The organism is Companilactobacillus kimchii DSM 13961 = JCM 10707, from assembly GCF_001435445.1.
Classification (GTDB): Bacteria; Bacillota; Bacilli; order Lactobacillales; family Lactobacillaceae; genus Companilactobacillus; species Companilactobacillus kimchii.
Genome location: NZ_AZDH01000027.1, coordinates 57672 through 115342, shown reverse-complemented (window position 1 = coordinate 115342; position 57671 = coordinate 57672). Strand labels below are relative to the sequence as shown.

The following is a 57671-nucleotide window of genomic DNA, read 5'->3' as shown; positions in this document are numbered from 1 at the left end:
GCTGCAGTAGTTTAAATATATAGGTGAATAATTCATGTCCATTTTTATACAATAAAACCCTGGCATGCCAGGGTTATTTTAATATATTCGGTTTTTAGTATATTATATAATTACTTGTTTTTTTTCTTAGGTGGGATATATTCAAAAGATGGATCAATTTCGTCATCAATTCTATCCCAAGCCTTTTCCATATCATCGTTAATCTGCTTAGTCTGTTTTTCATCAAGTTTAGCTTTGAAGTCAAAGTCAATTTCGGGTCCTACACCAATGGTGATCTGCTTATGTTTCATTAAATCACCAAAAGATAAGGGTCCTTGATAAACAAAGGGAACTAATGGAGCCTTGGAAAGTTTGGCAATCAGTGAAGCTCCACCTTTTAGTTGCTCGGAATAACGAGTTCCTGATGGAAACATAATCAAAACCTTGTCTTCCTTTTTCAAAGCCTTGACTGGTGTTTTTATTACTGAGGGACCTGGATGAGCACGGTCAACAGGAAAAGCGTGTGCGTGCACAAGAATGAATCTTAAAATAGGATTCTTAAAAAGTTCTTTTTTAGCCATAAAAGTAGCTTCACGTGGAGAAATCACTAATGCAAAGAAAATTGGTTCCCACCAAGTACGGTGTGGTGCTACTAAGATAAAGGGCTTGTCGGGTAGATTTTCTTTACCCACGACTTTATAACGGCCATTTAAAATGAAAACAATGCCTCTCGCTATTACACGGATAAATTTATAAAACATAGAATTATCATTCTCCCTAAAATAATCTTAACTTATTTAAAATACCATAAAGTAGGTGCAACATGTCGATTTATTCTCAAGATATTATTTCGAATAGCGGAATAATTATTAATCAAGATAAAAAACTTTATTCATTTAATCTCGATACCATTTTACTTTATAATTTTGCTAAACCAGTAAAAAAAGGAAAAATAGTCGATTTGTGTTCGGGAAATGGGGCCATTGGATTGTCATTGGCTTCAAAAACTAAGGCACAAATATATTTGATTGAAATCCAGAAAGAGTTAGCTGATTTATCTCAAAAAAGTATTGAAGATAATAGATTGGAGCAACAAGTACATCTTGTTAACGATGATTTGAAGAATGTTCAAAAACATATTGATCATGATACAGTCGATATGATTGTTTGCAATCCACCATATTTCAAGGTATCTAATCAGACGGCTTTAAAGGAAAATCCAGTATTAGCAATTGCTCGTCATGAACTGAAAGCTAATTTGGAAGATATTTTACATGCAATTAAGATTTTATTGAAGGAAAATTCTCATGCATTTCTAGTTTATCGACCAGAACGTTTGAGTGAATTGCTTTCTTTAATGTTAAAGCAGCGTTTGCAACCAAAGCGCATACGTTTTGTCAGGACTAATTCACAAAAAGATGCTAATTTGGTTTTATTAGATGTCATTAAGACAGTTAAAGAAGCATCACTAAAAGTTGAACCAGATTTAATAATTTATGATGAGAATCATCAGTTAACTAAAGAGGCTAGTCAGATTATCAATGGAAACAAGTAAATATTATGTTTATATGCTGTTGTGTAGTGATAAAACTTTTTACACTGGAACAAGTAACGATGTAGAGAAGAGAGTCGCAACTCACAACGCTGGTAAAGGTGCTAAATATACTAAAACTAGACGACCAGTTAAATTAATGTACACTGAAGAATTGGAAAATAAATCGCAGGCTTTGAAACGTGAGATTGCTATCAAGAAGCTATCGCGATCACAAAAGAGAAATTATTAAAAAGTAATGGAATAAATTGGCATGACTACTTGATTTCGTAATAATATTCCCTTATAATATTTAGCTGTATTGAATACACACACTTAACGATTTAGTTGTTGGTGCACAGACGTGTTTCAACTAGACATGACTTAGGTGGAGGTAAAAACCAGGAGGAACTTTTTATGTCAGTTATTTCTATGAAACAACTTCTTGAAGCCGGTGTACATTTCGGTCACCAAACAAGAAGATGGAACCCTAAGATGAAGCCATTTATCTTTACACAAAGAAATGGTATTTACATCATTGATTTACAAAAAACAGTACGCATGATCGACGATGCTTACAACTATATGAAGGCCGTTGCCGGTGATGATGGTATTTTCTTATTCGTTGGTACAAAGAAACAAGCACAAGATGCTATTGCTGAAGAAGCAACACGTGCTGGCCAATACTATGTTAACCATCGTTGGTTAGGTGGTACTTTGACTAACTGGAACACAATCCAAAAACGTATCAAGAGATTAAAGGACATCAAGGCAATGTCACAAGATGGTACTTTTGATCGTCTACCTAAGAAAGAAGTTGCTTTACTTACAAAGCAACAAGCTAAGTTAGAGAAATTCCTTGGTGGTATCGAAGATATGCCAAGAATCCCTGATGTTATGTTCATTGTTGACCCTCATAAGGAAAACATTGCTGTTAACGAAGCTAAGAAACTTAACATTCCTATCGTAGCTATGGTTGATACAAACACAGATCCAGATCCTATCGATGTTATCATTCCTTCAAATGATGATGCTATCCGTGCCGTTAGATTAATTACATCTAAGATGGCAGATGCTATTGTTGAAGGTAAGCAAGGTGAAGAAGCTGTTACAGATGCAGACTTCGCTAAAGACGACAACAAAGATGAAAATTCGAATGCTGCCGATGCAAAATCTATTGAAGATTTAGCAGAAGCTAAGAACAATAACGAAGATAAATAATAATAAGCGTAAAATAGAGTCATCTGAGTAAGATGGCTTTATTTATACGACTGGAGGATTACTAATGGCTAAAATTACTGCTGCTCAAGTTAAAGAATTACGTGATAAGACAAGCGTTGGTATGATGGATGCTAAGAAGGCATTGGTTGCTGCTGACGGTAATATGCAAGAGGCTATCGACAAACTTCGTGAAAAGGGTGTAGCTAAAGCTGCTAAGAAGAGTGGAAACATTGCTGCTGAAGGTTTAACACACATTGAAGTTTCAGGTAACAAAGCTGCTATCATCGAAGTTAATTCAGAAACTGACTTTGTTTCATCAAACGACAAATTTATCAATCTTGTAAACGAAATTGGTAAAGCTATTGTTGCTAACGAACCAAAGACAATGGACGATGCTTTGGCACTTAAGATTGGTGACCAAACAATTAACGACGCCATCACAGGCTTAACAGCTGTTATTGGTGAAAAGATTTCCTTGAGACGTTTCAAGGTTCTTGATAAGACAGACTCACAAGTATTCGGCTCATACCTACATAATGGTGGTTTGATCGGTGCTATCGTTACTCTTGAAGGTAGCGATGAAGATGCTGCTAAGGATGTTGCTATGCACGTTGCTGCTATCAACCCTGAATTCATGGATCGCGATCAAGTTCCTGCAGATCGTTTGGAACACGAAAAGGCTATCTTTACTGAAGAAACAAAAGCTGAAGGTAAACCTGAAAAGATTATCCCAAGAATCGTTGAAGGCCGTGTAAACAAGTTCTTGTCAGAAATTAGTTTGGCTGACCAAGAATTTGTTAAGGATTCAGACATGACTGTTCAACAATTCGTTGAATCAAAGAATTCTAAACTTGTTTCATTTGTTCGTTACGAAGTTGGTGAAGGAATCGAAAAGAAACAAGAAGACTTTGCTGAAGAAGTAAAGAACCAAATGAAGTAATTTAAAAACATTTTTTGGAAAGGTCGCTTAATTCATTTTGAATTAAACGGCTTTTTCTTTATATTTAGGGTTGTATCCACACAAAATTTATTTAAAAATAGTGTTTGGATAAATTTAGTGTAGCGAATATGTTAAAATATTTAGTAGCAAAATTAAAGGAGAGAACTTATGCCTGATATCAAGTATAAAAGAGTGATTTTAAAAGTTTCTGGAGAAGCCTTAGCCGGTGAGAAAGGCTTTGGTATTAATCCACCAGTTATCAAAACAATAGCTGAACAAATTAAGAGTGTTCATGATCTAGGAGTTCAAGTTGCCATCGTTTGTGGTGGTGGTAACATTTGGCGTGGTGAAACAGGTGCCGAAATGGGAATGGACCGTGCCCAAGCAGATTACATGGGTATGATGGCCACTGTTATGAATGGACTTGCTTTACAAGATGGTTTGGAACATATTGGTGTCCCAACACGTGTACAAACATCAATTGAAATGCGCCAAGTTGCTGAACCTTATATCAGAAGAAAGGCAATCAGACATTTGGAAAAAGGTCGTGTTGTTATCTTTGCTGGTGGTACTGGTAATCCTTATTTCTCAACAGATACTACTTCTGTACTTCGTGCTGCTGAAATTGAAGCTGATGTTATCTTAATGGCTAAGAATAACGTTGACGGCGTTTACTCAGCTGATCCTAAGAAGGACCCTAATGCTAAGAAGTATGCAGAATTAACACAACTTGATATTATTAATAAGAATCTTGGAGTTATGGATACAACTGCTTCATCATTGTCAATGGATAATGATATTCCATTGATTGTATTCAATTTGAACAAAGCCGAAAACATTAAGAAGGTTGTTCAAGGAGAAAATATCGGAACAATAATAAAGGGTGGTAATGATGACTAACAAAGCTGTTACAAAAGCACAAGAAAATATGTCAAAATCAATTGACGTTCTTAGAAAAGAATTAGCCAATATCCGTGCGGGTAAAGCTAATGCTTCTATCTTGAGCAACGTTAAGGTTTCATACTATGGTACTGATGTACCATTGAACCAAGTTGCTTCAATCAATATTCCTGAAGCACGTGTTTTGATGATCACACCTTATGACCAATCATCATTGGATGATATCGAACATGCTATCAATTCATCTGATTTAGGATTGAACCCTGCTAATGACGGTAAGGTTATCCGTTTGGTTATCCCACAGCTTACTGGTGAACGTAGACAAGAGATTGCTAAGCAAGTAGGTAAAGAGGCTGAAGAGAGTCGTATTGCCGTTAGAAACGTCCGTCGTGAAGCTATGGATGATCTTAAGAAGCAATTGAAGGCTAATGACGTAACTGAAGATGAATTCCATGATATTGAAGATCAAGTTCAAAAGGTTACTGACAAGGCTATCGCACAAGTTGACGAATTAGCAGCAGCCAAAGAAAAAGAAATTACTGAAGGATAATAGTCTTTATGACAGATAGTAAGAGACAATTAGATTCAGACATATCAGTTCCTAAGCATATTGCCATCATTATGGACGGTAACGGACGTTGGGCTAAGAGAAAAGGGCAACCTCGTATTGCTGGTCATAAAGAAGGCATGAACAATGTCAAGACGATAGCCACAGCAGCTAGTCATCTTGGAGTTAAAGTTTTAAGCTTGTATGCTTTTTCTACTGAAAATTGGAGTCGACCTAGTAAAGAAGTTAATTTTTTAATGAAATTACCAGTAGACTTCTTTGGGACCTTTATGCCAGACCTAATTAAAGAAAATATTCGAGTGTTCGTAACCGGATTTACTGATCACTTACCTGACAAAACCAGAAAAGTAGTTTTAAAAGCAGTTGAGGATACTAAGGGTAATACTGGAATGATCCTCAATTTTGCTTTCAACTATGGTGGTCGTGCTGAGATTGTTAATGCTGCTAAAAATTTGGCAATCGAAGCGGCTAGTGGTTCAATAGATCCAAGTGATATTGACGACACTATGTTTGCAGACCATTTGTTGACGAATCACTTAAAAGAATTAGCTGATCCGGATTTGCTAATCAGAACTAGTGGAGAAGAAAGAATTTCTAACTTCATGCTCTGGCAATTAGCTTATACAGAAATGATCTTTGATGACAGTTACTGGCCTGATTTCACGGTCGATGATTTAGTTGAGGATATTAAAGAATTTGACAGAAGAGATCGTCGTTACGGGTCTGTTTAGTTTGGGGGAAAATTATGAAACAACGTGTCATTACTGCCGTTATTGCACTAGCAATCTTTATTCCCATATTGCTTGCAGGTGGAGTCTGGTTAGAAGTTGCAGCAGCAGCTTTAGCCGCAGTCGGTGTTTTTGAAGTTTATATTATGCGTAAACGTATCATCGTTTCATTTGACTTTTTAGTAACCATCTTAGGAACATTAGCTTTAGTCGTTCCTAATGGCTTTTACCGTGGATGGTTTCCAAAGAGTTTTTCAAGATTAGATTTATTCTATGTTTTTGCAGTGATTTTGTTGATTATTACAGTACTAACAAAGAACAAATTTAATTTTGAAGATGCAGGTGTTTCAGTGGTTTCAATGTTATACATTGGTACAGGATTCCACTACTTAGCAGCTGTAAGAAATTCAGATCCCGGTTTGGGATTATTGATGTATGCCTTGATCGTCGTTTGGTCGACTGATATTTTTGCTTATACATTCGGTAGAAAAATTGGTAAGCATAAATTATGGCCTGCAATTAGTCCCAATAAGACGTGGGAAGGAACAATTGCTGGTATTATCATGGCTCTAATTCTTTCTGGCGTTTACATGTACTTTGTACCTCAAGAGTACTCAATGACGACAATGCTGATGATTGCCTTTGTCCTATCAATTATGGGACAAATGGGTGATTTGATTGAATCAGCTTATAAGAGATATTACAAAGTTAAAGATTCAGGAAATATTTTGCCAGGACATGGTGGAATTTTAGATAGATTCGATAGTATGTTAATTGTATTACCTTTGTTACACATATTCGGTTTAGTCTAAGCATCTCGTGGAGGTTAAAATGACCGCGATAATTACATTTATAATCGTTTTTGGAATATTAGTTATTGTCCATGAATTTGGACACTATTACGCTGCAAAGAAATCAGGGATTTTGGTTCGTGAATTTTCTGTAGGGATGGGTCCAAAAATTGTCGCTTATCGTAAGAATCATACGACATACACTTTGAGGTTGCTACCTTTGGGTGGATACGTACGTATGGCTGGCGCTCAGGAGGACGATTCTGATATTCAACCAGGAACGATGGCATCTTTAGTATTAAATGATCAAGATAAAGTAATAAAAATAATAACTTCCAGTAAGGTTTATGATGCAAATGCGGTCCCCGTTCAAATATCTAAATCAGATTTAGTTGATGATTTGGTGATTGAAGGATATGAAAACGGCGATGAAACTGTTGTTAAGAAGTATTCAGTTGATCATGATGCAACAATTGTTGAAGAAGACGGTACTGAGGTTCAAATCGCACCACGCGATGTTCAACTTCAGTCCGTTTCTGTTTGGAAGCGAATGATTACTAATTTTGCGGGACCTTTCAATAATTTTGTCTTGGCAGTCTTGGCGGCCATTTTAGCTGCTTTTATGATGAATGGTGTTGCTACTAACCAATTAGGTCATATCGAGAAAAATTCAATTGCTCAAGAGGCAGGCTTGAAGGTTAATGATACGATTGTGAGTGTCAATGGCAAGAAAACCGGTTCATGGACTGCTTTATCAACTAACATTCAAAATAACCCTGGTAAGAAAGTTACTTTAAAAGTTGAATCAAATAAAAAGCTTAAAACAGTTAAATTAACCCCTAAGTCTGTTAAGTCACAGGGTCAAAGCTATGGATTTATTGGTATTATGCCAAAAACCGATTCTAGTGTTTGGGCTAAGGTAAAATATGGCTTTTCATACAGTTGGGGAACGACCGTAATGGTCTTTCATGCATTAGGTAAGATGGTATCTGGTGGTTTTAATATTAATCAATTATCTGGTCCGGTGGGGATCTACTCGATGACTTCAAAAGTGGCATCACAGGGTATTATTAATATTATTCTCTTTACATCAATGCTATCGATGAACCTAGGTATTGTTAATTTAATTCCAATTCCAGCCTTAGATGGTGGGAAGATTTTGTTAAATATCGTTGAAGCAATCAGAAGAAAACCAATTCCTGAACAGTATGAAACTGTTATTACACTGATCGGTGTCGGAATTTTAGTCTTGTTGATGATTGCTGTTACATGGAATGATATTCAGCGCTTCTTTATAAAATAGGGGGATAAGAACTTGAAACAATCAAAATTATATATTCCAACACTGAAGCAAACTCCTTCAGATGCTGAGGCTGTAAGTCATCAGTTGATGTTGCGAGCTGGTTATATCAGACAAGTTTCTGCAGGGGTATATGCATACTTACCATTGGCTTGGTCAGTTATTCAAAGAATTGAAAATATTGTTCGTAAAGAAATGGAAAAAATTGATGTCGTAGAAATGCGTATGCCAGCAATTTTACCAGCTGATCTTTGGAAGGAAAGTGGTCGTTATGAAACTTATGGCGATAACTTATTCAAGTTTAAGGATCGTCATGAACGTGATTTCATCTTGGGACCAACTCATGAAGAAACATTTACTAGTGTTGTAAAGGAAAGTTTGAATAGTTACAAGAAGTTACCTCTTGTTTTATATCAAATGCAAATGAAATATCGTGATGAAGATCGTCCTCGTAATGGTTTACTTCGTGGTCGTGAATTTATTATGAAAGATGCTTATTCTTTCACAGCTAATAAGGAACAACTTGATGTTATCTTTAATCAAATGGAACAAGCTTATCGCAATATCTTTGATATTTGTGGTTTAAATTATCGCGCTATTATTGGTGATGCTGGTGCCATGGGTGGTACTGATTCAAAAGAATTCTCTGCTATTGCTTCAATCGGTGAGGATACAATTGCCTATTCAGATGATAGTGATTACTCAGCCAATCTTGAAATGGCTGCAAGTAAGATGGAAGAGAATTTAGTTGAAGATAAGAAAGAAGCAGAGGTTGTTGATACACCTGATGTACATACAATTGATGCTTTGGCAGAATTATTGAAAGTTGAATCTTCAAGAATTATGAAGGCCGTTGCTTATATGGCTGATGATGAACCAGTCATGGTTATGATTCGTGGAGATTACGATGTAAATGATGTTAAATTGAAGAACTATCTTGGTGCTGATTTTCTACGTGAGGCAACTCCTGATGAAGTTAAGGATGTCTTCGGCAGTGTTCCTGGATTCATTGGACCTAAGGGTATCAATGATAAAGTTAAGGTACTTTATGATAGTTCATTAGTTGGTTTGATGAACTTTGTTGTCGGTTTGAATAAAGCTGATGTACATTTGTTTAATGCTAATTTTGAAGATATTGTTGATGAAACACCAGAATTCAGAGATTTCCGTGTTATCAAAGAGGGAGAAGTTTCACCTGATGGTCGTGGTCATATCAAGTTTACACGTGGTATTGAAATTGGTCATATCTTTAAGTTAGGTACTAAATTCTCTAAGGCACTTGGCGCTAATTTCTTAGATGAAAATGGTAAATCTAATCCATTGATCATGGGAAGTTACGGTATTGGTATTTCTCGTCTATTGACAGCCATTATCGAACAACACAGTGATGAAAATGGTATTGTTTGGCCAGTTAGTTTGGCTCCATACCAAGTTCATGTTGTTCCTATTAAGTACAATAACGACGTTCAAGGCAAATTAAGTGACGAAATCGTTGAATTGTTACAAAATGAAGGATATGATGTCTTACTTGATGATCGTAAAGAACGTCCTGGTGTTAAATTTGCTGACTCAGATCTAATTGGTATTCCTATTAGAATTACCGTTGGTAAAAAGGCTAGTGACGGAATTGTTGAACTAAAGATTAGAAGTACTGGTGAGACAATCGAAGTAAGTAAAGATGAATTAGTAAATTCAGTAAAAATATTGCTTAAGAATCAGTAATGAGGCTTAGGCCTTTTTTTATTTTTTGAAGGAAAGAATATGTCAGATACAAAACAACTTTTTGAAATTTTAGTTAAACAAATTAAACTAGACAGTTTATTGACATCTAGTGATGCGTTTATCGATGGAAAATTAAATAAACTTGAAGTTCATAAGAATAGTAAACGCTGGACATTCTTTTTTGAATTTAAACGCGTTTTACCATTCAATGATTTCATGACATTTGTTAAAGCCTTAAAAGCCAGCTTCGATGGTATTGCACAGGTTAATTTTGAAATCAAAACAACTGATTCGGAATTGTCTGAAAGCGAGATCAAAGATTATTGGAATTATGTTTTGAATGACTGTAACGTTGAATCTCCAATGGTTTTGGACAAAATTAGTCAAACACCGCCACATGTTGAGAATGATCAAGTCTTTTTAGATGTTTCTAATAGCTTTATGGCTGATTTTGTTGATGGGAAAGTTATTGATGGTTTACAGTCTGAATACAGTAGTTTGGGTTTTCCTGACTTTAGAATTAGAACAAATGTCGATAAAGCTAAATATCAAGAGAAAACCGAAGCTATGAAGGCCGCTAATGCTGAGAAGACAAAGCAGTTTCAAGCCAAGGCAAAAGAAGTTAGTGCCAAGAAAGCTGCTAAACCAGCGGGCAATGTTTCTAAAGTTGGTCGTAAAATTCCTGATGATCAGGAAATTACCCAAATGGTTGATATTATTGAAGAGGATCGGAATAAAGTCGTTGAAGGTTACGTCTTTAACATCGATGTTCGTAAGTTGAAATCTGGTCGTTCACTTTTGATTATGAAAGTTACCGACTACACTTCATCTTTCAGTATCAAAAAATTCTCTAATGGTGAAGATGATGAGAACTTCTTTGCCAGTTTAGATGAAGGTTCTTGGATTAGAGTTCGTGGTAATGTTCAAGAGGATAACTTCTCGCGTGAATTGGTAATTATGGCTAACGATATCAATATAATTAAACATGAAATGCGTAAAGATACAGCTGAGGATGAAAACAAACGAATTGAATTACATGCTCACACTAATATGAGTCAAATGGATGCCATCCCTAGTGCAACCGATTTGATCAAACGTGCCAGTGACTGGGGACAAACAGGAATTGCCATTACTGATCATCGTGCTTTACAGGCCTTCCCAGAAGCTTATAATGCTGGAAAGAAATTTGGAGTTAAAATTGCTTACGGTGTGGAAGTTGATTTAGTTGATGAAGGTAATCCAATTGCCTACAACTTGCGAGACCAAGCATTAAATGGTTCGGAATATGTTATCTTCGATACTGAAACAACTGGTTTATCTGCCGTCTATGATTCAATTATTGAAATTGGTGCTACTAAGATGAAAGACGGAGAAGTAATTGCCCGTTTTGATAAATTTATTAATCCGGGTCATCCTTTATCAGAAGTAACAACTAACTTGACTAGTATCACAAATGATATGGTTAAGGATGCACCAGATGAGACGGTGATTGTTGGAGAATTCATGGATTTCATTGGTGACGATATTCTAGTAGGTCATAATGTTACCTTTGATATGGGTTTCATGAATGCGGCTTTGACAAGAATGGGACGTCCACGTCTAGCAATGCCTGTCATTGATACTTTGGAAATGTCGAGAACTTTGCATTCAGAGTATCGTAATCATAAATTGGATTCTTTAGCTAAACGTTATCATATTGTCTTGGAACATCACCATAGAGCTGATTCTGATGCTGAAACAACTGGTTACTTAATGTATAAGTTGTTCGATGAATTGGAAGATAAATTTGGAACTAGAAACGTTAATCAGTTGAATGACCACGTTGGTGGTGAAGAGGCTTATAAACAAGCTCGTCCAAGTCACGCAATTCTTTTGGCTAAAACACAGGCCGGTTTGAAAAATATGTTTAAGATTGTTTCTTATTCAATGACGCGTTACTTTTATCGAACTGCACGTGTACCTAGAAGACTGTTGAATAAGTACCGTGAAGGTATCATTGTTGGATCAGCCTGTGAAAACGGTGAAGTCTTTACTAGCATGATGCAAAAGGGTTATGACGATACTCGTGAATTAGCACAGTATTACGATTACTTAGAAGTTATGCCACAGACTTTGTATCAACATCTAATTGATATTAAAATCATTAAGGATGAAGATGCTTTGCAGGAAATTATCAAAAATATTGTTAAGTTGGGTAAAGAATTAGATAAACCAGTTGTTGCAACAGGGGATGTACATTATCTTGATCCACATGATAAAGTTTATCGAGATATTGTTATCAAGGCTGTGAAGAGTAACGCTTTGGCTCGTAGACCGGAATTACCTGATGTGCAATTTAGAACTACTAATGAAATGTTTGATGAATTCGATTATATGGATCAACAAACTGAACAAGAAATTATTGTTGACAATCCAAAGAAGATTATGGATTCAATTGATGAAATTTCCCCAGTTAAGGATAAGCTTTATACTCCTAAAATGGAGGGGGCCGAAGATGAAATTCGTAGTTTAACGATGAACAAGGCTCATGAACTCTATGGTGATCCTTTACCAGAGCTAGTTCAAAAGCGAATGGATCGTGAATTAAAGAGTATCATCGGAAATGGTTTCTCAGTTATTTACTTAATTGCTCAACGTTTAGTTTATAAGTCTAATAAGGATGGGTATTTGGTTGGTTCCCGTGGTTCCGTTGGATCTAGTTTCGTTGCCACTATGACTGGTATTACTGAAGTTAATCCTTTGCCACCACATTACCGTTGTCCTAACTGTAAGTACTCTGAATTCTTTACTAAAGGTGAAGTTGGTTCAGGATACGATTTACCAGATAAGGATTGTCCTAAATGTGGTACAGATATGAAAAAAGATGGTCAGGATATTCCGTTTGAAACATTCCTTGGTTTTAAGGGTGATAAGGTTCCTGATATTGATTTGAACTTCTCTGGTGACTACCAACCGGTAGCTCATAACTATACCAAAGTATTGTTTGGGGAAGATCACGTATTTAGAGCTGGTACTATTGGTACAATTGCCGATCGTACGGCTTTCGGATATGTTAAAAATTATGAAGAGCTAACCGGCCAGAATTTCCGTAATGCTGAAGAAGAACGATTAGCCATGGGTTCAACCGGTGTCAAACGTACTACTGGTCAACATCCGGCTGGTATCATTGTTGTTCCAGATTATATGGACATTTTTGACTTCACACCGATTCAATATCCAGCCGATGATCAAACAGCACTATGGAAAACAACCCATTTTGATTTCCATTCTATTCATGATAATATTTTGAAACTTGATATTTTGGGACATGATGATCCCACAATGATTCGTATGCTTCAAGATTTATCAGGCATTGATCCTAAGACTTTACCAGTTAAAGATCCTGGGGTTATGGAATTGTTCAGAGGAACTGATTCACTAGATGTTACGCCTGAACAAATTTTCTCAAAAACCGGAACTTTGGGTGTGCCTGAATTCGGTACGCGTTTTGTTCGTGGAATGTTGGAAAAAACTCATCCAACTACTTTTGCTGAATTATTACAAATTTCTGGACTATCGCATGGTACTGATGTGTGGTTAGGTAATGCGGAAGAGTTGATTGACAAGGGTGTTGTAACTTTGAAGGAAGTTATTGGTTGTCGTGATAATATCATGATGGATTTGATTCACTATGGTATGGATTCACAAATGGCTTTCCAAATTATGGAGCATGTTCGTAAGGGACGTGGTATTCCTGATGACTGGAAACAAGCTATGAAAGACGCTGATGTGCCTGACTGGTATATTGATTCTTGTTTGAAAATTAAGTATATGTTCCCTAGAGCCCATGCGACAGCTTATATCATCATGGCGTTAAGAATTGCATACTTTAAGGTTCATCATCCACTTTATTATTACTGTGCCTATTTCTCAGTCCGTGCCGACGATTTTGATTTGGTCGCAATGACAACAGGTAAAGATGCGGTTAAGGCTTCAATGAAAGCTATCAATGACAAAGGGATGGATGCTTCTACAAAAGAGAAGAATCTTTTGACGGTTTTGGAATTGGCTAATGAATGTTTGGAACGTGGTTTTACAATCAAGATGGTTGATTTAGATAAGTCAGATGCCTTTGATTTTAAAATTATTGATGATAAAACTTTGTTGGCCCCATTCAATGCTATTCCTGGATTGGGTGATAACGTTGCTAAACAAATCGTGGCTGCACGTGAAGAGCAACCATTCCTATCTAAACAAGATTTAGGAACTCGTGGTAAAGTTTCGAAGACAGTTATCGAATATATGACAGAAAATCATGTTTTAGATGGCATGCCAGACGAAAATCAGTTATCATTGTTCTAGGTATGGTTGTTATAATTTGCTTTAATATTAAATATATGTTAAATTAACTACTAGTTAATTACTGATTAATGAGTGAGCAGAGATGCTCACTCTTTTTATTGCCGATTACTTTGGAGGAATGTCCTTGGATACAAAAGTTGAAGAATTAAAAGCCATTTTAAAACCAATCTTAGATCAACATGATTTCTTTCTCGTTGATTTGGAATTCGTTCACGAACGTGGAGATTGGTATTTGAGAGTTTATGCAGATAAGAAGGGTGGAATCAGCATCGATGATTGCGCGCTTATTAGTGAAGAGTATGGTGAGAAGTTGGACGAATTGAATCCAATTGAACCTGCTTATTACTTAGAGGTTTCATCTCCAGGTGCAGAACGTCCCTTGAAAAACGATGAAAGTCTTACTGATTATGTTGACGATTATGTGCATGCTTCTCTTTATCAAAAACAAGATGGTCAAAAAGCTTTTGAGGGAACTTTACTAGAGGTAACGGATACCAAGATAACTTTGAACGTTAAAGTTAAGAATTTACGGAAGCAAGTAGAAATTAGTCGAGACAACATCGCTAAACTCAGACTTGCAATCGAATTCTAAGGAGAAAATCATGAGTAAAGAAATGGTTGAAGCACTTGATGCGCTTGAAAGCGAAAAAGGCATCAAAAAAGAATATGTTATTGAATCACTAGAAGCTGCTTTGGTAGCTGCTTATAAAAGAAATTATAATCAAGCCCAAAACGTTAATGTTGAATTTGATGCTAAAAAGGGTAATATACATGTTTATGCGGTTAAAGAAGTTGTTGAAGATGTTGTAGATGATCGTTTGGAAGTTAGTCTTGAAGATGCTCAAAAGAAAAGCAGAGGTTACGAAGTTGGTGATCACGTTCAAGAAGAAGTAACGCCAAAAGATTTTGGACGTATTGCGGCTCAAACTGCTAAACAAGTCATTATGCAACGTGTTCGTGAAGCAGAACGTGATATCATTTATAATGAATACAGTCAATATGAGCATGAAATCATCCAAGGAACGGTTGAACGTAGTGATAATAGATATGTTTATATCAACTTTGGTAAGATTGAAGCTGTTATGTCTAAGAATGATCAAATGCCTGGTGAAACTTACAATTCACGTGATAGAATTCGTGTTTATGTAACTAAGGTTGAAAATGCTACAAAGGGACCTCAAGTCTTTGTATCTAGAACTGATCCAGGTTTAGTTAAGCGATTATTTGAACAACAAGTTCCAGAAATATATGATGGAACTGTAGAAATTGTTTCAATTGCTCGTGAAGCTGGAGACAGAACTAAGATTGCTGTAAAGTCTGACAATCCTGATGTTGATCCTGTTGGTACATGTGTCGGTCCTAAGGGTACTCGTGTACAAGCAGTTGTTGATGAATTAAATGGTGAAAACATTGATGTTGTGCCATATGTCGATGATCCTGTTGATTTCATTGCTAATGCATTGAACCCAGCTGAAGTTATTGCTGTTCAATTTGATGAAAATGATAAGAAACAATGTATTGTAATTGTACCTGATTATCATTTATCATTAGCTATTGGGAAGAAAGGTCAAAATGCACGTTTAGCTGCTAAATTGACTGGTTACAAGATTGACATCAAACCTGAATCACAAGTTGAATTCGTTGATGATAACGATCAAGACGTCGATATCAATGATGTTGAAAGTGGCAAGATCGATATTGAAAAGACTCGTGAAAATGCTGCTAATGCTGATGATGCACAGAATCCTGCTGCAAATGATTCAGAAGATGTAGATGACGAAGACGATTCGACAGACTCAGAAGAATAAGAGAGGTGATAGATTTGCCAACTCGTAAGATACCTATGCGTAAGGATATTTTAACGAATAAGATGTATCCAAAAAGAGAAATGGTAAGGATTGTTAAGGATAAGGATGGTAACATCTCTATCGATCCAACTGGAAAGAAAGCCGGCCGTGGCGCTTATGTTGGATTGGATCCCGAAGCCATTAAAAATGCAAAATCTAAGAAATCACTAGAAAAAGTATTCTCACATGCAGTACCAGAGAATTTTTATGATGAATTATTTGATTTTGTCGATCATCAAAAGGCTAGAATGGACCTCTTTGGTGATTTAGGGAAGAAACATTAATGAACTCATTTTATAATTTTTTAGGGTTAGCTGTTAGAGCTGGTAAATTTATCAGTGGAACAGAACTGACTATAAACGGCATTCGTGATGGCAAGGTAAAGTTAGTTATTATGGCTAGCGACTGTAGTCCACGAACAATGAAAGATTTACATAATAAAGCGACTTACTATAAAGTACCAGTAATTGATACGGTGGATAGTGCTTCGTTAAAAACTGCTATTGGAAAAGACAGAAAAGTTATGGGAATAACAGATTTTGGATTTGCTAAAAGGTTAAAAGATATTATGGACAATTAACAATTAAGGAGAGTGATAGGATGGTCAAAAAGAGAATTTATACTATTGCAAAAGAAAATGGTGTTGAGAATCAAGTAATTCTTGATGCTGCCACAAAATTGGGTATGGATGTGAAGAACCATATGTCATCAGTAGATGAAAATGACGAAAAGAAAATTGTAAGTAACTTAAAGAGTGGTAAAAAGCCAAGCAACACAAGTAATAATGGTAGTAGACCTGCCCCTGTTCAACACAATAATCATGCACAAAATCATGTGCAAAAATCTACAGGTGAGAAACATGAAAGTGGTAACCAAAATTCAGGTGATCACAAGACTAAGATTAAGATTACTGCTGTAAGAAGAGATGCTAATAAGGGTAAGGGTCATTTTGACCATCGCAATAACAATCACAACTCCAATGGTAATCGTCCAAACAGCAATAACCATCGCCCAAATAGCAATAATGCTAACAACAATAGTAATAACAATAATAGTAATAACAGCAACAACCGCAATAATCACAACAATAATGAGAATAGAAGAAATGATAACCGTAATTCTCAATCACGTGATAATCGCAACCGTAACAACAATAACAGACGTGATCGTTCTACTACACAAGGACAAGCTCCACGTCCAAGACAAAGTGCTGGTAACAAGTATCTAGAACAATTTAAGACAAATATTCAAGATGCTAGTCGTATTCCTAGTCATCCAACTAGAAATAACAGTCACAATAACAATAATCACAGTAGTAGTGATAATAATCATAAGAACAATCACCGTCCTAATAACGACAACCGTTATAGAAATAACAATAACAACCATAATAACAGTACTAATAGCAATAACAATAATCGTAACAATAACAATTCCCAAAATAGAAGACCTAACAACAATAACAATGTAGCTGCTAAAGCCAAAGAAGCTCCAAAGGCAAATGTAGCAAATACTAATGTTCCAAAGCCAGAATACAAGAAGGCAAAGCCAACTAATAGTAATCGTGACTTTGGACATAAGCAAAATCTTGCTAATCCATTTGGTAGTCGTAGAAAGAAAAAGGAACGTAAACGTCAACAACGTCAACGTACCGAACCTAAGAAGCCAATGCCACAAAGAAAGGAACGTCCATTACCAGAAACACTTGTTTACTCTGTTGGTATGAACGCTCAAGATATTGGTAAATTGATCCATAGAGAACCAGCTGAAATTGTTAAGAAGTTATTCATGCTTGGTATTATGATTAACCAAAACAAGTCCTTAGATAAGGATACAATTGAATTGTTGGCCGCTGATTACGGTATTAAGGCTGAAGAAAAGGTACAAGAAGATGTTGCTGATATCGACAAGTACTTTGATGCAGAAGTTAATACAAGTGAAAATCTTGTAACACGTCCACCAGTTGTAACTATCATGGGTCACGTTGATCATGGTAAGACAACCTTGCTTGATCACTTGAGACATACACACGTTACAGCTTCTGAAGCTGGTGGTATTACACAACATATTGGTGCTTATCAAGTACGTCTTCAAGACAGATTGATCACATTCTTGGATACTCCAGGACATGCTGCCTTTACTAATATGCGTGCTCGTGGTGCTGATATTACTGATATCGTTATTTTAGTTGTTGCAGCTGATGACGGTGTTATGCCACAGACAATTGAAGCTATCAACCATGCTAAGGCCGCAAATGACCCTATCATCGTAGCTATCAATAAGATCGATAAGCCGGGTGCTAACCCACAACATGTTACTGAAGAATTGATGAAGTATGATCTTGTTCCTGAAGATTATGGTGGGAATACTATCTTTGTTGATATTTCAGCTAAAATGGGTACAAACATTGATGAATTGCTAGAAATGATTCTACTTGAAGCCGATGTTTTGGAACTTAAGGCAAATCCTGAACAAAAAGCTATTGGTACAGTTATTGAAGCTAAATTGGACAAGGGCCGTGGACCAGTTGCATCACTATTGGTACAACAAGGTACATTGCACGTTGGTGATCCAATTGTTGTTGGTAATACCTTTGGTCGTGTCAGAACAATGACAAACTACAATGGTAAAGAAATTGATGCTGCTAAGCCTTCAGAGCCAGTAGAGGTTACTGGTTTGAATGATGTCCCTGAATCAGCTGATAAGTTTGTTGTCTTCGATGATGAAAAGACAGCTCGTGCAGCTGGTGAGGAACGTGCTAGTCGTGCTCTTCAAAAGGAACGTCAAAATACTAACCCTGTTACACTTGATAACTTGTTCGAGACAATGAAAGAAGGAGAACTTAAACAAGTCGACGTTATTATTAAAGCCGATGTTCAAGGTTCTGCTGAAGCTATTGCCGGAAGTTTGAAGAAGATTGAAGTTAAGGGTGTTCGTGTCAACATTATCCATTCAGCCGTAGGTGCTATTACTGAAAGTGATGTTAACCTTGCTGCTGCAAGTAATGCCATCATTATTGGATTTAATGTTCGTCCAACAGCTCAAGCTAAAGTTCAAGCTAAGGATGAAAAGGTTGATATTCGTCTACATAGAGTTATCTATAAAGCTATCGATGAAATTGAAGCTGCCATGAAGGGTATGCTAGAACCAGTTTATGAAGAAAAAGTTATTGGTAACTTAACAGTCCGTGAAACATACAATGTTTCTAAGATTGGTACAATTGCTGGTTGTTACGTAAACAGTGGTAAGATTCAACGTGATAGTGGTGTAAGACTTATCAGAGATGGTATTGTTGTCATGGAAGGTAAACTTGCTTCACTTAAGAGATTCAAGGATGATGTTAAGGAAGTTGGTTCTGGATTCGAATGTGGTATCACAATCGAGAACTATAACGACATCAAGATTGGTGACGAAGTTGAAGCCTATGTAATGGAAGAAGTTCCAGTTAAATAGGAGATGAGAATATGGTAAAACATCGAATTGGTCGAGTTGAACAAGAGATTCAAAAAGAAGTTAACGATATTCTTTTAAAACGTGTTCGTGATCCTAGAGTTCAAGGAGTTACAGTAACTGGTGTTGAAATGACTGGTGATTTGCAACAAGCAACCGTTTATTTTAGCATCTTATCTGAAAAAGCTAGTGATGTTGAAAAAACTCAAGCTGGCTTAGATAAAGCTACTGGACTAATTAGAAGAGAATTGGGTCAGAACTTAACGTTGTATAAAGTACCTGAATTGGAATTTAAGCAAGATCAATCAGTTCGCTATGGTGAAAAGATTGATAAATTAATTGCTAAGTTACATCAGGACGAAGCAAATCGTTAATACAATTTGATATTAAAGAAGATAGGTAAATCCGAAAGTGGGTTTCCTATCTTTTTTATTTACGACTTCTTTTCATTCTATAAAAATACTAGTAAAATCATTGTTAATGACATTTAGATACGGAGATTATTATGGACGGAGTAATTCCATTAAATAAAAAAATTGGACAAACAAGTTCTGATTATGTTTATAAGTTAAGAAAAGTATTACATACTAGAAAAATCGGTCACACAGGAACCTTAGATCCTTTAGTAGACGGAGTTTTACCTATCTGTGTGGGACAAGCTACTAAACTAGTAAATACTCTGACAGGCTCTCCTAAAGAGTATGAGGGTGAAATAACTTTAGGTAAGTCAACTACAACTGAAGATCGCGAAGGTGATACGGTTGAAGAGAAGAAATTAGCTGAACCAATTGCCAGTGAAGATCTACAAAAAGTTTTCCAACAAATGACAGGGGAATTAACACAAATCCCACCAATGTTTTCGGCGGTCAAAGTTAATGGTAAAAAACTTTATGAATATGCTCGTGCTGGGCTTGAGGTTGAACGTCCTAAAAGACAGATTCATATTTATGATTTTTATATTATGGGGAATCCAGTTTATGATGAAATAACAGGGTATCAAACACTCAAATTTCATGTTAAGTGTTCTAAAGGAACTTATGTAAGAACATTAGCAGTTGAATTTGGTCGCATTTTGGGATATCCCGCCTTTATGTCCCAACTCACACGAGTAAAAAGTGCTGGCTTTTCAATTGATGAGACCTTTACTTTAGGACAAATAGAAGAGATGCTTGAGAAAAATGACATGAGCTTTTTGAAGTCGATTGATGAAGTCCTAAGCGATGTCCCTAAGCATGAATTAACAGATGAAGAATGGGAAGTCCGTGTGTCACATGGTGGCTTTTTGGAACCGGAAATCGATTCTGATATAGAGGATCGTTTGCGAGTTCAAAGAGCAGGAGTAACCAAAGCACTTTACAAGTATGATAAAGTAAGAAATATGTGGATTCCAGATTTAATGTTATTAAATAATAAATAGAAGAGATTGAAAATGCAGATTATTAAAGTTAAACATCCGCTTCTAGAGCAACAGCGCCCAACTGAAGATACAGTTTTAATCATGGGCTTTTTTGATGGGGTACATCTTGGTCATCAAAAAGTTATTAAAACGGGAGTAGATCTTGCCCGTAAACACGGACTAAAATCAGTATTATTGACCTTTGATCGTTCACCTAGAACGGTATATCAACATGAAACGGATTATAAATACTTATCAACAATGGACCGAAAAGCCGAGTTAGTAGAAAAACTTGGAGTTGATCGGCTCTATTTTGTTGAATTTGGACAGGCATTTGCGCAATTAAAGCCTCAAGAGTTTGTTGATCAATATATGATTGATTTAAAAGCCAAGTTTGTCGTAGCTGGTTTTGATTATACATATGGGAAAAAAGATATTGCCAATATGCAGACTTTACCACAGTATTCACACGATAAATTTGAAATTGTGACTGTGCCAGAACAGGTTTTGGATGATCGAAAAATTGGTTCAAGCGCAATCAAAAAGTTTATTTCTGAAAATAAGGTAGAAGAGGCTAATAAATTTTTAGGCTATACTTATCAGAATCAGGGGACAGTAGTTCATGGTCTGCAACGAGGTCGAACTTTAGGTTACCCAACAGCCAATTTAGCAACTGAGGGCAATCAGTTGATTCCTTCGATAGGTGTTTATGCCACAAGAATTAAAGTCGGCGATGTCTGGTACAATTCAATGACATCCGTAGGTTATAATGTGACCTTTAAAGAGAATACTGGAGTTACAATTGAAACTAATATTTTCGATTTTGACGCTGATATCTATGGTGAACGTGTAGCATTGGAATGGGTTAAATATTTACGTGGCGAAGTTAAGTTTGATGGAGCAGAAGGTTTAGTCAAACAATTGGAATTGGATAAGATTAATTCAATCAAAATTTTACCAAAAAAATAAGAGAACTTGAGTAAATGACAATAGAGATGTCATCAAGAGTTCTCTTTTTTAATTTCTGAAATTTTTTAGCAAATAATTTCAAAAATTGAGCGTCCATACTTGACACTATAGGGATAGATTGTTATATTTTACATTGTTAGCACTCAGGTATGAATAGTGCTAAAAAGGAGGACGGTATAATGCTATCACAACGTCAAGATGCAATCTTGAGAGAAGTCGTGCGCATATTCACAGATACCGGCCAGCCGGTTGGTTCGAAGACATTGATGAATGAATTACCTTTTCATGTAAGTTCTGCGACAATCAGAAATGAAATGGCAGTGCTTGAAGAAGTGGGTTACCTTGAGAAGACTCATCTTTCGTCAGGTAGAATTCCTTCAGCGATGGGATATCGTTATTATCTGGACCATCTGGTACAACCAACTAGTGTACCGCAAGATATAGCACAGAGAATTGACGATGACTTTGGTAAAACATATCATCAAATTGATGATATTATTGAACAATCTGCCAAGATTTTATCTCATCTAACTAGTTATACAGCAATCACATTAGGACCAGAGAGCAATTCAGTTCTTTTAACAGGTTTTAGAATCGTTCCCTTGAATCCACATCAACTCATGGCAATCATTGTCACAAGTGATAATAATGTTGAGAATAACATTTATACAATCGATGATGATTTTGATACTTCATTAATTGAAAAAATTGTAAACATTGTAAATGATAAGTTAGTTGGACAACCTTTACCTAAGGTTATTCAAATGCTTCATACTGATGTTCCAGCAATTCTTTCCGAATATATGTATTCAACTGATGGTTTGTTGGATATGATGGATCAGCTCTTTAAGAAGGCTGGTGCTGAGAAGTATTATGTTGATGGACAATTGAATTTGTTAAATTATGCTAATAATGATGATTTATCGCAGGTTCAATCATTGTTCTCAATCATTAATCAAAGTACTGATTTAAGAAAATTGATTGATCCAAGTATTTCTGATGACGCCATCAAGGTTCGTCTAGGAAGTGAACTTGGGAGTGATGCATTAAAGAACTACAGTATTATCACTGCTAATTATGATGTTGGTCATCATGGTAAAGGTGTTATTGCTTTATTAGGACCAACAACAATGCATTATTCACAGTTGATAGGTTTACTTGGTGAGTTCAGAGTTGAATTAGCCAAAAGATTAATTGATTATTATTCAAGGTATGATGATTCTTGAAATTTAGGAGGAAGTAATGGCAGATAAAGAAAAAGATCAAGATTTGAAGACTGTTAAAGAAGCAGCTCCCAAGACTGATAAGAAAGCTGATAAAAAATCAGCTAAAAAGGATGCTAAGGTTGATCCCAAAGATCAAGAAATCAAAGACCTTAAAGCTAAGAATGATGAGTTGTCAGACAATCTTTTAAGAACACAAGCTGAACTTCAAAATATGAACAAGCGTCATAGTAAAGAAGTTGCTGGAATTCTTAAATATGATGGTCAAAAGTTGGCAACTGAAATTCTTCCCGTTATCGATAATCTTGAACGTGCCTTAGCAGTTGATGCTGACGACGATGCCAGCAAGCAACTTAAAAAGGGTATTGAAATGGTGCAACAACATATGGCTAAGGCGTTGGAAGATAACCATGTGACTGTTATTGACAATGCTGGTGAGAAATTCGATCCAGCAAATAGTCAAGCTGTTCAAACTGTTCCTGCTGATGATAAACATAAGAAGGATACAGTCGTTCAAGTTTTACAAAAGGGTTATAAATTAGAAGATCGTGTACTTCGTCCAGCAATGGTCGTTGTTGCTCAATAGTAAATAATTAAATAAAGAAATTAAAAAGAGGTTAAGGTTTATGTCAAAAGTTATTGGTATTGATTTAGGTACTACAAACTCTGCTGTAGCCGTTCTTGAAGGCGGTTCTCCAAAGATTATTACAAACCCAGAAGGTGCAAGAACTACTCCTTCAGTTGTTGCTTTTAAAGATGGTGAAATCCAAGTTGGTGAAGTTGCAAAGCGTCAAGCAATTACTAACCCAGATACAGTTTCATCAATCAAGCGTCACATGGGTGAAGCAGGTTACAAAGTTACTGTAGCCGGCAAATCATACACACCACAAGAAATTTCAGCATTTATTCTACAACACATCAAGAAGTTTTCAGAAGACTACTTAGGTGAAAAAGTTACAGATGCTGTTATCACAGTTCCTGCATACTTCAATGATTCACAAAGACAAGCTACTAAAGATGCTGGTAAGATTGCTGGCTTGAACGTTCAACGTATCGTTAACGAACCAACAGCTTCAGCACTTGCTTATGGCCTAGATAATGACAAGGGTGACGAAAAAGTTCTTGTTTATGATCTTGGTGGTGGTACATTTGATGTTTCCGTTCTTCAATTAGGTGACGGTGTCTTCGAAGTACTTTCAACAAATGGTGATACACATCTTGGTGGTGATGACTTTGACCAAAAGATCATCGATTGGTTAGTTGAACAATTCAAGGCTAAGAATGGCGTTGATTTGGGACAAGACAAGATGGCTCTTCAAAGATTAAAGGATGCTGCTGAAAAAGCTAAGAAGGACTTGTCAGGTGTTGCTCAAACATCAATCAGTCTTCCATTTATTTCATCAGGTGCTAATGGCCCACTTCACTTGGAAGAAACATTGACACGTGCTAAGTTTGATGAATTGACATCAGATCTTGTTGAAAGAACAAAGATCCCTGTTGACAATGCTTTGAAAGATGCAAATCTTACAAATTCAGACATTGACAAGGTTATCTTAAATGGTGGTTCAACACGTATTCCTGCTGTTCAAGATGCTGTTGCTAAATGGACTGGTAAAGCTCCAGACCACTCAATCAACCCTGATGAAGCCGTTGCTCTTGGTGCTGCTATCCAAGGTGGTGTTATCTCTGGTGATGTTAAGGATGTTGTTTTACTTGATGTTACACCTCTATCACTTGGTATCGAAACAATGGGTGGTGTCTTCACTAAGTTGATCGATAGAAATACAACTATCCCAACAAGCAAGTCACAAGTATTCTCAACTGCTGCCGATAACCAAAGTGCTGTTGATATTCACGTCCTACAAGGTGAACGTCCAATGGCTGCTGACAATAAGACCTTAGGTCGTTTCCAACTAACAGATATTCCTGCTGCACCTCGTGGTGTACCTCAAATCCAAGTTACATTCGATATTGATAAGAATGGTATCGTAAATGTTTCTGCTAAGGATATGGGAACAAATAAGGAACAAAAGATCACTATCAAGAGTTCATCAGGTTTGAGCGATGAAGAAATTGATAAGATGATGAAAGAAGCTAAGGAACACGAAGAGGAAGATAACAAACGTAAGGAAGAAGTCGATGTTAAGAATGACGTTGAACAAACATTATTTGCAACAGACAAGACTCTAAAAGACGTTAAGGGTAAAGTTTCTGACGATGAAATCAAGAAAGCCCAAGATGCTCGTGATGCTTTGAAGAAAGCTCAAGACTCAGGTGATCTTGAAGACATGAAGAAGAAACGTGACGATTTGAACAAGATTGTTCAAGATCTTTCTGTAAAACTTTATCAACAAGCTCAACAAGCACAACAACAAGCTGGTGGCGATAAAGGTGCTGCTGGAACAGGTTCAGCTGATGGTAAGAAGTCAGGCGATGACAATACAGTTGATGGCGACTTCTCAGAAGTAGATCCTGATAAAGATAAGAAATAATAATTGTGATAAAGAGCAGTCGTTTAATTACTAAAACCAATTATGGTATAGTAAGAACATAACTGCTCTTTTGAGCGTTAAAAAGGAATAGGACTCAAATGTCCTGTCATGCAAAGGTGATTTAATGGCAGATAAAAATCCATATGACGTACTAGGCGTTGATAAGAACGCTTCTGATGACGATATAAGAAAAGCGTTTCGTAAACTTTCAAAAAAGTATCATCCTGATTTGAATAAAGCGCCTGATGCTGAAGCAAAGTTTAAGGAAGTTAATGCCGCTTATGAAATTCTAAAGGATCCACAAAAGCGTGCTCAATATGATCAATATGGTTCTGCCGGTATGAATGGTGGCCAAGGTGGATTTGGCGGCTTCGGTGGTGCCGGTGCTGGTGATCAGTTCGGTGGCTTTGAAGATATCTTTAGCCAATTCTTTGGTGGCGGCGGTGCTGCTCGTCAAAATCCTAATGCCCCAAGACAAGGTTCCGACTTACAATATCGCATGGATTTGACTTTTGAAGAGGGAGTCTTCGGTAAGAAAACTAATATTTCCTATAACCGTGAAGAAGAATGTTCAACTTGTGGTGGTTCAGGTGCTAAACCTGGTACACATCCAGAAACATGTTCTAAATGTCATGGCTCAGGTTATGTTGAAGTAGATCGTCAAACTCCACTTGGCCGTATGCGTACAAGAGTTGTTTGTGATGTCTGCAATGGTACTGGTAAAGAAATCAAAGAAAAGTGCAATATTTGCCATGGCTCAGGTAAGGTAAATGAAAAGCATGAACTTAAGGTTACTGTTCCAGCCGGTGTTGAAGATGGACAACAAATGCGCTTAGATGGTCAAGGTGAAGCCGGAACAAACGGTGGACCTTATGGTGATTTGTATATTGTCTTTCATGTTGCTCCAAGTAAGGAGTTCAGACGTGATGGTTCGACAATTTATGCATCAGTAAATATCAGTTTCCCACAAGCTACATTAGGCGATAAAATCAAAGTTAATACAGTTCATGGTCCTGTAGAATTGAATATCCCAAGTGGTACTCAAACAGGAACAACATTCAGATTACGTGGTAAGGGTGCTCCTGTTCTAAACAGTAAGAGTATCGGTGATGAAAAGGTAACAGTTAATATTGTCACACCTCGTAAGTTGTCTAGTGAACAACGTAGCGCTTTGAAACAATTTGCTGAAGCTGGTGGCGATAAAGTTAAGGAAAAAGATAGTAACTTTTTCAATAAAGTAAGAGATGCTTTTAAAGGCGAATAAAAATAAAAAAGAAGAGGCCGTTGGTCTCTTCTTTTTTACATATAGAACATAGTAGTACAATAGTGTAAAATAAAAAGAATGATAAATTTCTGATAGAAGGGAATAATTTATGGATTTAGATCTCGATAAATTAAAAGAACGACAAAAAAGAATTCGTAATTTTTCTATCGTAGCGCATATCGATCATGGTAAATCAACGATTGCTGATCGAATTTTGGAAAGAACTAAGACTGTTTCAAAACGTGAGATGAAAGCTCAGATCCTAGATGATATGGATTTGGAACGTGAACGTGGAATTACTATTAAGTTGAATGCGGTAGAACTTGAATACGAAGCTAAGGATGGCAAGACTTATATCTTCCATCTAATTGATACTCCAGGACATGTGGACTTTTCCTATGAAGTTTCACGTTCTCTAGCTGCTTGTGAGGGAGCTTTGCTGGTAGTTGATGCTGCTCAAGGTGTTGAAGCTCAAACTTTGGCTAATGCCTATTTAGCAATTGATAACGACTTGGAAATTGTACCAGTTATCAATAAGATTGACTTGCCTTCAGCTGAACCTGATAAAGTTAAGGAAGAAATTGAAGAGATGATCGGTATTGATGCCGAATCGTCAATTTTGATGAGTGCTAAGACTGGTATTGGTGTCGACGAATTGCTTGAAAGAATTGTTTCTGATGTACCAGCTCCTGAAGGTGATTTGGATAAACCACTCAAAGCGTTGATTTTTGATTCTGTTTATGACAGTTATCGTGGTGTTGTGTTGGATGTACGTGTTCGAGAAGGCGTTGTAAAGGTCGGAGACACGATTCAATTGATGAGTAATAAGAAGACCTTCGAAGTTACAGAAGTTGGTGTGATGTCTCCTAAAGCTGTTAAACGTGATTACTTGATGGCTGGGGATGTAGGTTATATTACTGCAAGTATTAAGACAGTTAAAGATACTCAAGTTGGTGATACAGTTACACTTGCCAATAATCCAACCGATTCACCTTTGACTGGATATCGTAAGAGTACACCAATGGTGTATGCTGGACTTTATCCTGTAGATAATGCTAAATATGAAGATTTGAAAGAAGCTTTAGATAAATTACAATTAAATGATGCTGCTTTGGAATATGAACCAGAAACGTCCCAAGCCTTAGGATTTGGTTTCCGTGTTGGATTCCTAGGACTATTGCATATGGATGTTGTTCAAGAACGTTTGGAACGTGACTTTGATCTTGATTTGATTACCACATCGCCATCAGTTGATTATCATGTAACAACGACTGACGGTGAGGAAATCGTGGTCGATAATCCAGCTGAGTTGCCCGATGTTTCCGAGATCAAAGAAGTTCGTGAACCATTTGTTCGAGCTGAAATTATGGTTCCCGAAGACTTTGTTGGTCCCGTCATGGAACTCTGTCAACATAAGCGTGGCGAGTTTGTCACAATGGATTATTTGGACAAGTATCGGGTAAACGTAGTTTATAAATTGCCATTGCTAGAAATTATTTTTGATTTCTTCGATGATTTGAAGTCGAATACTAAAGGTTATGCTTCACTAGATTATGATGTCGATGATTACGAACCAAGTGAATTGGTTAAAATGGATATCTTGCTTAATGGCGAACCAGTCGATGCTTTGAGCTTTATTGTTCATAAGGACTTTGCTCAAAAGCGTGGTCGTGACATCGTTGCTAAATTGAAGGAAGTTATTCCTCGTCAAATGTTTGAAATTCCTATTCAAGCCGCTATTGGTAACAAAGTAGTCGCTCGTTCAAATGTTAAAGCTTATCGTAAGGATGTTACAGCCAAACTTTATGGTGGTGACAGAACTCGTCGTGATAAGTTGTTGAACAAACAAAAGGCCGGTAAAAAACGTATGAAGGAAGTCGGAAAAGTTTCCATTCCTCAAGAGGCCTTCATGGCTGTTTTGAACCTTAACCGAGGCAAAGAAGACGGTAAAAACTAGATAAGTGCTTATAATGTAATTAGTGTTTACATTATAAGTGCTTTTTTATTTGGAGGGATTCATATGGAAAAATTTGATACGATTATCATTGGTGCTGGCCCAGGAGGTTTAGCAGCAGCTTATGACTTGAGTGAAGCCGGTCAAAATGTAGCTTTGATTGAAAATAATTTATGGGGTGGAACTTGTCCTAACCGTGGCTGTGATCCCAAAAAGGTTTTGTTAAGTGCCGTTGAAGCTAGAGATAGAATGACCCAATTGAAAGGCAAAGGGTTTGGTGATGTTCCTTACGTTAATTGGGAAGAATTAGAGAAATTTAAAGCAACTTTTACTGATCCAGTGTCTGCTGGAAGTAAAAAAGGAGCCATCAATGCTGGTATTACAGCTATCGATGGCTCACCTAAATTTGTCTCAGAAAAAGAATTAAGTGTTAATGAGTCTACCTATCAGGCCGATCACTTTATTATCGCGACAGGACAACGTCCTAGTTATTTAGATATTCCTGGTAAAGAGTATCTTTTATCTAGTACCGACTTCTTGTCACTCAAACAGATGCCTAAGACAATTACAATTATTGGTGCCGGCTATATTGCTTTCGAATTGGCTACAATTGCTAATGCGACCGGAGCAGAGGTTCATGTAGTTCACCATAATGATCATCCCTTGAAAGCATTCAATGAAAAATATGCTCAAGAGTTAGTTCATCAATTGGAAGCTAAGGGCGTTAAATTCCACTTCAATGTTGATACGAAAGAAATTGTAAAATCAGCTGGACAATTAACGTTAAAGGCGAATGATTTCAGTTTGACTAGTGATTTGATTATTGGTGCTACGGGAAGAATTCCCAATATAGATATTCTCGATTTGGAAAAAGCTAATGTCAAAACGGATCGCCATGGTGTAGTTGTGAACGAAAAATTACAATCAAGCAATGATAAAATTTTTGCCATTGGGGATGTTGTTTCAACAAAGATACCCAAATTAACACCAGTAGCCGGTTTTGAAGCTGACTATGTTAGTGATGTTATTTTAGGGAAGACTACAGATGATATCAAGATACCATTAGTACCAACGGTCGTTTATGGAACTCCTAAGCTAGCTCAAGTTGGTGAACAGAATGGTGCTGAAGTGGTTGACCAAGATGTAACTAGCTGGTTCACATACAGCCATACCAATGAACCTAAGGCTATGATCAGAATTGTGCTGAATGATAAATCTCAAATTATTGGTGCAACGGTTTTAAGTAATGAAGCCGACAGTATGATCAATCTCTTAACAAAAGCAATCGAACAGAAGATGACTCATAGTGATGTTAAGAAAGAGATTTTAGCTTACCCAACTGCTGGTAGTGATTTGGAATATTTATTCTAAATAAATGTATAGTAAGATAATCGTGATGATTCACGATTATTTTTTTTGGAGGAAGAAGCATGTATCGACATGAAATAGTTGAACCCAGTCAACAATTATTAAAATTGATTGTGCACACTAATAATTTTGCTAACGAAAATGTTTTACGTCATTGGCATCAGGCTATTGAAATTGATTATCCGATTGAAGGAACGGCTGATTTCACTATTAGTGGTGAAAAGATTAGTTCCAAATCAGGGGATGTTTTGATTATCAATTCCAACGAAATTCACTCAGTCGATAATATGAATGCGAATAAGAACACTTTAGCTTTAACATTTTTAATTCCATATGAAATTCTGATCAAAGAAATTCCTAATTATGAAAGTTACTGGTTTGTTCTTCCCAAGAAAAAAGAGGAAGTGGCAATAATCAAGCACGACTTATATTTGTACTATCAGCATAACCAAATAAAGGATGAATACCGTAATTTACAATTAAAGAGCGATATGTTCTTGATTCTACATGACCTACTAAAGTATTGCAGTCACGAAAAAAGTACAGTTCATGGACTTCCCAGAATTCCTACATTACATAAATTGGCAGAAGTAATCGACTATATCAATCAACATAGCAGTGAAAAAATAATGTTAGACGAAATAGCTCAAGCAGGTCATTTGAGTACGGGTTATCTATCTAGAACCTTCAGCAAACAAATGGGGATGAGTGTAATGGAATATGTAAATTATATTCGTTTAAAAAAGGCCTATGAGATGATAACAAATACGGATAAGAATATTGCAACTATCTCTGATTTGACAGGCTTTTCTAATCCAAAATCATTTAGTAAACTATTTCTTCGGACCTATAAACAAACACCAGGAAAATATCGATACAGGTTAAAACGTCATAAAACGACCTAAAATTGGTTATTATTAACCGCTTACAGTAAACGGTTACATCGTACAATGAACTTGTTCTTAAGAAATACAAGGAGTGATACGATGACAAAAATCAATACTAAATCGTTTCTGTTTAAATTTGCTTTACTGTCGATCTCGATGTTGTTAATGGCAGCTCCTAATATTGCTGCAGCAATACCATTGATGAGTAAGACTTTTACTGGTCAATCAACTTCGGCTATTGAAACTATTTCGACGATTCCTAATTTAGGTATTATTGCTGGTATTTTTATCAGTAGCGTTTTGGTTAATTTCTTAGGTCAAAAAAAGACCGTAATGTTTGGGCTTATTGTTGCGTTAATATTTGGAATAACTCCAGTATTCTCGAACAATTATTATGTTGTTATTATTTCTAGGTTGCTGCTGGGAGTCGGAATTGGTTTATTCAATTCTTTAGCAATCAGCATGATTTCTGATTTTTACGGTGGCGATGAACTCTCCACGATGATGGGCTTTCAAAGTTCGGTCAGTTCATTAGGGAGCTCAATTTTATCATTTTTGGTAGGCTATCTAATCGCCTTTGGTTGGCATGCAACTTTCATTATTTACGCAATCGCATTGCCTATCATGATTATCTTTGGATTAGTGATTCCTAACGTTGAAAATAAATCGGTTAAGCATGAAAAGTCAGTTCACCAAAAAGTTAATTTGCCGGTTATTCTAATTTCAGTGATGACATTCTTTATTTATGCTTTCTTCATGGTAGTTACAGTAAAACTGGCCGATTTGTTGACGTATAAGAATATGGGTACGGGTAGTCAAGCGGCTACAATTCTAGGTGTCTTCACGTTAGTATCCATGGCAATCGGTTTTGCTTATGGATTCGTTCATAAATTATTGAAGCAATATACTTTGGTAGTTGGATTCTCGTTAATGGCTATTGGCTTTGCGATTTTATCCAGAGCGGCAAGTATTGCTAATGTAACTATTGGTGTAGTAATCGTTGGTTTAGGTTTTGCCCTGGTAATTCCATTTATCTATACGATCATTAACACGATTGCTCCAAAAGGTTCGGAGAATTTAGCTTCTTCAGTCATGTTGATATTCACTAATGTTGGAGTTTTCATCTCACCAACTTTGATCAATTACTTGTCTGGTTTAATGGGTAGTCAACAACCAGATATGAACATGAGAGTTGCTGCATATGGATTTGGTTTCTTATTGTTGGTTGCCATTTTTACACTTATTTATCAAAAGGTCGTTCAAGGAGGAAAGTATTTTGTTAGAAAAGGTTAATGTTAAAAATACAGATTATCAAATGAAGTTGGTTCCTGGAAAAGATACAGAAGGGTATCTTGATCCTAAAGCCAAAGAAGAGTTGGAGGATTCTATCAAACAAATTAATACTGGTGACTTTGGTAGTGCAGTGGATAGTGAGGTTACGGTCGAAGATATTCGTTCGTCAATGGGCTGGAAAAAAGCTAATCATACGAATCAACATGAATTGAGCATTACTGACATAAATTATGGTGGGGTTAATGTTCGAGTCTATTTACAAAAATCGCTAGTTAATGAAACTTTACCAACAATTTTATTCATGCACGGTGGCGGCTTCTTTGGTGGTAGTTTGGATAACGTTGAATATCCATGTGAAGCATTAGCAGATTTTGGTAAAGTTCGCGTAGTCTCAGTGGATTATGGATTGGCACCAGAACATCCCTATCCCCAGGATTTGATTGATTGCTACCAAGTGTTGAATTATATAGCACAAAATAAAGCTGCTTTAAAAATAGGCGATATCACAGCAATGGGTGATTCTGCTGGTGGTAATTTGACCTATACCTTATCATTATTAGATCGACAATTAGGGACTAACTATTTAAATAAGGCAGTAGCACTATATCCAGTTACTTATCAAGGCCAGGATGCTAAGAGAAGAGCAGCATTTGATACACCAGAGCCGTTGATTGGTCATGAAAAAGCTGAAGATGTCAGAGCTTATATTAATAACTTTAATGGTAGTCAAGGGATGATCAATGATTGGTATATTCGTGACAATGATTCGGAGAGCATGTATATTTCACCATTGAATGCGCCAGAAGAGTTGTTAAAGAAGATGCCGCAGACGTTATTTATGATTGGTGAATTTGATCCTTTAAGACTCCAAGGAGAAGCCTTCTATAGCAAGATGAAATTAGCTGGTGGTGATATTACTTACCTCAGATATAACGGGATGACACATGCTTTTATGGATAAAGTTGGTGATTTTGTTCAGGCTGATGACTGCCTACGTGAAGCAATTGAGTTTATTTTGAAATAAGAATGAGAATCTAATTATTTTGTTTTTTCCATATAAAAAATCTAGCTTAGTGATCGTTTTTAAATCACAAAACTAGATTTTTATTTATTATTAGGGGCAGGTTTACCAAAGAAGTATCCTTGAACGCGTGAGACGCCTAGTTTTTTTGCCATTAATAGATCTGTTTCAGTTTCTACACCTTCAAGAATAAAATCTAAATTTTGTTCTTGAGCGATTTGATTCCAGAAAGCCACTCTTTCTGCTAATTCTTTTTCAGAATTGGTTTTACGAAGATTTTGCATGGCAAATTTCATACCATTAACATACGGTAAGGCACCACGTACGAGTTCAAATGAATTGTCACTACCAACATCATCAATCATGATTTTAATATCAGCTGAACGGTATAAGGCACTAATTCTTCTAGTGGTCTGTGAATCCTTTAAATCTGTGATTTCAATTGTTAACTTATTAGGCCCTTCAGAACTCTTAGCAAATTGGGTCAAGGCCTCAGCTACATCAATATCTTCAAACTGTTTGGCTGTTAAATTTAAATTGAAGTTTTGAATTTCAGTATTAGACATGAACTCTTTTAATAAGGTAATCTGCATCCATACGGGGATTTCGAAGTAGTCAGGAAGAATCCAACGTTTTTGGTTAGAATCGTATGTTCGAAGAAGAAGTTCGTGATAATACAGACTTGGTTTAGTTTTAGATACATCATAGATATCTTGGGCAAAGTAACAATAGTCAGATAATTTTTTAGTCTGTTTTTGAATACCTGATACAATTTTTTATCTAAAGTAATCGTATCCCGACCGTACTGTTTACTCCTTAAAAGTGCATCATCAGCACGTTTATAAATATTGTTAACTGTAGTATCTTCAGAATGGATGGTCGTTAAGCCAACAGAAGTAGTGACACTAATGTTACGGTCGTTATAGGCAAACTCACTTTTGCGAATACCTTGCCAGCAAGCTTTCACTATAGGAAGGACTGTTTCAACTTCATTATTTGGAAAGACGATATTATATTCTTCACCACTGGTTAAAAAGAGTTGATATTCCAGATTAGAATTGTTTAAAATTTGTTTCATCATTCTAGACACTCCAGACAGGACTTCGTTTCCTGCTAGTCTACCAAAACGATTATTGATTAATTTCATATTATCTAGATCAAATGTGGCAAAACTTAGATTTGTTTTAGACTGTTTCGCATCTGAAAACATTTTTTGAAGTTCTGTCTGATGATCTGCATAACTGTTGTGTTCAATACCTCGTTCGTAATCAGCTAGACGTTCCAGTTGACGTTTACGTTGATCTTCCTGATATTGACGAATCCAGTAACCGAGAACAAAAGTAATCATTAAAGTGTAAAGAATAACAGCTTGAATTTTCCATTCTAAAGTAAAAGTCATACCCATGGATTGCTTTGGAACAGTGAACCAAAAGATGGACGATATAAAAATTGCGCTTAGGGTTCCAATACCCCAATTTTTCATTATTTTTTTATGATAAATTTTTAATACAATGGTTGCTGCAAGAAAAATAACAAAAGCAACTAGAGGAACTACTTGAAAGAAATTAGTGGCATGATGCATATACCAAATTTCTATTAATGCCAGTATTTGAATACCAGTTTCTATTTTAGAAAATCCACCAAATAATAATGGCAAGATCAGGATAAATAGAGCCCAATTGTGATATATGATGGCTGAATTATTATGAATAAAGAACATAGCATCAAGATGAATTAATGTTCCTAAGCCGGCAGTAATGAGGGTTAGTAAAATCCTAGCTGTCCATCGTTTGTTTTGAGAAATATCCTTTTTATCAAAAGCTTTGTTCCAGAGCCTTTGGAAAAATTGTATAAATCCAATACTAAAAAAGCTGACGATTACAACACGAATTAAAAATAACGGTAGGTCTATAGATAAGTGTGCCCAAGTCATAAACTTTCCTCCGCAATATAATAATATTCTTATTGATTATATTACAATTAAATGTGATTTAATATAATTTATTTTTTTAAAATTAAATAATGGGAAATAAAAATCCAGAGACTCACGATTGAGTTTCTGGATTTTAAATGATTTATAAATTTAAAATTATTTTTCTTCATAACCATTTAGATGTTTTGATTTGAAGTTCCAAGCATCACTGATAACTTTTTCAACGTCATCATACTTAGGTTGCCACTTCAAGACTGTTCTGGCCTTTGTTGAATCAGCAATCAAAGTACTTGGATCACCGGGACGTCTTGGGCCAATTTTAGCGGGGATTTCTTTACCAGTAGCTTTACGAGCTGCTTCAAGAATTTCCTTGTTTGAGAATCCAGTAGATGAGCCGAGGTTAAAGACATTGCTGTCATTACCGCTACGAAGGTATTCCATGGCCAGACGGTGAGCTTCGGCTAAATCTTCAACGTGGACATAATCACGGACGTTAGTACCATCCTTAGTATCATAGTCGTCACCGAAGATTGTCAATTCATCACGTTGTCCAGCAGCAACTTGCAAGACAACTGGAATCAAGTGAGTCTCAGGATTGTGATCTTCACCGATTGTGCCGTCAGGCTTTGCTCCACCAACATTGAAGTATCTTAAGGCAACAAATTTAATACCATAAGCTACGTCACACCAGTGCATGATTTTTTCCATGGCTAGTTTACTTTCACCATATGGATTAGTAGGTACGGTAGGATCAGTTTCCTTAATAGGAATTTGTTTAGGTTCACCATAAGTTGCAGCGGTTGACGAGAAGACAATGTGCTTAACGCCAAAATTATGCATTACTTGAAGTAATGAAATCATACCACTTGTATTGTTGTCAAAATACTTAAGAGGGTCTTTCATTGATTCAGGAACAACTGAAAAGGCCGCAAAGTGAATGACATCAGTAATGTCTTCATTTTGGAATAATTTGATTAAAAATTCCTTATCGCGGACATCACCTTGATAGAATTTAGCTTTTGAATTGATAGCTTGTTGATGACCAGTTGATAGGTTATCTGCTACAATGACGTCGTAACCAAGCTCGCACAAATGGTCTACTGTATGTGAGCCAATGTATCCGGCACCACCTAAAACAAGAATGCTCATAAAATTACCTCCAGATTCATTTATAATTACATTATAGCTTATTTATAAGCTTTTAAATGTTGATATTATTGAAGTTTTTAGAAAAAGATTAAAGACTTAACTTTTTTGGACAGATGCTTTAATATTAAAATTGTATTGCATATTGTAAATTTATTGGAACGGAATGAAAAAGATGAAGAAATTCTTTTCAATTTTTGGAACTATCCTGGTTCTTTTGATAGCGCTAGCTTTAATTTTTAATCAGCCAATTAAGGAATATGCCGTTAAGCAGATTTCTAATCATAACTTAAGCAGTTTGACAGCTGATAAGGTTAAAGCTAATCAAAAGAAAAAAGGACAATTTGATTTTAACAAGGTGAAGCCTATTTCTGCTAGTCAGGTAGCTAAGGCTGCCGTTAATAATGATGCCGCAGTAATCGGGAAAATGTCAGTTCCGTCAGTTAATCTTCGTTTGCCAATCGTTGTTGGTTTGAGCGATAATGCTCTCTCAACCGGTGGCGGTACGATGAAAGAAGACGAGAAAATGGGCAAGAACAATTATGCCTTGGCAGGTCATTATATGACTAATAAGGGCGCGCTTTTCTCACCATTGGAGAATGCTCAAATAGGTGATTTAGCATATATTACTAATATGAAACGTGTTTATACTTATAAAATTTACTATAAGAAAATTGTTCCACCAACGGCGGTTTATTTATTAGATGACGTGAAAGGTCAAAATATTTTAACTTTAATTACATGTGCTGATGGAGGAACTAATCGTTGGGCTCTACAAGGATCACTTGTTAGAAATGAACCAGCGAATAAAGCTACTTTAGCCGTTTTTTCTTAACAGTAACTTAAAAGCTTGTGAAGGCAGAATTTACAAAACTAAATTGTAATGATACTTTCAAGGCTTTTTTTTTATGTTCAAAAATTGCTATAATTAATTGACAGTAGGTGATGGATTGACATTAATAAATTGGGAAAAGCGTAAAAATCCCTCAAAACAAGAAATAGAAAAATTTGCGACAGATAAAAAGGTTGACAATATCGTGGCTCAGTTATTGATAGAAAGAGGTATAACTGACAATTTAGAGATTGAATCCTTTTTAAATAGCAATGCAGATGAACTCCAAGATCCATTTGGTTTGCATGATATGGATAAGGCCTTAGAAATAATTGATGATGCCGTGCAATCACAGAAAAAAATTGCTATTTATGGTGATTATGATGCTGATGGGGTTACAAGTACTTCAATTATGAAATTGACTTTGCAAAAACTAGGAGCAAAACCTATCTTTTACATTCCAGATCGTTTTAAAGACGGTTATGGTCCCAACTTGGATCGTTATAAAGAATTAGCAGATAAGGGAATTGATTTATTGATTACAGTTGATAATGGTGTCAGCGGTAAGGATCAGATCAAGTATTTGAAGGATCAAGGTATTCAAGTAGTTGTGACTGATCACCATGATTTGCCTAAAGAATTACCTGAAGCTGACGCAATTGTACATCCAACTATTCCTGGTGCAGAATACGTCTGCCCATACTTATCTGGTGCAGGAGTGGCTTTTAAGATAGCTGATGCCCTTCTAGGCGACGAAGCTTTGGAATTAATAGACTTAGCAGCAATTGGAACTGTGGCTGACTCGGTAGCTCTTAAAGGCGAGAATCGTGTTATTGTTTCTGAAGGTCTTAAACAGATGCGTCAAAATCATCATGTGGGATTGAGTGCCTTAATAAAAAAATGCAAGATTAAAGTTAACGATATTTCCGAAGAGGATATCGGTTTTAAAATTGCACCCCGCATCAATGCTTTAGGACGCTTGGATAATGCTTCATCTGGTGTTGAATTGTTGACAACGGGTGATGAAACTTTTGCTAAAGAGATTGTTGATGAAACTGAAGATATCAACTCTCACCGCCAAGAGTTAGTTAATTCAGCTTTTAATGATGCACAGGATCAAATTGAGGCTCAAAAAGATAATGGTGTATTAGTCTTAAAGGGTAATGGCTGGCATCAAGGTGTTCTAGGAATTGTAGCTAGTCGTGCCATGGATCAAGAAAACAAGCCAGTTTTGGCAACTCAATTTGATGAGAATAGTGGTGTGATGAAGGGCTCTGGTCGTAGTCCTGAAGGGTTCAATTTGTTTACAGCATTGGATCAATACCGAGATTTGTTTACGGCTTTTGGTGGACATGCACAAGCTTGTGGTTTCTCAATTGAAGAAAACCAACTAGATAAATTGACTGAATTGATACAAGCTGAACCTGCTAAACAGGACTTTGATCCACATGCACCTGTAGTTAAAAAGTATGATCTTGATTTGAAGATTGCTGATTTGAACTTTGACTTGATTAAAAAGATCAATCGTTTAGCGCCATTTGGAATGGGTAATCCTAAGCCAGTAATTAAATTGGCCAATGTTGAATTGGCTCAGATCCGTTCAATTGGTAAAGATGGTACACATTTGAAGACACAGGTGGCTGATCAGAGTCATCAAGTTGATGCAATTGGCTTTGGAATGTATCAGAAATCTCAAGAAGAAGAGACTGATGTCTGTGATGTTTATGGTGAATTAGGTATTAATGAGTGGGCTGGACGCAAGAATCTTCAATTAATGTTGGATGATTTTCAAGTTTCACCGGCTGCTCAAAAAGTACAAGAATTGAAAAAAGTTTATCTCGATTATCGAAACAAACGTATATCAACTGAGATAATTAACCACTTCGACGATGTAGTTTTCTTCAATGAGGCGTATTATGAGGCTGCCAAACGTTCTAAGCTACAAGTGAATATGGTTCGTTACGATGAGGATGTCTCTGGGAATAATGTTTTGATTTATGATCGTCCACATAATATGGATCTGTTTAAGGAATTCATTAAGAAGAATAAGTCACAACATACAGCTTTGTTCTTCCATACGAATTTGGCTAATGGTTATTTGAAACCTGATATGTTGAAAATGAAAGAATTATTGAAATATATTTATTCTCACCAAAATATTCAGGCAAATCAGATGGATTTGGTCGCGAAATACTTAAAATTTGAAAAAAATGACGTTGATTTTTATTTAAAAGTGTTTTTTGAGTTAAATTTTGTTAAAATGGTAAATGGCTTTGTTGAAAAAGCTGATGCTTCACAACAACGCGAATTGATTGAATCTCCGACATATTTGAAGAGATTACAACGCAATGAAGTTGAAAAAATATTAATTGAATCCAACTTTGACGATCTCTTATCTTGGATGAGTGATTATGATTGCCATTGTTAGGTTGAATGGGGAATTTTAAAAATGGATATTGATTTTAAGAAATATGTTGCTAATGTTCAAGATTTTCCAGAACCTGGTGTACTATTTCGAGATATTTCACCATTAATGGCTGATGGCAAGGCATATGCTGCAGCAACCGATAAGATTGTTGAGTATGCTAAAAGTCGTGGTGCAGAAATGATTGCAGGACCGGAGGCACGTGGCTTTATTGTGGGATGTCCGGTAGCATATAACATGGGTATTGGCTTTGCTCCCGCTCGTAAGAAGGGAAAATTGCCTCGTGAGACTGTTTCAGTCACATATGATCTTGAATACGGTCAAGGCTCATTGTACATGCAAAAAGATGCTATTAAACCAGGACAAAAAGTTTTAGTTGTTGACGATTTAATGGCGACTGGTGGCACATTAGCTGCTACAATTAAGTTAATTGAAAAATTAGGCGGTATCGTAGTTGGAACAGCCTTCTTAATTGAGTTAACTGATTTGCACGGACGTGATAAAATAAAAGGGTATGATATGTTTACCCTTATGCAATACTAGTAAAAGGGGCCTAAAGGCCTTTATTATGGAGAGTTGGCAGAGTGGTAATGCATCGGACTCGAAATCCGACGAACCTGTTTTATAGCAGGCGCGCAGGTTCAAATCCTGTACTCTCCTTAGTGGAAGTAAATAATTGCTTGAAGTACGTGTTGTATAGATAAGCATGTAAAAGAAGGGATACTCCTTAAAAGGTGTCTCTTCTTTTTTACTGATTGAATTTAGTTCTTGAATTTTTTAATAGACCATTATAAAATGTAACCACTTACATAGGAGGGCCGAAATATGAAAATAAAAAAAGAAATCGTCCTTTTTCTCTCTTTAAGTCTCTTTATGCTATTTGGTATCAAGTCGCAATCTGTACAAGCGGCTGAAACTGGTACATATCAAACTAGTGAGAGTGACTATAAAACAGTGATCAACACTAGAGATAGCATGGTTAAGCTTTATGCCAAAGGTAGCGATGGAGTCTTTAGAGTAATTAGCAATAGAGTTTTAGGGCCGTCATCTTCATGGGCAACGGATAAACAAATTTACAATGGTGTAAAAGCTGATGGAACTCACGCAACTTTTTATAGAGTTGCCACAAACGAATGGATGGCAAATAATTCCGATGGAACAGCCTTCGGATTTGAAGTAAGACTTCAAAAGTTGCCAGGACAAGTAGATAATTATCCACCATCAGATGCTAAAGTAATCACTGTGAAGAATGGCGTTAATGCACCTATTTATGATTCCTATGGACATAAAACAGATAAGACTTTACCTGCTAATAGTTCATGGTTAACAGATAGATACTATTCTTATGGTTCAGGTATACCATTGAATTTTGTGGCCTATAGAATTGGCAATAATCAATGGTTAAGTCTTGAAGATATTAATGTAACTGCAAGTTACTAGACGTACTCAAAAAGGTCGTATTTCATAAAGAGATACGGCCTTTTTGAGTGCTATTTATAATTACCGTTATAAAAGTAATCATTAAGTTTGTAGTTCAAGCGATTATGCCAATAAAGAGGGGATTGCATCATTAATTCATCATTTTGTGAAACAAAACCAGGATACGGAACCTTGTATCCCAAAGTCTTAGCCGCATAAAGAAAATCAGGATCTTTAACTCTATTCATATTGGTTTGATAGTTAGCAATCACTATAAACATTACTAATGCGTAGGAAAGAACAATTCCACTCATAATGATTTTAAAAATTTTATAAACCAAAGTATCTATATTGACAATTGCAACAGCCTTGTTGACATAAATAATTCCTAGGATATACAGAAAGACAAACGAACTAAAGTATTCGCAAATAAATATTGGTGACAGGATGAATAAGAAAGGGATGAATAAAGCAATTGTGCTGAGTAAATAAAAATAAGTGTCAAACCTTTTTAGAACTAACGCTGTGGAAGCAATTAGGAAAAGATAAAATAGTATTCCTAGTAAGCCATCAATCAAAGCAAAGTGAGGATTAATTTGAACAAACTGATAGTTAATGTAGTTAATTTTACAATTCAGTTTGAGATATAAATTGATTGATAAGTAGTAAATTGCAAAGAAGGTATCAAAGATAATAATAAAATATTGAATCCGCTTACTTTTGATTTCTTTTAAAGCAATAACAATCAATGATAAACAGATTAGAGTGATAATAAAATAATTAAAAGTGATTATCCAAAAGTGCGTCGTATTAACATAACTCTCAAAGTATTTGTCTAAGGAAAAGGAGACTTTACGATATTCATTTCTACTAAAGTAGTAGGCAGGATTAACGAACATGAAAATGGCAGAAGACACGGCACCAAGTGTGTATGCATAAGTAATATTTCTTGATAGATTAGTATTTTTATATTTGTTCCAAAGGTTGACAAAACCAATAGAAATAAAGCCGACAAAAATTTGATAAAGTGTCATATGTTCGACAAATAGTCCACCCACAAAAGACATAATAAAGAAAATCACCGCAGGTAAACTGTAATTGGTTTTAATATATTTTTTGAACATGATGCAGTAGAGCAATAGTAAGCTGATGGGTGGTAGATAGTTGACGAATCCAGCAAACCACATGAAAATACTTTGAACATAACCAGACTGTAAAGTGATAAAGAAGGCTAATGCCATAATCAGTGAAATTTTAGTGCGACCAGTTAAATACCATAAGCACCAGATAAAAATTGTAACAATACTAGCATAAAAAATAGCCGCAAAAATGGGACTGTGCATGATCAAAATTTCCAAAAGATTACCTAGATAGCGACCGTTGGAACTACCGCCAAAGGAAGAATCCAATCCATAGAAGTGGTGTGTTAATAAATAGTGCCCTGGCTTGCCCCACCAAAAGAAATCGTCACCAGCCGGAATAATTAAAAATGACGTAATGAAGAAATATAAGTATAAAATTGAAAAGATAACTTTGTTATTTAGATGAAATCTGAAAGGTTTATTCATGAATAAACACTCACCCCAACTAGAACTTATAGTCTATACATATATACTATGATGTAGATAGTGAATTTTCAATAAATTATAAATAATTTTGCTTAAATAAATATATAAAAAGACATCAATATTTGCTTATTGATGTCTTTTTATACACTGAGCTTATTATTTTCTTAAAGGCTTGAAATTAATTATTCGACATTATTTAATTATTAATTTAGTATAGTTACACCAATCGTTAAATATGTAGCAAATATTATCCAAATCATATAAGGAATTAGTAAGTTGCTGGCGAGCCGATTAATTCGCCTGAAAAATACAATACACAGGAGTACAACGATATCTAATACTAAGATTATTACTAATCCCCAAATATAATGTTCATGGAAAAAGACAATTGACCAAATAAAATTAAGAAGTAATTGTAGCCAAAAGAGAATTGATGATACCATTTTCACGCGTTTAGGTGCTCGATCTGAGAAAATAATCAAATAACCCGCTATTGCAATTAAAAGGTAAAGTATAGGCCAAACGATACCAAAAATATAGTCTGGCGGTGACAATGGTGGAAGGTTCAATACATTATATTTAAGTTTTATGTTACCGGCAAAGGCAGAAGATAAGCTTCCTAGTAATTCAACTATGATTATAAAGATTATTAAAGAAAATATCCCTTTTTTGATCCCTAATTTTTGCATAATTAGTCTCCTCTAAACTTTTACTAATTGTATTAAATTGAGGAGGTAGTTCACAAGAAAAAAATAGTTTGAGATTTGCAAGTAAAAAGGTATTAGAAAATTAATTTCAATGTATCAATTTTCTTTAAATATTTCAGACGATCTGCTTTTTTAGAAGTACTTATTTTACCAAAATTATTCCATTTAGTTTTTTTGACGCCAATTTGTTTAAGGGTACTATCGATGAAGACTCTCTTAATAGCATTACCACAGAACAGTTTTAGATAAAAGGTAGGTGATGTCGAACTAGTGAACACGTAGGCTGAATTAAGATTGGTCAGTAAACCTTTAATTCCAGTTGGAGTGACGACGTGAGTTAGGTCGGGACCCTCCTTCATGACTTTATCAATAAATCCTTTTAGTATGGCGGGAAGGTCATTCCACCAAACAGGTGAGATAATGATGAGATTTGTTGCTTGCTTTAAATCAGTTAAATATTCTTTGACTAAAAGGTCATGTGTCTGTCCGCTATGGAATAATCTCAATTCTTCTTGATCGTATGCAGGGTTGAAACCATCAGTATATAGATCGATTACTTTGTAATTGTTATGGTTACTTTCGAGATTATATTTAACATGTTCCAATACGGTATGATTAAAACTTTGGTTCCAGGGATGGCAATAGATGATTAAAGTTTTTTGCAAGATAGATTCACTCCTTTATTAATTGATGTAAAGTTTGAGCAACTAACTCCTCATCAAAAGTAGTAGCATGATTTCTAATTAATAAGCCGTAACCTTGAATGAAAGACCACAACTGAATAAATAAAGTCTGTTTATCTATTATTAGTTTATTTTCGGTAATTAGGTTGGATACTAAATCATTCATGATTTTTAAAAAATTGAATTCAGTAGAATGTAGATTCAAGTCACTCTTGGAAGTTGGATTAAAGAATAGAAAATCCATTAAATTGGGATTGGTTTGAAATTTCAATAGCATGACTTTAGCAATTTCAAGAATTTTAGTTTTGGAATCGTATTTCTTCTGTAATATGGGGGCTAATTCTAAGCTCATATTTTTAGAAAGTTGCTTAGTTACTACTAACCATAGATCATTTTTATTGGCAAAATGTTTATAGAAAGCACCGGTGGTCAATCCCAATTGTTTGGCCAAATTGCGTAAGGATATTTGTTCAACGCCACCTTCGTTGATTAGATCAATTGTTAGTAAAATGATTTTTTGCTCAGTATCATTAGTTTTTCCAGTCATTTGATTCACCTCTTTTTCATAGGGTAACACCGTTATCTTTTGGAAACAATAAATTACTAAAAATGACGAAGTAGTAAAAGATTGACTCTAAATACGGTAAGCGCTATCATAAATACGAATTGGATAGTAAATGAGTGATTGGGATCACTTTGGAAACATGTAGGAACTACGAAAACCTACTTAGTCCGTTTATTTTAACGAGGGCTGAGTAGGTTTTTTTGCGTAAAAATTCAAAATATTGATTGAATTGTATTGTGCGTATTACTTGAAGGAATAATGTTTAAAAGCTTATTGTTACCGTGAAAATATCACTATGTTATGTATAGTTTTGGGAGTGAAGATCATGGAATATGAACAAATGGATAAGCAAATTATTCAGGGTGTTGGTGGCAAGAAAAACATTAAATCTGTTATTCATTGCGCTACACGATTAAGATTCGTTTTATATGACGAGTCAAAAGCAGATGATAAAAAAATTGAAAATATTCCAGGAATACTGCAACTGGTTAAACGTGCTGGACAGTATCAGATTGTTATTGGAGGTCGTGTTGAAGATATTTATAACAAATTAATTGATCTGTTAGATTTTGACGATGTGTCTAATAATTCGTATAATTCTCAGAAATCCTTAAAGAAGCAAAGTCCAGTAGATAAGGTAATTGAAACGGTTACAGGGATACTTTCGCCAGCTATTCCTTTATTGGCGGGAGCCGGAATGGGAAAGGTTCTGCTTTTAGTTCTGAATATGATGGGTGTATTATCATCCAAAGGCCAAACCTATATTATGCTGAATCTAATATTTGACACTGGGTATTATTTTATGCCGGCTTTTATTGGATTTTCCGCTGCTAAGGTTTTTAAAACCAATCAAATCTTGGGGGCTTTTATCGGATTAGTAACAGTTAATCCTAATTGGGTAGCGATGGTGGCTGCCGGTAAGCCAATACGTTTTTTAGGTTTATCAGTCGATTTAGTATCATATTCTTCGACTTTTATTCCTGCTATTTTGTCAGTGTGGGCTATGTCCTATATTGAGAGAATTGTTAAGAAGGTTACACCTAATGTCATTAAGGTGTTTGCAGAACCAATGTTGGTTATTCTCTTTACAGCACCGTTGACTTTTTTAATCATTGGTCCTGTTGCTAATTTAATTTCTAAGGGTATTGCTAATGGCAGTATGTTTCTATATAACAATGTGGGAATGGTCGCTATTCCAGTGTTGGCTGGTCTTTACCCCTGGCTAGTTTCAATGGGGGTTCACAAAGCCTTAAGTCCAATTAGTATTCAATTGTTGATTTCTAAGGGATACGACCCAATTGTTCGAGTGGCAGCTTTATGTTCGAATATGTCTCAAGCAGCTGCTAATTTGGCAGTGGGATTAAGAACTAAAAATAAAAAATTAAGAAGTTTGGCCTTGTCATCCAGTGCTACCGCTTATTTAGGTGGTATCACTGAGCCGGCAATGTTTGGTGTTAATTTAAAATTAAAGAAACCAATGTATGGTGCCATGATTGGTGGTGCTGTTGCCGGAATATTTGCTGGATTTATGAAAATGAAAGCATTTGTTTATGTCACGCCTGGTCTGTTGAGTTTGCCTATGTGGGTTTCAAAGACTGAAAATTTCATATTACCTGCAATTATGACAATTGCAGTTTCCAGTTTAGTAACCTTTGTGGCTACTTGGCTGATCGGGTTTGAGGATCCGGTAGATGACCCGGATCTTAAATTTGAAAAAAATAACGCTAATAAACAAACTAATGCAAAACAAACACTCAAGAGTCCAGTTGAAGGTAAAGTGATTGCCTTGAGCAAAGTTAATGATAAGACTTTTTCCAGTGGCATTATGGGCAAAGGAATTGCAGTTGTTCCTAATTCTGGAAAAGTAGTTGCGCCAACTGATGGCAAGGTAACTGCTTCATTTGCAACTGGACATGCTATTGGGATTCATTTAGATAATAATGCTGATTTGTTGATTCATGTTGGAATTGACACAGTACAGTTAAAAGGAAAGTATTTTCAAACATTAGTTCAAAAAAGTGAACGATTTTCTGCTGGTCAAGAATTGTTAAGATTTGATGTTGCAAGTATTAAGAAAGCAGGCTATGATTCTACGGTTATGGTTATTGTACTCAACAGTAAAGATTTCTTAGAAGTATTGCCAATTCCTGAGGTGGAGAAAGAAGTCACCATAAATAATAATTTATTGATGTTAGCGTAGTAGGAGGCTCTTATGAAAAGTTATCAGATTGATCCTGATTTTCTATGGGGAGTTGCTACGTCTGCCAACCAAGTGGAAGGTGGCTGGAATGAAGACGGTAAGGGAATGTCAATTGCCGACTGTTTAAGATATCGTCCTCAATTGGATGTCACTAATTATAAGGCTGCTAACTCAATTAGCAGCAAGCAAGTTAAAGAAGCCATGTCTGATCTTTCGACAAAAAATTGGGCTAAACGCCATGGTGTAGATTTCTATCACAATTACCATGAAGATATTAAGCAATTGGCCGCTATGGGTATTTCGGCTTTTAGGTTTTCAATCAGTTGGGCCAGAATTTTTCCTAATGGTGATGACCAAGAACCTAATCAGGCCGGGCTAGATTATTATCTAGATCTAGTTAAAGAAATGAATAAATATAATATTGAACCAATTATGACGTTGTCTCATTATGAAATTCCTTTGAATTTAGTTTTGAATTACGACGCCTGGTATGATCGTCGTGTAATTGATTTCTTTGACAAGTTTGCCAAGACAGTCATTGATTATTTGCACGATTATGTAAAATATTGGATTCCTATTAATGAGATCGACAGCATTATTCGTCATCCTTTCTCATCAGCAGGGTTAATCGAAGATCGATTTCCTAATAAAAATTTCAAAAATGTTATTTATCAAGCAATGCACAATCAATTTGTGGCCTCGGCCAGAATCATCAAGTATTGTCATGAAACGTATCCTGATTTAAAGATTGGTTGTATGATCACAAGTACAATGGTTTATCCATATAATAGTGATCCAAAAAATGTTTTAAGAGCTACTGAAATCATGAGAAATGTCTATGCCTTCAGCGATATTCAAATTAGAGGCCAATATCCCAAATACCTTCTGAAAAAGTTAAAAGAAGAAGATATTAAAATCGAGGAAGAGGCGGGAGATAAAGATTTAATTAAAAGAAATACGGCCGATTTTATTGCTTTTAGTTATTACTCATCAGTTTGTACAGCTTATGATACAAGAGGCTTACAAGTAACTAAAGCTAATCGAATCAATGGAGTTTATAATAAGTATCTCCCTGAGAGTGAATGGGGGTGGCAGATTGATCCGATTGGTTTGAGACTTTCATTGATCAAACTTTATGATAGGTATCAAAAACCACTGTTTATTGTAGAGAATGGTCTAGGCGCTTCAGATGTCTTAACAAGTGATAAGAAGATTCACGACGACTATCGTATCTGTTATTTGCGAGACCATATTCAACAGATGTTGGTTTCTTTAGTTGAAGATGGAATTGATTTAATTGGTTACTGTGTTTGGGGTACCACCGATATGATCTCAGCGTCATCAAATCAAATTTCCAAACGTTACGGTTTGATTTATGTGGATCTAGATGATGAAGGTAACGGAACTTATAAGCGTTATAGAAAAGATAGTTATTATTGGTATAAGAAATTGTTGTCCTTTGGAAATAAAATTCCTATGTCATTTTTTGATGAACCGTTAACGCATGCGAGTGAAACAGCTGTTAGTTAGAATAAATCAATAAAAAGGGTAGTGGCAATCATGAAGACAGTAGAAGAGACTTGGCTTGAAGAAGGTAATCAGGCAATGCAAGGTTGGAACTTTGAGCATTTGGATGGTCGGTGGCAAAATGAATCACTGCCTTGGAATTATTCCAAAATTGTCCAGAAGTACTTGCAGCCGACAGATGTTTGGCTAGATATGGATACTGGCGGTGGTGAACTGATGACCAGTTTCCGACACGATGCGCAAAGGACATATGTAACTGAAGGTTGGGATTCGAATGTTGAATTTCTCAAGCAAAAGGTTGTTCCCAGTGGTGTGACACTTTATGAAGATCCAGCTGAGAATCTTAATTTGGTTCCAGATAGTAGGTTTGACGTTGTGACTAATTGTCATGGGGCCATGCCAGTGCCAGAGATTAGTCGTGTTTTGAAAAAATTAGGTATGTTTGTAACCGAGCAGGTTGGAGCCACTAACAATTTTTCTTTATCCCGTTTCTTTAGAGATGATTATCAACCAGCTTATCCTGACAATACCTTGGTTAATAATACGATTGCTTGCCAAAAAGCAGGTTTAAAGGTGTTGAAATCTGCTGTCAGTTTTTCTAAAATGTCGTTCTTTGATGTTGGAGCCGTTGTATACTATGCGACAGTTGTTCCATGGGAGTTTCCCAACTTTAATGTAGAGGATAACTTGTCGAAACTCTATGAACTACAAAATATTATCGAGCAAACTGGACAGATTGACACTTACGAAGATCGATTTTTGATTGTTGCAAGAAAGCAATAATATAAAGAAGAGGTATGAATTTTATTATCAAAATTCATACCTCTATTTTTTTCGTTTCTTCAGCTCATCAATTTCACGATGTAGTTCATGATTCTCTTTTTCTATCTTGTCCAATTTAATTAAGATTTGATCCAATTTATCATCACTTTTTTCGGAAGTTTCTTGAGTGAAGTAATTGGTAATTGTACTAGTGAGAGTTCCAATGAAGCCAATGCCAATGATCATCAAGGAGACAGCTGAAATTCTACCAACAAGTGTAGTCGGTGCAACGTCACCATAACCAACTGTAGAAGCGGTCACAATGGCCCACCAAAATGAATTACTTAAAGAAACATTTTCAGCTAAAGAATAAGAAATTGCTGCTGTAACTAAGACGATTCCACAGATAATGATCAAGTAAATAAAACCATTGATCCGTAAGAACTTTTTAGCGTTCTTTTGCATTTTCCCAGCAGTTCCAATAAAGCGGATCAATGTAAATACTTTAGCGAAACGAAGTACGTTAACTACACGAAATACCCGAAAGACGTTAAATATAGTATTGAAAGGCAAAATCGCTAATAGGTCGAGAATATTGTGTCGAAAGAAATCCCCCTTGTCCTTAGCTAAATAGAGACGTCCGAAGTAATCGAAGCAGAAGATTAGAAGCGTTGCGATATCGATTTCAATATAGGGTGAGCGTGAGATATCAAAGTGAGGGATGTAGCTCAATACTAAAATAACAAGTGAAAATAATCCTGCTAGAACAATGACAAAATAATATCCATTTGAATGCAAAAATTTATGAAACTTTTTCATGGTTTCAGTTCATCTCCATTTAGTCTTACTAATTTGTAATATAGCACTAACAGTTGTGTTAGGTGTATTTACAGGAAAAATAAATTTCTGGATAATGAAATTTATCAATTCGAGGAGATTAATATATGCGACAATTCACACCCAATATTGCGCACAAGGCGCTGAATCGAGACACATTTAAATTTTTGTTAATGGGGTTAATGGTTTTAGACCATATTAGCTATTTTATTTCACCGTATTTAGCAGATGTTTTCCACCTTATCACTAGAGTAGTGGCGGTTGGTTTTGCTTATTTGGTAGTTGAGGGACTGCATTATACGCATAGCCGTAAAGATTATCTGTTTCGTTTAGGTACTTGGGGTTTTTTGATGGCCTTGGGAAACTACCTCATGAATCTATTTGTTTTACGAAAAGATTACGCAATGTCTATTACAGGAGACAATATTTTTCTAACACTCTTTGTTGGTGCAATTATTGTTTGTCTTTGGGATAACTGTCAGGAACAAAAAAAGAAACGACTATTGAGAATCGTTTCTGCTATTTTAGTTGTGATAGGAATCATACCCATTTTGGAAGGTAGCTTTATTATTTTTCCATTTATGTTGATAACACAGATAACACATCAAAATATTAAACGGAGAAATTTGAGTTATTTAGCTTTGATGTTAGTCATAGCAGCTATTGAATTACCAATAGCATTGTCGATAGGAACGACTGATCTATTAATGTTGTTTGATAGTGTTGCTATGAATGCCTGTGATATTTTCTTTATTCTGATTGTGCCACTATTAACTTTTTACAGTGGAAAATTGGGTAGGTACGATAAACAATTAAAATATGTGTTCTATTTATTTTATCCATTGCATCTGTGGCTTATACACTTATTAGCTAGCCTGCTGTGTCGTTAATCGTTCCATTTGAAATCCTTATTATCTAAAAAGAGTGAACGTCCAAGGTAATTTCCGTCACAAAAAACAGTAGTTGCGAGGCCTTCAGAATATCTAGAAGGAGTTACGGCTTTAAAATCATCCAAATATGAGAGTGCCAATTGTTGAACTGATTCAATGATTTGTACTCTTTTTCTGTGTGGAAGGGTTTTGAATTCGTCAGTAACATAGACCTCAATTTGGTCATTTTTTAAGTAATTAATACGTTTAATAAAAGTTGTCCAATAAATTTTTAGATTTCCCGATTTTCTGGCAGTAGATTTAGAATCAGCTTTAAACTTGTGAATTGCTAACTCCGTTTTATTATTTAGACACTTATTAAGCTTTTCGTTAAACTTTTTGATTTTATTGAAAAATCTTTGTGCTCGGAATTCGTCATAGTGATCAGTAGTATCCGTGGCTGCTATTACTGGTGTAGCGATATTTGTGAACATTGAGATTGATAGAGCTGTTAAAATAAGTGATAATCGATTTTTCATATATTCCCCCGAAATATTTTGCTAAATTATAACCGATTCGTATACATCATGCTATTCAAAGATGATATACTTGAATATTAAATTTGTTCTAATTATTCTTAAATGAAGAGAATGTAATTTATAAGATTAATCTCGATTTGATGTTAATTTTGCTAGTGATACAATTATTAAAAATATTTTTATTAAAAGGGGAAATTCTAATGAAAAAATATATTAATCGTTCGTATTTTTGTTTGGCCATTATATTTAGTTTATTAGCGGGGTTAGAGATACCTTTCAATACAATCACTTATTCTTATATTTTTTACTTGATCAGCAAAAAATCGGTGAATTTAATCATACCATCAGTGGCTTTAATTATTTTAGGTTATGCTGTTTTTGCAGTATTGGGGTATACAAAAAGTGTAGTTGTAAATAAAAATATTTATTTAATTAATCGTAAATTGAAGGAAAATTTTCTAACAAGTAAGATGGCTAATGTTACAGAGGAACAGGAAGATTTTGAATCAGGAAACTTATCTTTTTTTCTGAATGATTTAAAATTGTTAGAGGATAATTATTGGCGACAGATTTTTGCGTTGTTGGGCTCAATTGTGATGACTATAGGGACTCTAACATATGCACTCTACAGTAACGTCTATATCACCATTATCTTTTTGCTTTTTATGATTATCCCAACCTTGGCTCCAAAATTATTTACTAAATCGATTCAAGCAAAAACTGATACTTGGTCTCAAAATAATCAAATTTTGTCGGCGACAGTTAAAGATTTACTACATGGAGCTTTATTATTACGCCGTTATAATGTAACTGGTGGTTTTTCAAAACGTATGAATCGTTCTATTTCTGAAATGGAATCCTCTAATGCCAGTTTGAAAAATCAGATTGCTTTATCTAACAATTTTATTGGGATGCTTTTCTCCACCTTTTCATATTTGCCGATTGGTTTGGGGATTTACTTTACCATTACTGGAAAGATAACCTTGGCCCAATTCGTGGCAATTCAATATTCATCATCTTGGATTTTAAACGGTTTTAATCAGATTATCACTAGTTGGAATACTATCAGCAGTACGAAGAGTATTCGTACAAAAATTCATCAGTTGAAACCGATTAAGGCTATTGCTTCAACTGAGAATACAGTAGTAATGAATAAATTATCGGCCAATGATATCAGTTTTAATTACGATCAAAAACAAGTTTTCCATGATGTATCCTTTTCAGTAACTCAAGGTGAAAAGATTTTGATCGGCGGTAAGTCAGGTATTGGTAAGTCAACCTTAATTCGAATGATTCTTCAAGAGCTGCAACCAACCTCTGGAAAATTTTTATTCAATAATCATTCCTACTCGCAAGTTGATTCTTATAATAATTTTGGGATTGTAGGGCAGACGCCGATTATATTTGAAGACAGTCTTAAGGACAATATTACTTTGGGAGATAGTACTGCTAATGATCAAAAGGTTATTATTGCTTTAAAGCAATCAGGATTGGAAGAGTTTGCCAATGAGACATCGTTACAAATGCGGATCAATGAAAATGGACATAATTTTTCTGGAGGACAACTAAAGAGAATTGAAATTGCTCGTGCACTGTACTTTAATCGCCAATTGCTGCTAATTGATGAAGGTACGGCATCATTAGATCCTGAAACGGCAACGTCGATTCATGAGTCAATTCTGAATAATAAATCTTTAACCGTAATTGAAGTAGATCATCATATTCCGGACGATGTTAAAAAGCTCTATGATAAGGTTTACGAATTAAGTAGCACTGGGTTGGCACTACAAAATTAAAAGAACAGCTTCTATTAAGTATTCAAGATGTGTCGTCGTTTACTTGAATTACTTAATAGAAGCTGTTTTCGCTTTACTAGAACAAATTATTTTACAAGATTATGTATTACTGAATTCTTGTTCTTCATCTGAATGAACATTACTGTGTTTATGTTTGATTTTCATCTGATTGGATGCGGACACTTGATGGACAGCAAAACTACTATCATTCGTATGCGGATGAACAATAAAAAAATCACAAATAATCATTGTCGAAGTGAAAAAGATGTTTAACCTAATTATTTTTTTTAGATGCTTTTTCAATTATTACTCCTAACCTTTTTAAATATTATATCCAGAAAAAGGAAAACTAGCTATTTTAGAGCTCAAAAAAAGGCACTGCCGAGGAGCAGTGCCGTTAAGTTAGAAGAATTATTCTATAGAAGGATTGTACTATTGAGAATATAATATTATTGCATATTTTGGGTTTCTTCCAACAAATTTATTATATTACAATTTGTAGGTAAAAGTACGATTATATAAAAAATAAATAAAATAATAACCATTATACTTATAATCAGTAAAATCTTTGTGATGAATACTTTCACCAATTTTATTCTGATTGTAGAAAATATCCAATATGTAAATAGCTTAAAAATGTCAATTATTCCTGAACTTGGTAAAATCTACTAAAGATATCAAGATGTCTTGCTAGGAGGTGCTAAAATCATGTTTAATCGAATTCTTGTAGCTATTGACGGAAGTAAAAATTCATATGATGCCTTGGGTGCTGCAATTACCTTAACTAAACAATTTAATTCAAAATTATTTTTAGTTTCGGTCGTTAATACGGCTAATTTACCAGTGAATGTAGGTGTTTCATACGCTCCTGGACTAACTCATGATCTAGAGGAAGGTGCTAAGTTCGATCTACAAAAGGCTGAAGACCTTGTAAAAAAGGCAGGCTTGGCTTGTCAGGTAGAACTTTTAAATGGTGAACCTCGCTCAGAATTAGCTCATTTTCCTAAAGATAAAACAATCGATCTGATCGTTATGGGTAAAACAGGCCTAAACGCCTTAGAACGTGCTTTTGTCGGATCAGTAACACGCTATGTTTCAGAACATTCTAAAACTAATGTTTTAATGGTTGATTAGGAAATTAAAATAGAATATGTAATCATTTTAGAAAACAGCACTTATTGGGAAATATTTGTTGTACAGAGACTCAAGGTCGTGTGCATTATATTCCCGAATGAGTGCTGTGTTTTTATATTAAATGCGAATTATTTGTTTTTTAGCATCTCTTGAACGGTGGATTCATTATGTGCTAGCCAACCACAAGCACCAGCAGCGATAGCACCGACTAGATCGTCTAAAAAGACATTGATCTTTCCAGTAGATTTATCGTTCAATTTGGCTAAAATACCATGCTTTAATTTGTCGACATAACCATAATTCGTAACGGAAACAGAGCCGTACAAACTAGCTAAAGTGATAGCCATATTTTCATCAATACCGTAGGTTGATTCATCAGTACGCATGATACGTTGCATGGGCCCAGATAGGAGACCTTTTTCGGCTAAAACATCTAATTCAATACCGGTCATGATGGCATTTTGTGCTTCACGTTTGTGCAAAACTTTTTTGATAGCATGAATAGCTATTTCAGTATTTAAACCAGGAATATAATCCTTTTCCAAAAACATAACAATTTCGGCGATGTCATCTAACTGTACGCCACGATCACTTAGGTTTCTAATAATATGTTCAAAATACTCTTTATCTTGTTCTTCAAATGATACCAAAATTAAAATCTCCTTATTATTTATTTGCATCCCATTCAGCTTTAAATTCATCTAGAAAATCCAGCATATATTGATGACGTCCTTGGGCAATCCTTTTGGCGGTAGGGGTATTCATCATGGAAGTTAATTTTAATAATTTTTCGTAAAAATGATTGATGATAGTTTCATCGTCTAAGTTACGATATTCAGCCTTTGTCATTTTCTCACGTGGTTTGATAGCCGGATCGTAGATAGTTTCGGAATTGTTTCCTCCATAATAGACAGCTCTTACGATACCAATGGCGCCGATAGCGTCTAGTCTATCTGAATCCTGCACAATTTGTCCTGCTAAAGATAATTTTGGAGGATTGTCTAGTGACTTGCTGAATGACAAATTGTGAGTAATATAGAGGATTTCGCTAATTTGTTCATCAGTCATGCCCAACCCCTTTAGGAAATCATGAATTTCTTTCTCTAATTTAATCGGATCAGAGACTAGTTTATCGTCAGCTACATCATGTAGGTAGGCCGCGGCCAGTGTAATCAGATGATCGGCAGGTTCTTCTTTTAGAATTCGTTTAGCAGTTTTAATAACCCTTTGGATATGATCAAAATTATGACCAGTTGTGTCTTGTTTCATCTTATTAAATGAGTACTCACGAATGGCACTTAGTTTTTCTTCGTCTGTCATCAAATCAATCCCTCTTTAAATGAATAACTATATTGTCACACAAAAGGGTTTGTATTTAAAATAATACTCAATATTTGTTATTATACATATGTTTAAACATATTCTTTAGTTAGGAGGATTTATTATGAATTATATTAATAAGGAATTACCCGAATTCAATGTTAATGCATATCAGGCTGGTGAATTGAAAACTGTTACTAAAAATGATTTATTAGGAAAATGGTCGATTATATTTTTCTATCCTGCTGATTTTTCATTTGTTTGTCCCACAGAGTTAAGTGAATTGCAGGACTTGTATGAAGAGTTTAAGGCTGCCGGGGCAGAGATTTATTCAGTTTCGGTTGATAGCCAGTACTCACATATGTCTTGGGCTGAGACGACAAAAACTATTGGTAAGATTCAATATCCGATGTTGTCAGATCAAAAGCATGAACTAACAGATTTTTTCAATATGATCGATGAGGCTAGTGGACAAGATTATCGTGGAGTCTTTATTGCCGATCCAAAAGGAATCATTAAATCCTATACTGTTAATGCTATGGGTGTAGGTAGAAATCCGAAAGAAGTTTTAAGAACTTTGCAAGCAGCACAATTTGTTGAAGAACATGGTGATGATGTTTGTCCGGCAAATTGGCATCCTGGGGAAGATACGATTAGACCTAGCGGAGATTTAGTTGGTAAAATTTAATCCTATTTTAGGAAGACATTCAATTAACTTTGGATGTCTTTTTTAGTTTGTTACTCCGTTATAACTATATATAGTGATACGAAATAGAAAAAATCTATATCTTGTATCAAATGATAAATTCCTAATTTAGCAAGTGAGTTAAGCGCTTTACACCGATATGTCGCCAATATGCTCAAGAAACCATTTGCCAAATTTAGTCCAATTGGTGGTATGATTTTAGCTGTCGGTTAAATTGATATTTTTTAGAAATACGGTTTAAGGGATAAATAAAAATTGATCATTTCAAAATATAAATGCCACAATCATATATTTTGGCAATGGTCCAGAGGAGAAGGATAAATGAGTATATTTAATCCAAAATGGTATGTTGAACAAATGAAACACTGGAGTTTCAAGAGTTACATGCTATTAATGTTCGGCTTGGGGGCCATCACTGCATCAACACTTTCACATTCTATTAATGCAATTGCTGTTTGGACATGGTTTGCGGCCGTTTTAGGTTTCACATGTACAGTTGCCATTACTAATGCAAAACCTTTAAATGGTGTTTTAGGATTAGTTTCAGCACTTATTTATATTTTTGTAGCTATCAATGCTAAGAACTTCTCTGATGTTGTTCTTCAATTAAGTTACATTGTTTTGCTAGATATTCCTGTTTTAGTTAGTCCACAATGGGCTAAGGACGCTGAAAAGCATATCCACGGTTTAACTGCTATCAAATGGCTTTGGACAGCACTATTCTTCTTTGCTTCATGGGGACTACTTTATTTGATGGATACACATCTATTCATTAGTCCACGTCCTGTAATTGATTCTGTGGCTGCCGCTATTGGATTTACAGGTGCACTTCTATGTACATTACGTTTCCGTGAACAATATTATTTCTGGACAGTTCAAGGTATTATGTCAATTGTTCTTTGGGGTGTTACTGCTACACAAGGTGATGCTAGTCCCGTTCTATTCTTGACATACATCATGTACTTCATGAATGATATGATTGCTTTCTTCGACTCACATATTCACTGGTTCCACAAAGATGCTACTGAAAACAGAGCTAAGAGCGAAGAAGTAGCTAATAATTAATCTGTTTTTTGTTGCATTTAAATTACCAATTAGATTATTATTGTTGAACAATAGTAATCTAGAAGGGTAAATGAGACCGTGAAAAAATTTGTTAAAATCACTTTATCAGTCGTTGTAGGCGTTACGTTACTCGCAGATGTAGCTGCTGGTGGATATATGTTTAATTATGCATTTAGTAAGAGTGGTTACAGTAGTCAGATAAAAGGCCATTTGAGTAAGAATAGCCAATGGTTTTTGAAACGGAAACCGCAGATTTGGGAAGAGACGACGAAGGACCATCTGAAGTTAAAGGCTCGATATTTGCCTGCTGAGAAGGAAACCGCCAAAACAGTGGTTGTTGTCCACGGATTTGGTAGTGCTAGTAAATATATGGGGTCATATGTCAGAATGTTTCACAACGCAGGATATAACGTTCTGGCACCAGATAATCGTTCCTTTGGTATGAGTCAGGGT

At 35.6% G+C, this 57671-nt stretch carries 54 protein-coding genes and 1 tRNA gene (1 of these 55 only partly in view); 42 read left to right on the top strand and 13 right to left on the bottom strand.

Translation table 11 applies throughout. The features are described 5' to 3' along the window. Nucleotides 1–110: 110 nt before the first annotated feature. The gene (locus FC97_RS12015) at nucleotides 111–740 is read right to left on the bottom strand and encodes a lysophospholipid acyltransferase family protein (RefSeq protein WP_054641938.1); all 630 of its coding nucleotides are present in this window, start codon (nucleotides 738–740) and stop codon (nucleotides 111–113) included. A gap of 62 nt (nucleotides 741–802) precedes the next feature. On the opposite strand from FC97_RS12015, the gene FC97_RS12010 reads away from it, so the two are divergent. From FC97_RS12010 to FC97_RS11875, 28 genes are all read left to right on the top strand, one after another. After that, nucleotides 803–1534 carry a tRNA1(Val) (adenine(37)-N6)-methyltransferase gene (locus FC97_RS12010; RefSeq protein ID WP_054641937.1) on the top strand — a complete coding sequence of 244 codons (732 nt, stop codon included), beginning with the start codon at nucleotides 803–805 and terminating at the stop codon, nucleotides 1532–1534. Further along, complete coding sequence (locus tag FC97_RS12005) at nucleotides 1521–1763, top strand: GIY-YIG nuclease family protein (RefSeq protein WP_054641936.1); 243 nt, start codon at nucleotides 1521–1523, stop codon at nucleotides 1761–1763. The genes FC97_RS12010 and FC97_RS12005 overlap by 14 nt, the downstream gene beginning before the upstream one ends. Before the next feature lie 164 nt (nucleotides 1764–1927). Next, nucleotides 1928–2731 carry a 30S ribosomal protein S2 gene (rpsB, locus tag FC97_RS12000; RefSeq protein WP_025085176.1) on the top strand — a complete coding sequence of 268 codons (804 nt, stop codon included), beginning with the start codon at nucleotides 1928–1930 and terminating at the stop codon, nucleotides 2729–2731. 64 nt (nucleotides 2732–2795) lie between these two features. Continuing rightward, complete coding sequence (tsf, locus tag FC97_RS11995; RefSeq protein WP_056968300.1) at nucleotides 2796–3671, top strand: translation elongation factor Ts; 876 nt, start codon at nucleotides 2796–2798, stop codon at nucleotides 3669–3671. A 168-nt stretch (nucleotides 3672–3839) separates the two neighbouring features. Continuing rightward, entirely contained in the window at nucleotides 3840–4571 is a 732-nt protein-coding gene (gene pyrH / locus FC97_RS11990; RefSeq protein WP_025085178.1) for a UMP kinase, read from the top strand. Next, nucleotides 4564–5121, top strand: a complete 558-nt coding sequence (frr, locus tag FC97_RS11985; protein ID WP_054641935.1) for a ribosome recycling factor — start codon at nucleotides 4564–4566, stop codon at nucleotides 5119–5121. Before pyrH ends, frr begins: the two co-directional genes overlap by 8 nt. A gap of 8 nt (nucleotides 5122–5129) precedes the next feature. Beyond that, nucleotides 5130–5870, top strand: a complete 741-nt coding sequence (locus tag FC97_RS11980) for an isoprenyl transferase (RefSeq protein WP_056968299.1) — start codon at nucleotides 5130–5132, stop codon at nucleotides 5868–5870. A 14-nt stretch (nucleotides 5871–5884) separates the two neighbouring features. After that, nucleotides 5885–6679: a phosphatidate cytidylyltransferase gene (locus FC97_RS11975; protein WP_056968297.1), complete on the top strand. Its 795-nt coding sequence runs from the start codon at nucleotides 5885–5887 to the stop codon at nucleotides 6677–6679. Between the two features lie 19 nt (nucleotides 6680–6698). Beyond that, the gene (gene rseP / locus FC97_RS11970; protein ID WP_054641934.1) at nucleotides 6699–7961 is read left to right on the top strand and encodes an RIP metalloprotease RseP; all 1263 of its coding nucleotides are present in this window, start codon (nucleotides 6699–6701) and stop codon (nucleotides 7959–7961) included. A 12-nt stretch (nucleotides 7962–7973) separates the two neighbouring features. Then, nucleotides 7974–9680, top strand: coding sequence for a proline--tRNA ligase (locus tag FC97_RS11965; RefSeq protein WP_056968294.1), 1707 nt, complete (start codon nucleotides 7974–7976; stop codon nucleotides 9678–9680). A 39-nt stretch (nucleotides 9681–9719) separates the two neighbouring features. After that, nucleotides 9720–14021: a PolC-type DNA polymerase III gene (locus tag FC97_RS11960; RefSeq protein ID WP_054641933.1), complete on the top strand. Its 4302-nt coding sequence runs from the start codon at nucleotides 9720–9722 to the stop codon at nucleotides 14019–14021. A gap of 118 nt (nucleotides 14022–14139) precedes the next feature. After that, complete coding sequence (gene rimP, locus FC97_RS11955; protein ID WP_054641932.1) at nucleotides 14140–14613, top strand: ribosome maturation factor RimP; 474 nt, start codon at nucleotides 14140–14142, stop codon at nucleotides 14611–14613. Nucleotides 14614–14623: 10 nt separating this feature from the next. Beyond that, on the top strand, nucleotides 14624–15829 hold the full coding sequence (gene nusA / locus FC97_RS11950) for a transcription termination factor NusA (protein ID WP_054641931.1): 1206 nt from the start codon (nucleotides 14624–14626) through the stop codon (nucleotides 15827–15829). 14 nt (nucleotides 15830–15843) lie between these two features. Then, the gene (rnpM, locus tag FC97_RS11945) at nucleotides 15844–16152 is read left to right on the top strand and encodes an RNase P modulator RnpM (protein ID WP_025085185.1); all 309 of its coding nucleotides are present in this window, start codon (nucleotides 15844–15846) and stop codon (nucleotides 16150–16152) included. Beyond that, complete coding sequence (locus tag FC97_RS11940) at nucleotides 16152–16448, top strand: L7Ae/L30e/S12e/Gadd45 family ribosomal protein (RefSeq protein WP_054641930.1); 297 nt, start codon at nucleotides 16152–16154, stop codon at nucleotides 16446–16448. Before rnpM ends, FC97_RS11940 begins: the two co-directional genes overlap by 1 nt. Before the next feature lie 20 nt (nucleotides 16449–16468). Next, complete coding sequence (gene infB / locus FC97_RS11935) at nucleotides 16469–19321, top strand: translation initiation factor IF-2 (RefSeq protein WP_054641929.1); 2853 nt, start codon at nucleotides 16469–16471, stop codon at nucleotides 19319–19321. Between the two features lie 11 nt (nucleotides 19322–19332). Beyond that, complete coding sequence (gene rbfA, locus FC97_RS11930) at nucleotides 19333–19692, top strand: 30S ribosome-binding factor RbfA (protein WP_025085187.1); 360 nt, start codon at nucleotides 19333–19335, stop codon at nucleotides 19690–19692. Nucleotides 19693–19823: 131 nt separating this feature from the next. Further along, nucleotides 19824–20735 carry a tRNA pseudouridine(55) synthase TruB gene (gene truB / locus FC97_RS11925; protein ID WP_054641928.1) on the top strand — a complete coding sequence of 304 codons (912 nt, stop codon included), beginning with the start codon at nucleotides 19824–19826 and terminating at the stop codon, nucleotides 20733–20735. Nucleotides 20736–20747: 12 nt separating this feature from the next. Beyond that, entirely contained in the window at nucleotides 20748–21683 is a 936-nt protein-coding gene (gene ribF / locus FC97_RS11920) for a riboflavin biosynthesis protein RibF (protein ID WP_056968292.1), read from the top strand. A gap of 179 nt (nucleotides 21684–21862) precedes the next feature. After that, complete coding sequence (gene hrcA / locus FC97_RS11915; RefSeq protein WP_054641927.1) at nucleotides 21863–22909, top strand: heat-inducible transcriptional repressor HrcA; 1047 nt, start codon at nucleotides 21863–21865, stop codon at nucleotides 22907–22909. Between the two features lie 16 nt (nucleotides 22910–22925). Beyond that, nucleotides 22926–23492: a nucleotide exchange factor GrpE gene (gene grpE / locus FC97_RS11910; RefSeq protein WP_054641926.1), complete on the top strand. Its 567-nt coding sequence runs from the start codon at nucleotides 22926–22928 to the stop codon at nucleotides 23490–23492. 40 nt (nucleotides 23493–23532) lie between these two features. Next, complete coding sequence (gene dnaK, locus FC97_RS11905; RefSeq protein ID WP_056968290.1) at nucleotides 23533–25398, top strand: molecular chaperone DnaK; 1866 nt, start codon at nucleotides 23533–23535, stop codon at nucleotides 25396–25398. 124 nt (nucleotides 25399–25522) lie between these two features. After that, on the top strand, nucleotides 25523–26662 hold the full coding sequence (dnaJ, locus tag FC97_RS11900; protein ID WP_025085193.1) for a molecular chaperone DnaJ: 1140 nt from the start codon (nucleotides 25523–25525) through the stop codon (nucleotides 26660–26662). Between the two features lie 109 nt (nucleotides 26663–26771). After that, entirely contained in the window at nucleotides 26772–28619 is a 1848-nt protein-coding gene (gene lepA, locus FC97_RS11895) for a translation elongation factor 4 (protein ID WP_054641925.1), read from the top strand. Nucleotides 28620–28682: 63 nt separating this feature from the next. After that, the gene (locus FC97_RS11890; protein WP_054641924.1) at nucleotides 28683–29987 is read left to right on the top strand and encodes a dihydrolipoyl dehydrogenase family protein; all 1305 of its coding nucleotides are present in this window, start codon (nucleotides 28683–28685) and stop codon (nucleotides 29985–29987) included. Nucleotides 29988–30046: 59 nt separating this feature from the next. Further along, nucleotides 30047–30889: an AraC family transcriptional regulator gene (locus FC97_RS11885; protein WP_054641923.1), complete on the top strand. Its 843-nt coding sequence runs from the start codon at nucleotides 30047–30049 to the stop codon at nucleotides 30887–30889. Between the two features lie 81 nt (nucleotides 30890–30970). Next, nucleotides 30971–32164: an MFS transporter gene (locus tag FC97_RS11880; protein WP_056968288.1), complete on the top strand. Its 1194-nt coding sequence runs from the start codon at nucleotides 30971–30973 to the stop codon at nucleotides 32162–32164. Then, nucleotides 32148–33188 (top strand): alpha/beta hydrolase, encoded by a 1041-nt coding sequence (locus FC97_RS11875; RefSeq protein ID WP_056968286.1) that lies wholly within the window; start codon nucleotides 32148–32150, stop codon nucleotides 33186–33188. The genes FC97_RS11880 and FC97_RS11875 overlap by 17 nt, the downstream gene beginning before the upstream one ends. 80 nt (nucleotides 33189–33268) lie before the next feature. Here the strand turns inward: FC97_RS11875 and FC97_RS11870 are convergent, their stop codons facing one another. The 3 genes from FC97_RS11870 to galE form a co-directional block, all read right to left on the bottom strand. After that, nucleotides 33269–33751, bottom strand: coding sequence for an EAL domain-containing protein (locus FC97_RS11870; protein ID WP_054641918.1), 483 nt, complete (start codon nucleotides 33749–33751; stop codon nucleotides 33269–33271). An 8-nt stretch (nucleotides 33752–33759) separates the two neighbouring features. Further along, nucleotides 33760–35118, bottom strand: a complete 1359-nt coding sequence (locus tag FC97_RS11865) for a GGDEF domain-containing protein (RefSeq protein ID WP_054641917.1) — start codon at nucleotides 35116–35118, stop codon at nucleotides 33760–33762. Nucleotides 35119–35274: 156 nt separating this feature from the next. Continuing rightward, nucleotides 35275–36267 carry a UDP-glucose 4-epimerase GalE gene (gene galE / locus FC97_RS11860; RefSeq protein ID WP_025085746.1) on the bottom strand — a complete coding sequence of 331 codons (993 nt, stop codon included), beginning with the start codon at nucleotides 36265–36267 and terminating at the stop codon, nucleotides 35275–35277. Nucleotides 36268–36439: 172 nt separating this feature from the next. Here galE and FC97_RS11855 point away from each other — a divergent pair, with 172 nt between their 5' ends. From FC97_RS11855 to FC97_RS11835, 5 genes are all read left to right on the top strand, one after another. After that, nucleotides 36440–37099: a class A sortase gene (locus FC97_RS11855; protein WP_056968284.1), complete on the top strand. Its 660-nt coding sequence runs from the start codon at nucleotides 36440–36442 to the stop codon at nucleotides 37097–37099. A 97-nt stretch (nucleotides 37100–37196) separates the two neighbouring features. Continuing rightward, the gene (gene recJ, locus FC97_RS11850; RefSeq protein ID WP_234030738.1) at nucleotides 37197–39524 is read left to right on the top strand and encodes a single-stranded-DNA-specific exonuclease RecJ; all 2328 of its coding nucleotides are present in this window, start codon (nucleotides 37197–37199) and stop codon (nucleotides 39522–39524) included. Nucleotides 39525–39545: 21 nt separating this feature from the next. Continuing rightward, nucleotides 39546–40064 (top strand): adenine phosphoribosyltransferase, encoded by a 519-nt coding sequence (locus tag FC97_RS11845; protein WP_025085743.1) that lies wholly within the window; start codon nucleotides 39546–39548, stop codon nucleotides 40062–40064. Nucleotides 40065–40091: 27 nt separating this feature from the next. Beyond that, a tRNA-Ser gene (locus FC97_RS11840) sits at nucleotides 40092–40181 on the top strand. A gap of 165 nt (nucleotides 40182–40346) precedes the next feature. After that, nucleotides 40347–40961 (top strand): hypothetical protein, encoded by a 615-nt coding sequence (locus FC97_RS11835; RefSeq protein ID WP_054641915.1) that lies wholly within the window; start codon nucleotides 40347–40349, stop codon nucleotides 40959–40961. A gap of 50 nt (nucleotides 40962–41011) precedes the next feature. Here FC97_RS11835 and FC97_RS11830 read toward each other — a convergent pair whose 3' ends face one another. The 4 genes from FC97_RS11830 to FC97_RS11815 all read right to left on the bottom strand — a co-directional run bounded on the left by FC97_RS11830 (nucleotide 41012) and on the right by FC97_RS11815 (nucleotide 44445). Beyond that, nucleotides 41012–42508, bottom strand: a complete 1497-nt coding sequence (locus FC97_RS11830; protein ID WP_056968282.1) for a hypothetical protein — start codon at nucleotides 42506–42508, stop codon at nucleotides 41012–41014. 203 nt (nucleotides 42509–42711) lie between these two features. Next, nucleotides 42712–43197 carry a TspO/MBR family protein gene (locus FC97_RS11825; RefSeq protein ID WP_054641913.1) on the bottom strand — a complete coding sequence of 162 codons (486 nt, stop codon included), beginning with the start codon at nucleotides 43195–43197 and terminating at the stop codon, nucleotides 42712–42714. A 92-nt stretch (nucleotides 43198–43289) separates the two neighbouring features. Continuing rightward, nucleotides 43290–43880, bottom strand: coding sequence for an NAD(P)H-dependent oxidoreductase (locus FC97_RS11820; RefSeq protein ID WP_087882337.1), 591 nt, complete (start codon nucleotides 43878–43880; stop codon nucleotides 43290–43292). Between the two features lie 7 nt (nucleotides 43881–43887). After that, complete coding sequence (locus FC97_RS11815; protein WP_054641911.1) at nucleotides 43888–44445, bottom strand: TetR/AcrR family transcriptional regulator; 558 nt, start codon at nucleotides 44443–44445, stop codon at nucleotides 43888–43890. Between the two features lie 343 nt (nucleotides 44446–44788). Between FC97_RS11815 and FC97_RS11810 the strand changes: the two genes are divergently transcribed. The 3 genes from FC97_RS11810 to FC97_RS11800 are packed head-to-tail and all read left to right on the top strand — an operon-like array spanning nucleotide 44789 to nucleotide 48973. Next, entirely contained in the window at nucleotides 44789–46663 is a 1875-nt protein-coding gene (locus tag FC97_RS11810) for a PTS beta-glucoside transporter subunit IIBCA (RefSeq protein WP_056968280.1), read from the top strand. A 12-nt stretch (nucleotides 46664–46675) separates the two neighbouring features. Continuing rightward, nucleotides 46676–48193: a glycoside hydrolase family 1 protein gene (locus FC97_RS11805; RefSeq protein WP_054641910.1), complete on the top strand. Its 1518-nt coding sequence runs from the start codon at nucleotides 46676–46678 to the stop codon at nucleotides 48191–48193. A 30-nt stretch (nucleotides 48194–48223) separates the two neighbouring features. Continuing rightward, a complete protein-coding gene (locus FC97_RS11800; protein WP_054641909.1) occupies nucleotides 48224–48973 on the top strand; it encodes a methyltransferase domain-containing protein in 750 nt (249 codons plus the stop codon). 42 nt (nucleotides 48974–49015) lie between these two features. Here the strand turns inward: FC97_RS11800 and FC97_RS11795 are convergent, their stop codons facing one another. Continuing rightward, a complete protein-coding gene (locus tag FC97_RS11795) occupies nucleotides 49016–49771 on the bottom strand; it encodes a potassium channel family protein (RefSeq protein WP_056968277.1) in 756 nt (251 codons plus the stop codon). Nucleotides 49772–49896: 125 nt separating this feature from the next. Between FC97_RS11795 and FC97_RS11790 the strand changes: the two genes are divergently transcribed. Then, nucleotides 49897–50679 (top strand): TraX family protein, encoded by a 783-nt coding sequence (locus FC97_RS11790; RefSeq protein ID WP_054641907.1) that lies wholly within the window; start codon nucleotides 49897–49899, stop codon nucleotides 50677–50679. Here the strand turns inward: FC97_RS11790 and FC97_RS11785 are convergent. Continuing rightward, entirely contained in the window at nucleotides 50676–51197 is a 522-nt protein-coding gene (locus FC97_RS11785) for a hypothetical protein (RefSeq protein ID WP_054641906.1), read from the bottom strand. The genes FC97_RS11790 and FC97_RS11785 overlap by 4 nt on opposite strands. Nucleotides 51198–51397: 200 nt before the next feature. Between FC97_RS11785 and FC97_RS11780 the strand changes: the two genes are divergently transcribed. After that, nucleotides 51398–52993 (top strand): ATP-binding cassette domain-containing protein, encoded by a 1596-nt coding sequence (locus tag FC97_RS11780; RefSeq protein WP_054641905.1) that lies wholly within the window; start codon nucleotides 51398–51400, stop codon nucleotides 52991–52993. 99 nt (nucleotides 52994–53092) lie between these two features. Here the strand turns inward: FC97_RS11780 and FC97_RS11775 are convergent, their stop codons facing one another. Then, nucleotides 53093–53296 (bottom strand): hypothetical protein, encoded by a 204-nt coding sequence (locus FC97_RS11775; protein WP_054641904.1) that lies wholly within the window; start codon nucleotides 53294–53296, stop codon nucleotides 53093–53095. A gap of 405 nt (nucleotides 53297–53701) precedes the next feature. On the opposite strand from FC97_RS11775, the gene FC97_RS11770 reads away from it, so the two are divergent. Further along, nucleotides 53702–54127: a universal stress protein gene (locus FC97_RS11770; protein WP_054641903.1), complete on the top strand. Its 426-nt coding sequence runs from the start codon at nucleotides 53702–53704 to the stop codon at nucleotides 54125–54127. 128 nt (nucleotides 54128–54255) lie between these two features. Here FC97_RS11770 and FC97_RS11765 read toward each other — a convergent pair whose 3' ends face one another. After that, entirely contained in the window at nucleotides 54256–54777 is a 522-nt protein-coding gene (locus FC97_RS11765; protein ID WP_225868640.1) for a phosphatidylglycerophosphatase A family protein, read from the bottom strand. Nucleotides 54778–54793: 16 nt separating this feature from the next. Next, entirely contained in the window at nucleotides 54794–55447 is a 654-nt protein-coding gene (locus tag FC97_RS11760) for an HD domain-containing protein (protein WP_056968275.1), read from the bottom strand. Between the two features lie 124 nt (nucleotides 55448–55571). Between FC97_RS11760 and FC97_RS11755 the strand changes: the two genes are divergently transcribed. The 3 genes from FC97_RS11755 to FC97_RS11745 form a co-directional block, all read left to right on the top strand. Continuing rightward, nucleotides 55572–56135: a peroxiredoxin gene (locus tag FC97_RS11755; RefSeq protein WP_056968273.1), complete on the top strand. Its 564-nt coding sequence runs from the start codon at nucleotides 55572–55574 to the stop codon at nucleotides 56133–56135. Between the two features lie 339 nt (nucleotides 56136–56474). Further along, on the top strand, nucleotides 56475–57218 hold the full coding sequence (gene pnuC / locus FC97_RS11750; protein ID WP_054641901.1) for a nicotinamide riboside transporter PnuC: 744 nt from the start codon (nucleotides 56475–56477) through the stop codon (nucleotides 57216–57218). 78 nt (nucleotides 57219–57296) lie between these two features. After that, on the top strand, nucleotides 57297–57671 hold the beginning of the coding sequence (locus FC97_RS11745) for an alpha/beta hydrolase (protein WP_054641900.1). It continues 534 nt past the right edge of the window; only the first 375 of its 909 coding nucleotides appear in the window; its start codon is at nucleotides 57297–57299; the stop codon falls past the right edge of the window.

Bases quoted from the DNA above. Each gene is read 5' to 3' on its own strand.
- FC97_RS11800 (WP_054641909.1), top strand. From the start codon at position 48,224: ATGAAGACAGTAGAAGAGACTTGGCTTGAAGAAGGTAATCAGGCAATG.
- FC97_RS11755 (WP_056968273.1), top strand. From the start codon at position 55,572: ATGAATTATATTAATAAGGAATTACCCGAATTCAATGTTAATGCATAT.
- nusA (WP_054641931.1), top strand. From the start codon at position 14,624: ATGAGTAAAGAAATGGTTGAAGCACTTGATGCGCTTGAAAGCGAAAAA.
- FC97_RS11825 (WP_054641913.1), bottom strand. From the start codon at position 43,197: ATGCAAAAATTAGGGATCAAAAAAGGGATATTTTCTTTAATAATCTTT.
- FC97_RS11780 (WP_054641905.1), top strand. From the start codon at position 51,398: ATGAAAAAATATATTAATCGTTCGTATTTTTGTTTGGCCATTATATTT.
- dnaK (WP_056968290.1), top strand. From the start codon at position 23,533: ATGTCAAAAGTTATTGGTATTGATTTAGGTACTACAAACTCTGCTGTA.
- FC97_RS11805 (WP_054641910.1), top strand. From the start codon at position 46,676: ATGAAAAGTTATCAGATTGATCCTGATTTTCTATGGGGAGTTGCTACG.
- FC97_RS11960 (WP_054641933.1), top strand. From the start codon at position 9,720: ATGTCAGATACAAAACAACTTTTTGAAATTTTAGTTAAACAAATTAAA.
- infB (WP_054641929.1), top strand. From the start codon at position 16,469: ATGGTCAAAAAGAGAATTTATACTATTGCAAAAGAAAATGGTGTTGAG.
- pnuC (WP_054641901.1), top strand. From the start codon at position 56,475: ATGAGTATATTTAATCCAAAATGGTATGTTGAACAAATGAAACACTGG.
- rseP (WP_054641934.1), top strand. From the start codon at position 6,699: ATGACCGCGATAATTACATTTATAATCGTTTTTGGAATATTAGTTATT.
- FC97_RS11790 (WP_054641907.1), top strand. From the start codon at position 49,897: ATGCGACAATTCACACCCAATATTGCGCACAAGGCGCTGAATCGAGAC.
- FC97_RS11890 (WP_054641924.1), top strand. From the start codon at position 28,683: ATGGAAAAATTTGATACGATTATCATTGGTGCTGGCCCAGGAGGTTTA.
- FC97_RS12005 (WP_054641936.1), top strand. From the start codon at position 1,521: ATGGAAACAAGTAAATATTATGTTTATATGCTGTTGTGTAGTGATAAA.
- FC97_RS11760 (WP_056968275.1), bottom strand. From the start codon at position 55,447: ATGACAGACGAAGAAAAACTAAGTGCCATTCGTGAGTACTCATTTAAT.
- ribF (WP_056968292.1), top strand. From the start codon at position 20,748: ATGCAGATTATTAAAGTTAAACATCCGCTTCTAGAGCAACAGCGCCCA.
- FC97_RS11770 (WP_054641903.1), top strand. From the start codon at position 53,702: ATGTTTAATCGAATTCTTGTAGCTATTGACGGAAGTAAAAATTCATAT.
- FC97_RS11835 (WP_054641915.1), top strand. From the start codon at position 40,347: ATGAAAATAAAAAAAGAAATCGTCCTTTTTCTCTCTTTAAGTCTCTTT.
- rpsB (WP_025085176.1), top strand. From the start codon at position 1,928: ATGTCAGTTATTTCTATGAAACAACTTCTTGAAGCCGGTGTACATTTC.
- FC97_RS11830 (WP_056968282.1), bottom strand. From the start codon at position 42,508: ATGAATAAACCTTTCAGATTTCATCTAAATAACAAAGTTATCTTTTCA.
- lepA (WP_054641925.1), top strand. From the start codon at position 26,772: ATGGATTTAGATCTCGATAAATTAAAAGAACGACAAAAAAGAATTCGT.
- FC97_RS11980 (WP_056968299.1), top strand. From the start codon at position 5,130: ATGACAGATAGTAAGAGACAATTAGATTCAGACATATCAGTTCCTAAG.
- dnaJ (WP_025085193.1), top strand. From the start codon at position 25,523: ATGGCAGATAAAAATCCATATGACGTACTAGGCGTTGATAAGAACGCT.
- grpE (WP_054641926.1), top strand. From the start codon at position 22,926: ATGGCAGATAAAGAAAAAGATCAAGATTTGAAGACTGTTAAAGAAGCA.
- FC97_RS11885 (WP_054641923.1), top strand. From the start codon at position 30,047: ATGTATCGACATGAAATAGTTGAACCCAGTCAACAATTATTAAAATTG.
- FC97_RS11815 (WP_054641911.1), bottom strand. From the start codon at position 44,445: ATGACTGGAAAAACTAATGATACTGAGCAAAAAATCATTTTACTAACA.
- rbfA (WP_025085187.1), top strand. From the start codon at position 19,333: ATGGTAAAACATCGAATTGGTCGAGTTGAACAAGAGATTCAAAAAGAA.
- pyrH (WP_025085178.1), top strand. From the start codon at position 3,840: ATGCCTGATATCAAGTATAAAAGAGTGATTTTAAAAGTTTCTGGAGAA.
- FC97_RS11975 (WP_056968297.1), top strand. From the start codon at position 5,885: ATGAAACAACGTGTCATTACTGCCGTTATTGCACTAGCAATCTTTATT.
- FC97_RS11845 (WP_025085743.1), top strand. From the start codon at position 39,546: ATGGATATTGATTTTAAGAAATATGTTGCTAATGTTCAAGATTTTCCA.
- FC97_RS12015 (WP_054641938.1), bottom strand. From the start codon at position 740: ATGTTTTATAAATTTATCCGTGTAATAGCGAGAGGCATTGTTTTCATT.
- FC97_RS11870 (WP_054641918.1), bottom strand. From the start codon at position 33,751: ATGTCTAATACTGAAATTCAAAACTTCAATTTAAATTTAACAGCCAAA.
- FC97_RS11940 (WP_054641930.1), top strand. From the start codon at position 16,152: ATGAACTCATTTTATAATTTTTTAGGGTTAGCTGTTAGAGCTGGTAAA.
- FC97_RS12010 (WP_054641937.1), top strand. From the start codon at position 803: ATGTCGATTTATTCTCAAGATATTATTTCGAATAGCGGAATAATTATT.
- frr (WP_054641935.1), top strand. From the start codon at position 4,564: ATGACTAACAAAGCTGTTACAAAAGCACAAGAAAATATGTCAAAATCA.
- tsf (WP_056968300.1), top strand. From the start codon at position 2,796: ATGGCTAAAATTACTGCTGCTCAAGTTAAAGAATTACGTGATAAGACA.
- FC97_RS11865 (WP_054641917.1), bottom strand. From the start codon at position 35,118: ATGACTTGGGCACACTTATCTATAGACCTACCGTTATTTTTAATTCGT.
- FC97_RS11880 (WP_056968288.1), top strand. From the start codon at position 30,971: ATGACAAAAATCAATACTAAATCGTTTCTGTTTAAATTTGCTTTACTG.
- FC97_RS11855 (WP_056968284.1), top strand. From the start codon at position 36,440: ATGAAGAAATTCTTTTCAATTTTTGGAACTATCCTGGTTCTTTTGATA.
- FC97_RS11810 (WP_056968280.1), top strand. From the start codon at position 44,789: ATGGAATATGAACAAATGGATAAGCAAATTATTCAGGGTGTTGGTGGC.
- truB (WP_054641928.1), top strand. From the start codon at position 19,824: ATGGACGGAGTAATTCCATTAAATAAAAAAATTGGACAAACAAGTTCT.
- galE (WP_025085746.1), bottom strand. From the start codon at position 36,267: ATGAGCATTCTTGTTTTAGGTGGTGCCGGATACATTGGCTCACATACA.
- rimP (WP_054641932.1), top strand. From the start codon at position 14,140: ATGTCCTTGGATACAAAAGTTGAAGAATTAAAAGCCATTTTAAAACCA.
- FC97_RS11795 (WP_056968277.1), bottom strand. From the start codon at position 49,771: ATGAAAAAGTTTCATAAATTTTTGCATTCAAATGGATATTATTTTGTC.
- hrcA (WP_054641927.1), top strand. From the start codon at position 21,863: ATGCTATCACAACGTCAAGATGCAATCTTGAGAGAAGTCGTGCGCATA.
- FC97_RS11785 (WP_054641906.1), bottom strand. From the start codon at position 51,197: ATGAAAAATCGATTATCACTTATTTTAACAGCTCTATCAATCTCAATG.